General features: G+C 66.3%; 44 protein-coding genes and 1 pseudogene (1 of these 45 running past the window's edge). 24 read left to right on the top strand and 21 right to left on the bottom strand.

Annotated features, from left to right (window positions below):
- From rplC to EI73_RS11940, 9 genes are all read right to left on the bottom strand, one after another.
- A protein-coding gene (gene rplC / locus EI73_RS11980; RefSeq protein WP_034386957.1) for a 50S ribosomal protein L3 crosses the window boundary here: on the bottom strand, positions 1-58 show its 5' portion. The gene continues 563 nt to the left of window position 1, outside the view; 58 of the gene's 621 nt are visible here — the first part of the coding sequence; its start codon is at positions 56-58; the stop codon falls past the left edge of the window.
- Positions 55-378, bottom strand: coding sequence for a 30S ribosomal protein S10 (gene rpsJ / locus EI73_RS11975; protein ID WP_034386955.1), 324 nt, complete (start codon positions 376-378; stop codon positions 55-57). The genes rplC and rpsJ overlap by 4 nt, the downstream gene beginning before the upstream one ends.
- A gap of 5 nt (positions 379-383) precedes the next feature.
- A complete protein-coding gene (tuf, locus tag EI73_RS11970) occupies positions 384-1,601 on the bottom strand; it encodes an elongation factor Tu (RefSeq protein WP_034384827.1) in 1,218 nt (405 codons plus the stop codon).
- A gap of 196 nt (positions 1,602-1,797) precedes the next feature.
- The gene (locus tag EI73_RS11965) at positions 1,798-2,214 is read right to left on the bottom strand and encodes a hypothetical protein (RefSeq protein ID WP_034386954.1); all 417 of its coding nucleotides are present in this window, start codon (positions 2,212-2,214) and stop codon (positions 1,798-1,800) included.
- Positions 2,215-2,308: 94 nt separating this feature from the next.
- Positions 2,309-4,399, bottom strand: coding sequence for an elongation factor G (gene fusA / locus EI73_RS11960; protein WP_034386953.1), 2,091 nt, complete (start codon positions 4,397-4,399; stop codon positions 2,309-2,311).
- 361 nt (positions 4,400-4,760) lie between these two features.
- On the bottom strand, positions 4,761-5,231 hold the full coding sequence (gene rpsG / locus EI73_RS11955; protein WP_034386952.1) for a 30S ribosomal protein S7: 471 nt from the start codon (positions 5,229-5,231) through the stop codon (positions 4,761-4,763).
- Positions 5,232-5,333: 102 nt separating this feature from the next.
- On the bottom strand, positions 5,334-5,738 hold the full coding sequence (gene rpsL / locus EI73_RS11950) for a 30S ribosomal protein S12 (protein ID WP_034388223.1): 405 nt from the start codon (positions 5,736-5,738) through the stop codon (positions 5,334-5,336).
- A gap of 318 nt (positions 5,739-6,056) precedes the next feature.
- Positions 6,057-7,700 (bottom strand): phosphoglucomutase (alpha-D-glucose-1,6-bisphosphate-dependent), encoded by a 1,644-nt coding sequence (pgm, locus tag EI73_RS11945; protein WP_034386951.1) that lies wholly within the window; start codon positions 7,698-7,700, stop codon positions 6,057-6,059.
- A gap of 228 nt (positions 7,701-7,928) precedes the next feature.
- Positions 7,929-8,189, bottom strand: coding sequence for a metal-sensitive transcriptional regulator (locus EI73_RS11940; RefSeq protein WP_034388221.1), 261 nt, complete (start codon positions 8,187-8,189; stop codon positions 7,929-7,931).
- Between the two features lie 60 nt (positions 8,190-8,249).
- On the opposite strand from EI73_RS11940, the gene EI73_RS11935 reads away from it, so the two are divergent.
- The 7 genes and pseudogenes from EI73_RS11935 (at position 8,250) to wrbA (ending at position 13,643) form a co-directional block, all read left to right on the top strand.
- Positions 8,250-9,644 (top strand): rhodanese-like domain-containing protein, encoded by a 1,395-nt coding sequence (locus EI73_RS11935; RefSeq protein WP_034386950.1) that lies wholly within the window; start codon positions 8,250-8,252, stop codon positions 9,642-9,644.
- Positions 9,645-9,707: 63 nt separating this feature from the next.
- On the top strand, positions 9,708-9,929 hold the full coding sequence (locus tag EI73_RS11930; RefSeq protein WP_034386949.1) for a hypothetical protein: 222 nt from the start codon (positions 9,708-9,710) through the stop codon (positions 9,927-9,929).
- Positions 9,926-10,645: pseudogene (locus EI73_RS16970) on the top strand (sulfite exporter TauE/SafE family protein); the annotation flags it as partial. The gene EI73_RS11930 and the pseudogene EI73_RS16970, both read left to right, overlap by 4 nt.
- A 111-nt stretch (positions 10,646-10,756) precedes the next feature.
- On the top strand, positions 10,757-11,332 hold the full coding sequence (locus EI73_RS16965) for a YeeE/YedE thiosulfate transporter family protein (protein WP_034388217.1): 576 nt from the start codon (positions 10,757-10,759) through the stop codon (positions 11,330-11,332).
- Positions 11,329-11,805: a DUF6691 family protein gene (locus EI73_RS11915; RefSeq protein ID WP_034386948.1), complete on the top strand. Its 477-nt coding sequence runs from the start codon at positions 11,329-11,331 to the stop codon at positions 11,803-11,805. The genes EI73_RS16965 and EI73_RS11915 overlap by 4 nt, the downstream gene beginning before the upstream one ends.
- Before the next feature lie 118 nt (positions 11,806-11,923).
- Complete coding sequence (gene glpX, locus EI73_RS11910) at positions 11,924-12,925, top strand: class II fructose-bisphosphatase (RefSeq protein ID WP_034386947.1); 1,002 nt, start codon at positions 11,924-11,926, stop codon at positions 12,923-12,925.
- 109 nt (positions 12,926-13,034) lie between these two features.
- Positions 13,035-13,643: an NAD(P)H:quinone oxidoreductase gene (wrbA, locus tag EI73_RS11905; protein ID WP_034386946.1), complete on the top strand. Its 609-nt coding sequence runs from the start codon at positions 13,035-13,037 to the stop codon at positions 13,641-13,643.
- Between the two features lie 61 nt (positions 13,644-13,704).
- Here wrbA and EI73_RS11900 read toward each other — a convergent pair whose 3' ends face one another.
- Positions 13,705-14,463: a metallophosphoesterase gene (locus tag EI73_RS11900; protein WP_034386945.1), complete on the bottom strand. Its 759-nt coding sequence runs from the start codon at positions 14,461-14,463 to the stop codon at positions 13,705-13,707.
- A 45-nt stretch (positions 14,464-14,508) separates the two neighbouring features.
- Between EI73_RS11900 and dcd the strand changes: the two genes are divergently transcribed.
- Together dcd and EI73_RS11890 are read left to right on the top strand one after the other, a co-directional pair.
- Entirely contained in the window at positions 14,509-15,069 is a 561-nt protein-coding gene (dcd, locus tag EI73_RS11895) for a dCTP deaminase (RefSeq protein ID WP_034386944.1), read from the top strand.
- An 87-nt stretch (positions 15,070-15,156) separates the two neighbouring features.
- Positions 15,157-15,378 carry a hypothetical protein gene (locus EI73_RS11890; RefSeq protein ID WP_034386943.1) on the top strand — a complete coding sequence of 74 codons (222 nt, stop codon included), beginning with the start codon at positions 15,157-15,159 and terminating at the stop codon, positions 15,376-15,378.
- A 27-nt stretch (positions 15,379-15,405) separates the two neighbouring features.
- Here the strand turns inward: EI73_RS11890 and EI73_RS11885 are convergent, their stop codons facing one another.
- Positions 15,406-15,840 carry a thioesterase family protein gene (locus EI73_RS11885; RefSeq protein WP_034386942.1) on the bottom strand — a complete coding sequence of 145 codons (435 nt, stop codon included), beginning with the start codon at positions 15,838-15,840 and terminating at the stop codon, positions 15,406-15,408.
- A 36-nt stretch (positions 15,841-15,876) separates the two neighbouring features.
- Here EI73_RS11885 and EI73_RS11880 point away from each other — a divergent pair, with 36 nt between their 5' ends.
- Positions 15,877-17,052, top strand: a complete 1,176-nt coding sequence (locus tag EI73_RS11880) for an acetyl-CoA C-acetyltransferase (RefSeq protein ID WP_034386940.1) — start codon at positions 15,877-15,879, stop codon at positions 17,050-17,052.
- Between the two features lie 126 nt (positions 17,053-17,178).
- Positions 17,179-17,736 carry a hypothetical protein gene (locus EI73_RS11875; RefSeq protein ID WP_034386938.1) on the top strand — a complete coding sequence of 186 codons (558 nt, stop codon included), beginning with the start codon at positions 17,179-17,181 and terminating at the stop codon, positions 17,734-17,736.
- A gap of 68 nt (positions 17,737-17,804) precedes the next feature.
- Here EI73_RS11875 and aceF read toward each other — a convergent pair whose 3' ends face one another.
- The gene (gene aceF / locus EI73_RS11870) at positions 17,805-19,538 is read right to left on the bottom strand and encodes a dihydrolipoyllysine-residue acetyltransferase (protein ID WP_034386927.1); all 1,734 of its coding nucleotides are present in this window, start codon (positions 19,536-19,538) and stop codon (positions 17,805-17,807) included.
- A gap of 94 nt (positions 19,539-19,632) precedes the next feature.
- The gene (aceE, locus tag EI73_RS11865) at positions 19,633-22,341 is read right to left on the bottom strand and encodes a pyruvate dehydrogenase (acetyl-transferring), homodimeric type (protein ID WP_034386926.1); all 2,709 of its coding nucleotides are present in this window, start codon (positions 22,339-22,341) and stop codon (positions 19,633-19,635) included.
- Positions 22,342-22,504: 163 nt separating this feature from the next.
- Here aceE and EI73_RS11860 point away from each other — a divergent pair, with 163 nt between their 5' ends.
- Together EI73_RS11860 and uvrB are read left to right on the top strand one after the other, a co-directional pair.
- On the top strand, positions 22,505-23,407 hold the full coding sequence (locus EI73_RS11860) for a LysR family transcriptional regulator (RefSeq protein WP_034386924.1): 903 nt from the start codon (positions 22,505-22,507) through the stop codon (positions 23,405-23,407).
- 56 nt (positions 23,408-23,463) lie between these two features.
- The gene (gene uvrB, locus EI73_RS11855; RefSeq protein WP_034386922.1) at positions 23,464-25,479 is read left to right on the top strand and encodes an excinuclease ABC subunit UvrB; all 2,016 of its coding nucleotides are present in this window, start codon (positions 23,464-23,466) and stop codon (positions 25,477-25,479) included.
- A gap of 7 nt (positions 25,480-25,486) precedes the next feature.
- Here uvrB and EI73_RS11850 read toward each other — a convergent pair whose 3' ends face one another.
- On the bottom strand, positions 25,487-26,746 hold the full coding sequence (locus tag EI73_RS11850; RefSeq protein ID WP_051935514.1) for a uracil-xanthine permease family protein: 1,260 nt from the start codon (positions 26,744-26,746) through the stop codon (positions 25,487-25,489).
- Between the two features lie 127 nt (positions 26,747-26,873).
- On the opposite strand from EI73_RS11850, the gene EI73_RS11845 reads away from it, so the two are divergent.
- Genes EI73_RS11845 through EI73_RS11835 form a run of 3 tightly spaced genes read left to right on the top strand, consistent with a single transcriptional unit; the run spans position 26,874 to position 28,278 of the window.
- The gene (locus EI73_RS11845) at positions 26,874-27,275 is read left to right on the top strand and encodes a putative dsRNA-binding protein (protein WP_034386920.1); all 402 of its coding nucleotides are present in this window, start codon (positions 26,874-26,876) and stop codon (positions 27,273-27,275) included.
- Entirely contained in the window at positions 27,272-27,940 is a 669-nt protein-coding gene (locus EI73_RS11840; protein ID WP_034386917.1) for an HAD family phosphatase, read from the top strand. The genes EI73_RS11845 and EI73_RS11840 overlap by 4 nt, the downstream gene beginning before the upstream one ends.
- Positions 27,937-28,278, top strand: coding sequence for a YraN family protein (locus EI73_RS11835; protein WP_034386915.1), 342 nt, complete (start codon positions 27,937-27,939; stop codon positions 28,276-28,278). The genes EI73_RS11840 and EI73_RS11835 overlap by 4 nt, the downstream gene beginning before the upstream one ends.
- Here the strand turns inward: EI73_RS11835 and EI73_RS11830 are convergent.
- Entirely contained in the window at positions 28,275-30,770 is a 2,496-nt protein-coding gene (locus EI73_RS11830) for a transglycosylase domain-containing protein (protein ID WP_034386913.1), read from the bottom strand. The two genes, EI73_RS11835 and EI73_RS11830, sit on opposite strands and share 4 nt — an antisense overlap.
- A gap of 155 nt (positions 30,771-30,925) precedes the next feature.
- Between EI73_RS11830 and ttcA the strand changes: the two genes are divergently transcribed.
- Entirely contained in the window at positions 30,926-31,810 is an 885-nt protein-coding gene (gene ttcA / locus EI73_RS11825; protein ID WP_034386911.1) for a tRNA 2-thiocytidine(32) synthetase TtcA, read from the top strand.
- Positions 31,811-31,838: 28 nt separating this feature from the next.
- Positions 31,839-32,351, top strand: a complete 513-nt coding sequence (locus EI73_RS11820; protein WP_034386909.1) for a GNAT family N-acetyltransferase — start codon at positions 31,839-31,841, stop codon at positions 32,349-32,351.
- A gap of 3 nt (positions 32,352-32,354) precedes the next feature.
- On the opposite strand, the gene EI73_RS11815 is transcribed toward EI73_RS11820, so the two are convergent.
- The gene (locus EI73_RS11815) at positions 32,355-33,185 is read right to left on the bottom strand and encodes a DUF72 domain-containing protein (protein ID WP_034386908.1); all 831 of its coding nucleotides are present in this window, start codon (positions 33,183-33,185) and stop codon (positions 32,355-32,357) included.
- A gap of 126 nt (positions 33,186-33,311) precedes the next feature.
- Complete coding sequence (locus tag EI73_RS11810; RefSeq protein ID WP_034386905.1) at positions 33,312-33,728, bottom strand: response regulator; 417 nt, start codon at positions 33,726-33,728, stop codon at positions 33,312-33,314.
- A 159-nt stretch (positions 33,729-33,887) separates the two neighbouring features.
- Here EI73_RS11810 and hisF point away from each other — a divergent pair, with 159 nt between their 5' ends.
- Positions 33,888-34,679, top strand: coding sequence for an imidazole glycerol phosphate synthase subunit HisF (gene hisF, locus EI73_RS11805; protein WP_034386903.1), 792 nt, complete (start codon positions 33,888-33,890; stop codon positions 34,677-34,679).
- Positions 34,676-35,332: a bifunctional phosphoribosyl-AMP cyclohydrolase/phosphoribosyl-ATP diphosphatase HisIE gene (hisIE, locus tag EI73_RS11800; protein ID WP_034386901.1), complete on the top strand. Its 657-nt coding sequence runs from the start codon at positions 34,676-34,678 to the stop codon at positions 35,330-35,332. Before hisF ends, hisIE begins: the two co-directional genes overlap by 4 nt.
- On the opposite strand, the gene EI73_RS11795 is transcribed toward hisIE, so the two are convergent.
- The gene (locus tag EI73_RS11795) at positions 35,329-35,940 is read right to left on the bottom strand and encodes an SDR family NAD(P)-dependent oxidoreductase (RefSeq protein WP_034386899.1); all 612 of its coding nucleotides are present in this window, start codon (positions 35,938-35,940) and stop codon (positions 35,329-35,331) included. The genes hisIE and EI73_RS11795 overlap by 4 nt on opposite strands.
- Positions 35,941-35,988: 48 nt before the next feature.
- Here EI73_RS11795 and EI73_RS11790 point away from each other — a divergent pair, with 48 nt between their 5' ends.
- A complete protein-coding gene (locus tag EI73_RS11790) occupies positions 35,989-36,573 on the top strand; it encodes a 5-formyltetrahydrofolate cyclo-ligase (protein ID WP_034386898.1) in 585 nt (194 codons plus the stop codon).
- Here EI73_RS11790 and EI73_RS11785 read toward each other — a convergent pair.
- Complete coding sequence (locus tag EI73_RS11785; protein WP_034386896.1) at positions 36,534-37,064, bottom strand: 2'-5' RNA ligase family protein; 531 nt, start codon at positions 37,062-37,064, stop codon at positions 36,534-36,536. The genes EI73_RS11790 and EI73_RS11785 overlap by 40 nt on opposite strands.
- 126 nt (positions 37,065-37,190) lie before the next feature.
- Here EI73_RS11785 and gcvT point away from each other — a divergent pair, with 126 nt between their 5' ends.
- From gcvT to gcvP, 3 genes are all read left to right on the top strand, one after another.
- A complete protein-coding gene (gene gcvT / locus EI73_RS11780) occupies positions 37,191-38,261 on the top strand; it encodes a glycine cleavage system aminomethyltransferase GcvT (RefSeq protein ID WP_034386894.1) in 1,071 nt (356 codons plus the stop codon).
- Between the two features lie 90 nt (positions 38,262-38,351).
- Positions 38,352-38,714, top strand: a complete 363-nt coding sequence (gene gcvH, locus EI73_RS11775; protein WP_034386892.1) for a glycine cleavage system protein GcvH — start codon at positions 38,352-38,354, stop codon at positions 38,712-38,714.
- A gap of 23 nt (positions 38,715-38,737) precedes the next feature.
- Positions 38,738-41,602: an aminomethyl-transferring glycine dehydrogenase gene (gcvP, locus tag EI73_RS11770; protein WP_034386891.1), complete on the top strand. Its 2,865-nt coding sequence runs from the start codon at positions 38,738-38,740 to the stop codon at positions 41,600-41,602.
- Positions 41,603-41,674: 72 nt separating this feature from the next.
- Here gcvP and EI73_RS11765 read toward each other — a convergent pair whose 3' ends face one another.
- Entirely contained in the window at positions 41,675-42,106 is a 432-nt protein-coding gene (locus EI73_RS11765) for a hypothetical protein (protein ID WP_034386889.1), read from the bottom strand.
- A gap of 64 nt (positions 42,107-42,170) precedes the next feature.
- Positions 42,171-42,494, bottom strand: coding sequence for a cupin domain-containing protein (locus tag EI73_RS11760; protein WP_034386887.1), 324 nt, complete (start codon positions 42,492-42,494; stop codon positions 42,171-42,173).
- Positions 42,495-42,500: the final 6 nt, after the last annotated feature.

Genomic DNA, 42,500 nt, shown 5'->3' with positions numbered 1-42,500 from the left:
CACGGTCGCCCTTCCAGATCTGGGTCATGCCGATCTTGGTGCCGAGGATGCCCTTCATGCCCGGCCCCCAACGGTCTTGATCTCGATGTCCACGCCGGTGGGCAGGTCGAGAGTCATCAGGCTGTCGATCGTCTTTTTGGTGGGGTTCATGATATCCACCAGACGGTTATGGGTACGAATCTCGAAGTGCTCGCGGCTGTCTTTGTACTTAAAGGGGCTGCGCAGCACAGTAAAGCGGCGAACGCGGGTGGGAAGCGGCACGGGGCCACTCACGTCCGCCCCGGTGCGGCGGACCGTATCCACGATCTTGCTCGCGGACTGGTCCAGCGCCTTGTGGTCAAAGCCACGCAGTTTAATCCGAATCTTCGGGGCAACCATTGTCTTTACTCCAGGACCTTGGTGACGACGCCAGCGCCGACGGTACGGCCACCTTCGCGGATGGCGAAGCGCAGGCCTTCTTCCATGGCGATGGGCTTGATCAGCTCCACGGTAAACGTCACGTTGTCACCGGGCATCACCATTTCCACGCCCTGCGGCAGCTCCACCACCCCGGTCACGTCCGTCGTCCGGAAGTAGAACTGCGGCCGGTAGCCCCCGAAGAACGCGCTGTGACGCCCCCCCTCGTCCTTCGAGAGCACGTACACGCTCGCCTCGAACTTGGTGTGCGGCGTGATCGAGCCCGGCTTCGCCAGCACCTGACCACGCTCCACGTCGTCACGCGCCACACCACGCAGCAGCACCCCCACGTTGTCTCCGGCCATCCCCTGGTCCAGCAGCTTGCGGTGCATCTCCACCCCGGTGATGGTCGTCTTCTTGGTGTCGCGCAGACCCACGATCTCCACTTCGTCCCCCACCTTGCACACGCCGCGCTCCACTCGGCCCGTCGCCACCGTGCCGCGCCCCGTGATGGTGAACACGTCTTCCACCGGCATCAGGAAGGTCTTGTCCGTGGCCCGTTCAGGCGTGGGAATGTAGCTGTCGATCGCGTCCAGCAGTTCCCAGATGCGGTCCACCCACTCGTTCTCACCGCGCTGCGTCGACGGGTTCTTCTGCAGCTGTTCCAGCGCCTGCAGGGCGCTGCCCTTCACCACCGGCAGGTCGTCCCCCGGGAACTCGTACTTGCTCAGCAGTTCACGCACTTCCATCTCAACGAGTTCCAGCAGCTCTTCGTCATCGACCATGTCCACCTTGTTCATGAACACGACGATGTAGGGCACCCCCACCTGACGCGCCAGCAGGATGTGCTCGCGGGTCTGGGGCATCGGGCCGTCGGCCGAGCTCACCACCAGGATGGCGCCGTCCATCTGGGCCGCGCCGGTGATCATGTTCTTGACGTAGTCCGCGTGACCGGGGCAGTCCACATGGCTGTAGTGCCGCGCCGGCGTGTTGTACTCGACGTGCGCGGTGTTGATGGTGATGCCGCGCGCCTTTTCTTCGGGTGCTTTGTCGATCTGGTCGTACGCCAGCTTCTCGACCGTGGGGTCCATCGCCGCAGCCGTAAAGGTGATCGCCGCCGTCAGCGTCGTCTTCCCGTGGTCCACGTGCCCGATCGTTCCCACGTTCACGTGCGGCTTCGTCCGCTCAAACGTTCCTTTTGCCATGATCGTTCTCCTCCAAGCGGTGGGAGAGCACGCCAAAAAAACCCTTTGATCGGGCCTGTGGGTGCGCCCACATTGGGTTGATTCCCGCCAGGGCGGTGTCCCGCCGTGCTGGCACGTTGCGCGGTCGTCAAAGCTCCCAGCGCACCGACTTGTTAGGCTACTAAAAAAAGGGCTGCCCTGCAAGGGGCGTGCGGGCCTAGCGGCGCAGGTACGCTTTGACCTCGCGGTCAAACGCTCCGATCAACATGATGACGCCAAGGACCGTTCCAAAGGGAAACACCAGCAGGCTCAGCACGGCGATCACGATGCTTGCCACTCGGCCCCAGCTCCGGCCTTCCAGCACCGCCCGGCGCGTCAAGTACAGCAGCAGAATCAACCCGGCCGTCAGAAAAAAAGACAGCCACAAGACCGTCATGACCTGTGGCGGTGTGAGCGTGACTCCCGGAGTCCCCGTCGCCGCGTTTAGTTCAGCGAGCAGCGCATTGATGGTATCGCCGGAGAAGGGCAGCGTCAGCAGCGAGATGGCGTTATACACCAGGCCGATCATCAGGGGCACGGTCAGGAAAGAGAGCCGTGCAGGACGTTGGGAGGGTGTAGGCAAAGGAGAGGGCATGGCTGTAGGCTAACGCCCCCACGGCCATTCCTGTCCAAGAGCAAAGAAAACGGGGAGGAAGCTTCTCGCCTCCTCCCCGGCCTGCAACGCAGAATTACTTCTTCATGAGCTGCTGGGCAAGGTTGTTGGGGACCGGGCTGTAGTGGTCGAAGAACATCGAGTAACTCGCCCGGCCCTGGGTCATGGAGCGCATGTCGGTCGCGTAGCCGAACATCTCCGCCAGCGGGACAAAAGCCCGGACGATCTGCGCATTGCCGCGCGCTTCCATGCCCTGAATCTGACCGCGCCGGCTGTTCAGGTCACCGATGATGTCGCCCATGTACTCCTCCGGCACGGTGACTTCCACGCGCATGATGGGTTCGAGCAGCGCGGGAGCACCCTTTTGCACGGCCTCCTTGAGCGCCATCGAGCCGGCGATCTTAAAGGCCATTTCGCTGGAGTCCACCTCGTGGTAGGAGCCGTCGTAGAGGGTGACCTTCATGTCCACGACCGGGAAGCCCAGCATGGGTCCGCTCTGCATCGCTTCCTCGATGCCCTTCTGAGCCGGGCCGATGTACTCCTTGGGCACCGTGCCGCCCACAACCGCGTTTTCGAACACAAAGCCCGCACCGGGCTCCAGGGGCTCGGCCTTGATCTTCACGTGGCCGAACTGACCGCGCCCACCCGACTGACGCACAAACTTGCCTTCCACGTCGACCGGTCGAGTGATCGTCTCGCGGTAGGCTACCTGCGGCGCGCCGACGTTGGCGTCCACCTTGTACTCACGCTTCAGGCGGTCCACCAGAATTTCCAGGTGCAGCTCACCCATGCCCGCAATGGTGGTCTGACCCGACTCGGGATCGGTCTCCACCTTGAAGGTAGGATCTTCTTCGGCAAGCTTCTGGAGGCCAATCCCCATCTTTTCCTGGTCGGCCTTGGTCTTGGGCTCGATGGCGAGCTTGATGACGGGCTCGGGTACGTCGATGCTCTCCAGCAGCACGCGCGGATCGCCGTCGCCGATCAGGGTGTTCCCCGTACCCGCCTCCTTGAGGCCGATCACCGCACCCAGCTCGCCTGCCTTGAGCTCGCTGACTTCTTCACGGCTGTTGGCGTGCATCTTCAGCAGGCGGCCGACGCGCTCGCGGCGCTCCTTGCTGGCGTTGTACACATAGGAACCGCTCTGGAGCGTGCCCGAGTAGATGCGCACAAAGGTCAGGCGGCCCACGTAGGGGTCAGCCATGATCTTAAAGGCCAGCGCGGCCAGCTTGCCTTCGGGGTCAGCGGGGTACTCGATCACCTCGCCGCTCTCGGTCGTGCCCTTGATGGCGGGGATATCGAGCGGACTGGGCAGGTAGTCTACGACCGCGTCGAGGAGAAGCTGCACGCCCTTATTCTTCAGCGAGGAGCCGCACAGCACCGGGAAGATCTTCTTCTCGATGGTGCCCTTGCGGAGCGCGGCCACAAGCTGTTCGACGCTGGGTTCCTCGCCTTCGAGGTACAGCATCATGAGGTCTTCGTCAACCTCAGCGGCGGCCTCGATGAGCTGCGCGCGCATCTCCGCCACCTTGTCCGCGTACTCGGCGGGCACGTCGTGTTCCTGAATCTCGGTGCCCAGGTCGTTCGTGTAGGTGTAGGCGCGCTGGCGAACGAGGTCGATGATGCCCTTGAACTCGTTCTCCTGGCCCATCGGGTACTGAATGGGGGCCGGAATGGCGCCCAGACGCTCGCGGATGTCGTTCACCACGAGCTCGAAGGAGGCGCCCGTCTTGTCCATCTTGTTGGCAAAGGCGATGCGCGGCACGCCGTAGCGGTCGGCCTGACGCCACACCGTCTCACTCTGCGGCTCGACGCCCTGGCTGGAATCAAACACCGCCACAGCACCGTCAAGCACGCGCATGGACCGCTCCACCTCGATGGTGAAATCCACGTGTCCGGGCGTGTCGATGATGTTGATGGTGTATTCCTCGGTGGTGCCGGAACGCTTCCACTTGGCGGTCGTGGCCGCCGCAGTAATCGTGATGCCGCGCTCACGCTCCTGCTCCATCCAGTCCATCGTGGCGGCGCCGTCGTGCACCTCGCCGATGTTGTGCGTGCGCCCGGTGTAGTACAGGATGCGCTCCGTCGTGGTGGTCTTGCCCGCGTCGATGTGCGCGGCAATCCCAATGTTGCGGAAGTGGGTGAGGTAGCTCTGGGCTTTGGTGGTCATACGTGACTCCCTATTCTCCGGAATGACGCCCTCGCGTCACCGTGAGGTTAAGCGCCCGTTGGTGGACATATTCAGCCCCTTTGACAGGCAACACGTTGAAGAGATGGCCTACCGTTCTGTCCTGTGAAGCCACGCTTCAAGCCGCAGACCCCGCTCCTGTGGAGTGTCAACTTGTAGCGTGTTCAGTGCCGATGGACAACGAAGGGAGAGCCTGTGCTGAGAGGCCGCCTCCCCGGAGAAATCCGAAGTGTCCATGCCTAGGAAAGGAGGCATCTGGGAAGGGCATCGCCATCAGGACCCAACGCAGTGGATTGCCACAGGCGTGCCCCGAGAAGCCCAGCGGATTTCTCCAAAGGGTATGTCACCAGCGGTAGTGGGCGTAGGCGCGGTTGGCCTCCGCCATACGCTCCATGTCGTCCTTCTTCTTGATGGCAGCGCCGCGGCCCTGCGCGGCATCCATCATCTCGCCCGCCAGACGCTCGATGGCGGTACGCTCGGGACGGCTTTCCATCGCATCGGTCAGCCAGCGCAGCGCGACACTCTGCTGACGGCGAGGCCCCACCTCGACCGGCACCTGGTAGGTGCTGCCGCCCACACGACGGCTGCGAACTTCCACGCGGGGCTTGACGTTGTCAAAAGCCTGGCGGAAGACCTTCAACGGCTCCTGGCCGGTGCGTTCCTGCACCAGGCGGCAAGCCCCGTAGAAGATGCGGCTGGCAAGGTTCTTCTTGCCGTCTTTCATGATGCGGTTGATCATCGCGCTCACCAGCACGTCCTGGTAGACCAGGTCGGGCTGGAGCTGGCGCACTTCTGCTCTGCGGCGACGTGCCATATCGACTCCTTAACTCCTGTCTCGGTACATGGGTCTCACCCCCTGCGGCCTGCCTGCGAAGCGGCGGGGCAGTGTCCTCCCCGCAGCACTTCCGGCGGGGGGTTACTTCTTCTTCGCGCCCGCAGCGGCCGCGCCGGCCTTGGGCTTCTTGGTGCCGTATTTGGAGCGGCTCTTGTTGCGGTCCTTGACGCCCTGGGTATCAAGCGTGCCGCGCACGATGTGGTAACGCACACCGGGCAGGTCCTTGACACGGCCCCCGCGAATCAGCACCACGCTGTGTTCCTGGAGGTTGTGGCCTTCCCCAGGAATGTAGGCCGTCACCTCAAACTGGCTGGAGAGGCGCACACGAGCGATCTTGCGCAGCGCCGAGTTGGGCTTCTTGGGGGTCGTCGTCTTGACGACCGTGCAGACGCCGCGGCGGAACGGGCTACCCTTGAGGGCCGGAACCTTGCTCTTCTTGGGAAGGGTCTTGCGCCCCTTACGGAGCAGTTGCTGGGTGGTAGGCAGGGTCAATCACTCCTAACTGTTGGGTGTCGTGTGGTGGGCTTGCCCACACCGGGTTTGATCGAGGCGACCTGGTCCGGGGGGCAGGCGCGGGTTGACGGTCGAGCCTGAGGTGATCAGCGCACTTCCGTCTCGCTGTCAGCATCAGCGCGGGAAGTGGCGTGCCGAAAAACTCCCCTGGTGCAACCCATACCGGGCAGTTTTCAACCGGAGAAGTATACGGTGCCGCCTGGGGTCAGCGCAAGGACGGCCACCCTCCGCAGGAAAGCCCGCGAGGACCTTCGCTCTGGCGCAGCCTCCCCTCCTCAAGGGACTTCAGGCTTACTCGGCCCCTCCCGCCTTGAAGGCCGCACCCACCACCTCGCGGGCCTCGGCCAGAACCTCCTGCAGATGCTCGGGGCCCTTAAAGCTTTCGGCGTAGATCTTGTAGACGTCCTCGGTGCCGCTGGGCCGAGCGGCAAACCAGGCGTGCTCGGTCGTGACCTTGAGGCCGCCGATGGGCTCTCCGTTGCCGGGGGCGCGGGTAAGCTTGGCCGTGATCGGGTCGCCCGCCAGGGTGGTGGCCGTGACCTGCTCGGGGCTGAGGTGAGCGAGCACCCTCTTCTGCGCGGCGTTGGCCGGAGCGTCCTGACGGTCATAGGCGGTCGCGCCGTACTGCGCTGTGAGCGCGGCGAAACGTTGCGAGGGGGTCTGCCCGGTTCTGGCGGTGATCTCGGCGGCGAGCAGGCCCGCGATGATGCCATCCTTGTCGGTGCTCCATGCCCGGCCATCCCGGCGCAGGAAGCTCGCGCCCGCCGACTCCTCGCCGCCGAAGCCCAGGAAGCCGGTCAGAAGACCTTCCACGAAGTACTTGAAACCAACCGGCACCTCGACCAGCCTGCGCCCCAGCCCCGCGGTCACTCGGTCAATCAGGGCGCTAGAGACGAGCGTTTTGCCCACACCCGCGTCCGCGCTCCAACCCGTTCGGTTTCGGAAGAGGTAGTCGATCATCACAGCGAGGTAGTGGTTGGGATTCATCAGGCCGCTTTGCGTCACGATGCCGTGACGGTCCGCGTCGGGATCGTTGCCCACCGCCACATCAAAATCATCCTTGAGGCGCAGCAGGCTCGCCATGGCGTAGGGGCTGGAGCAGTCCATACGGATCTTGCCGTCCTTGTCCACCGTCATAAAGGCAAAGCTGGGATCGATCCGGGTATTCACGATGGTGAGATTCAGGCCGTGTGCGTCGCGGATCGCCTCCCAAACGGGCAGGCTGGAACCACCGAGAGGATCGACGCCGATCCGAACACCGCTCTGCCGAATGGCGTCCAGATCGATCACCTGACCGAGTTCCGAGACATAGGGCGCGATGAAGTCGAAGGGGTCCAGCGCGCTCAGCGCCTCATCCAAAGACACCCGCTTCACCTCACGCAACCCGCCCTCCAGCAGGGCATTCGCGCGCTGTTGTACGGCGCGGGTGATGTCGGTGTCCGCCGGGCCGCCCGAGGGTGGGTTGTACTTGAAGCCGCCGTCTTGGGGAGGATTGTGGCTGGGTGTGATCACGATCCCATCCGCCGTCCCGCCCTGACCCGCGCGATTGTGGTTCAGAATCGCGTGGCTGACCAGGGGGGTGGGGGTAAAGAAGCCGGGCTGGGCACGCACCCGCACTCCATTGGCCACGAGAACCCGCACGGCGGTGATCCAGGCCGGTTCCGAAAGCCCGTGGGTATCTTGCCCCAGGTACAGCGGTCCGGTGATGCCGGCGGCCGCCCGATGCTCGGCCACAGCCTGACTGATCGCCAGGATATGCGCCTCATTGAAAGACCCATTCAGGCTGGTGCCGCGGTGCCCGCTGGTGCCAAAGGCGACCCGCTGCGCTTCTCGCGTGGGGTCGGGGCGCGTCTCGTAGTAGTGGGCCACCAGCCGCGGGATATTCGTGAGGAGGGCTTGGGGGGCAGGCTCACCGGCCAGAGGACTCAGCGTCATAGGGGCAGTCTAAAAGGCCGCCTCAGGAAGCTGAACGCCCGGCATATTCAGGGACACCTCATCGGTGTGACCGGGAGCCGAAACGGGCCCTTCCCCAGCGGGTACCCTGGCTCCATGCGCGAGTTCCTGAACGACTGGTGGCGGCTTTTCAAGCTGATCGCTGGAGTGGTCGCCCTCCCGCTGCTGCTCTGGGGCCTGCTGGTCTGGGCGGGCGTTCTCCGGTGAGGTTTAGCGGGCCAACCTCAGCAGCCTCACCAGATCGGCAGGTTCGTCCCCACGGGCGCGGCACTGCTCCACGTAGGCTTCGAGAATGACGTCCCCGGCCGACTCCAAGGCACTCTTCGCACTGGCGTAGAGGGTCATGACCTCCACGCAGTTCTTCTCCTCCTCCACCATCTTCTGGAGGCCCCGAATCTGCCCCTCCAGGCGGCGCAGGCGATTAAGAATCTTCGTCTTCTCGGCAGCACGGTCAGGGACAGTCGCAGTCACGAGGGCAGTATACCCCCTGGGGTATTTGACGGATAGGGGGAGGGGGTATAGCATCCTGTCATGTACTTTCAACGCTTCTACGACACGGACCTGGCGCAGGCGTCGTACATGATCGGCTGTCAGCAGACCGGCGAGTGCCTGGTGGTGGACCCGATCCGTGACATTTCCCAGTACCTGGAGGAGGCGGAGAGCCAGAAGCTCCGCATCACCCACGTCACGGAAACGCACATTCACGCCGACTATCTCTCCGGCAGTCGCGAGCTGGCCCAGGCGACGGGGGCACGGCTCCTGCTCTCGGACGAGGGCGGCGAGGGCTGGCAGTACACCTACGACGACGGCAATCAGGTCAAGCTGCACGACGGCGACACCTTCATGATCGGCAATGTCCGCATCCAGGCCCTGCACACGCCCGGTCATACCCCCGAGCACCTGAGCTTCCTGGTCACCGATACCCCCCGGGGCGACACGCCCAGCATGATCCTCACCGGAGACTTCGTGTTCGTGGGCGATCTGGGCCGTCCGGACCTGCTCGACGAGGCGGCGGGCGGGCAGGACACGCGCTACGTGGGCGCCCGGCAGATGTTCGCCTCGCTGCGCGACAAGTTCCTGACCCTCCCCGACTACGTGCAGGTCTGGCCCGGTCACGGTGCGGGCAGCGCGTGCGGCAAGGCGTTGGGAGCGGTGCCCACCACCACCGTCGGCTACGAGCGGGCCCTGAGCTGGTGGGGCCGGCTGGTCGAGAAGGGCGACGAAGAGGCGTTCATGCGGCAACTGCTCGAAGGCCAGCCCGACGCGCCGCTGTACTACGGGCGGATGAAGCGGGAAAACCGCGACGGCCCGGCGCTGCTGGGCGAGGTGGCCCCACTGAAGGAGCTGAGCGCCGCTGATGTGAAGACCAGGCTGGCCGCCGGTGCCCGATTGATCGATGCCCGCCCGAAAGAAGAGCATCAGGCCGCCGCTCCCGCAGGCAGCGTGAACCTCCCCGATGGGAAGACCTTCGAAACCTGGGCCGGCTGGCTGCTCACCCCGGACCGCGAGCTGATCCTGCTCGCCTCCAGAGAACGCGCTGAAGCCCTACGCCGCAGGCTATGGATGGTCGGCCTGGACAACGTCACTGGTTTTATTCCCAGTGCCCAGGGCCTGGAGACAGCCCCCGCGCGGCCCATCCCGGCGACTGAACTGGGGTCGCACCCGGACGCCCTGATTCTCGACGTGCGGGCGAAGACCGAGTACGAGGAGGGACACATCCCCGGCGCCCGCCAGCTGCACGCCGGACGCCTCCCCTGGAGGCTCGATACCCTGCCGCGCGACCGCGAGATCATCGTGCACTGCCAGGGGGGCGCCCGCAGCGCCGCTGCCGCCAGCCTGCTGCGCGCCGAGGGCTTCCACGTCACCGAACTCGCCGGGGGCTATGACGCCTGGGCGAGGAGCCAAAAGGACACGCACCCCGCCTGACCCTCACGCGGCGGAGGCGGCACGTCGCAAGCCGCCTCCGCCCCTTGCTGAAAGGAGTCCCCCATGACCTACCAGGACATCTTCACCACGGAACTTGAGAGCAAGAGGCGCGAAGGAGCGCGGCTCGTGGACGTGCGCGAAGACGAGATTGAGTCGAATACCGTGCTGATCTGCGCCAGTGGCAACCGCTTCTCGCAGGGCCAGATCGGACGGATGAACCTCTCCGGGGGGACGGCGGCCTGGGTGTGGGAAGGCCGCGACCTCCACCAGGGCGAGCAACCATGATCCTTGCCTGGATCGGCGCGGCCCTGATCGGGCTCTCGTTGGGGCTGCTGGGATCGGGGGGCTCGATCCTCACCGTCCCGGTGCTCGTCTACCTCGTGGGGGAGCCGGAGAAGCTGGCGATTGCCGAATCCCTCGCCATCGTGGGCGGTATAAGCCTGATCGGGGCGATTCCCTACGCGCTGAGGCGACAGATCGACGGGCGCAGCGTGCTGTGGTTCGGCATTCCCGGCGTGACGGGCACGTACCTGGGTGCGGCGCTCAGCGTGTACGTCTCGGGGGTGGTGCAACTGCTCCTCTTCGCCGCTGTCATGCTGCTCGCCGCCGGGATGATGTTCCGTCCGCAGCGAGGGGAGATCGAGGCCGCCCCTCATCCCCGTTCTCCCCTCAAGATCGGCGCCGAGGGGCTGGGTGTCGGCATCCTGACCGGGCTGGTGGGCGTGGGCGGCGGCTTTCTGATTATCCCCGCGCTGGTGCTGCTGGGTGGCCTCCCCATGAGCCTCGCGGTGGGCACCAGCTTACTCATCATCGCCGCCAAGAGCTTCGCGGGGTTTTACAAGTATCTGCACGTGCTGCAGGAACAGAACCTCGCGATGCACTGGAAGCTGATCCTGATCTTCACCGCCATCGGCATCCTGGGCAGCTTCCTGGGGGCGCGGGTGGGCAAGAACATGTCCAACGACAGCCTGAAACGGGGCTTCGCGGGCTTTCTGGTCGTGATGGGCCTGTACGTGCTGGCGACGAACGTGCCCAAGGTGCTCAACCCGCCTGCCGCCGAGGTGTATTTCAGACGTTGCTGCTCACCTGCTTCTCCCGGAGGTGTTTTTCCTATGACTGAACTGCTCGACCTTCTCCGTTCGCCCTGGCCCTGGTACGTGGGCGGGCCCCTCATCGGCCTCACGGTGCCGCTGCTGCTGTGGCTGGGCAACAAGTCCTTTGGCATCTCCTCCAACCTGCGCCACCTCTGCGCCGTCCTCCTGCCCGACTCGGCCAAACCGAGCTTCTTCCGCTACGACTGGAAGAAGGAACGTTGGAACCTGCTCTTTGCCGCCGGACTGATCCTGGGTGGCTTTGTGGCCGGTGTGTTGCTCGCCAACCCGGAGCCCACCCGCCTGAGCGCCGCGGGCGTGCAGTCGGTGCAGGACCTCGGCGTGCACCTCCGCCCCGGCCTGGTGCCCGCCGAACTCACCGACCTGAGTCACCCCGGCGTGTGGCTCCTGCTGGCGTTGTCTGGCCTGCTGGTGGGCTTCGGCACGCGGTACGGCGGCGGCTGCACCTCCGGGCACGCGATCACCGGCCTCTCCACCCTGCAAGGCCCCTCCCTGATCGCCACCGCGTCCTTTTTTGCAGGTGGCATCCTCAGCGCCAACTTCCTTCTCCCCCTCTTCGTGGCGGTGATCCGGTGACCACATCTCCCCACATTCCTGGCGTCCATTCAGAGTCCACTTCCTCCGCTCGCACCGCCACCGGCCTGCTCGCCTACCTGCTGGCGGGGCTGTACTTCGGCGTGGTGCTGGTGAAGTCGGAGGCCGCGAGCTGGTACCGCCTTCAGGAGATGTTCCGCTTCGAGTCCTTTCACATGTTCGGCCTCATCGGCTCGGCGGTGCTGACCGGCATGGTCACGACCGCCTTGCTGCGCCGCAGCGGCCTGAAAAGCCGCGACGGGCAAACCATCACGGTGACGCCCAAGGAGAAAGGCTGGCGGCGATACGTCTTCGGGGGCCTGACCTTTGGCGTGGGCTGGGGGCTGGCCGGGGTCTGCCCAGGACCGATCTTCGTGCTGCTGGGGGCGGGGGTGTGGCCCATGCTGATCGTCCTCGCCTTCGCCCTGCTCGGCACCTACCTGTACGGCGTGCTGAGGGCCCGCCTGCCCCACTGAGGTTGCCGAACAGTCCACCCTTCTGACCCCACGGCCCAGCGCGAAACCGGGTGCATCACGTTCCTGCCGGGTGCTGGGCCCCGTCCCGCTCCCCGGCGGGCATGGTACGGTTCGGGCCATGACAGACAAGAGCAAGGGGACCAGCCGGGAAAACAATTTCGAGCACGCGCTGGTGCTGGAAACGGCGCGGGTCACCGAGGGGGCCGCGCTCGCTGCCAGCCGCTGGGTGGGGATGGGGGACAAAAACGCGGTGGACGGCGCGGGCACAGAGGCCATGCGCGAGCTGCTGAGCAGTCTGGACATCCGTGGCCGCGTCGTGATCGGCGAGGGGGAGATGGACGAGGCCCCCATGCTGTACATCGGCGAAGAGCTTGGTCAGGGGCAGTACGAGGTGGACATCGCGGTCGATCCGGTAGAGGGGACGACGGTGACGGCCAAGGGCCTGCCCAACGGCCTGGCTGTCATTGCCCTCTCGGAGCGAGGCGGCCTGATGCACGCGCCCGACTGCTACATGGAAAAGCTCGTCGTGCCCCCCCCCGCAGCGGGCCGAGTGAACCTCGACTGGCCGGTCGAGGCCAACCTGTCTGTTCTGGCCCAGAGCCTTGACCGGGGCGTAGAGGACCTGCTCGTCACGATCCTCGACCGCGAGCGGCACGCTGACCTGATTCGCCGGGTGCGGGCGGCGGGCGCACGGGTGAAACTGATTGGGGACGGGGACGTGGTCGCCAGCCTGGCGGTCGGCGTGCGTGGCACCGGCGTTCACGCGCTGATGGGGTCAGGCGGCGCGCCGGAAGGCGTGCTGTCGGCAGCGGCGATGAAGTGCCTGGGCGCAGAGATTCAGGGCCGCTTCATCGCCGAGGACGACGCGATGCGCGAACGCTTCCGGGCCATGGGCGTCGAGGAACACCGGATCTACAAGACCGACGAACTCGCCCCCGGCAGCCAGATCGTCTTTAGCGCGACGGGGATCACCTACGGCGAGCTGCTGAACGGCGTGCGGCGCTTCGGTGGCGGCGCGCGGACCCATACGCTGGTGATGGGCTACGCCAGCCGGGTGGTGCGCTTTATCGATACCGTTCACCTGGAAAAGGAGGGGGCGCGCGTCACCATCCGGGTCTGAGCGGTGGCCGGACAGGGGCCGGACAGCCCGCGCCGCCCCGCATCTCTAAACGAATTCCCAAATCGCTTAACGTTGAATAAAAAGAGTCGTCGGCCCTAGGCTGAACACCATGACGAATCCCAAGCCGGTCAAGCTCGCCATCGTCTACTACTCGACCTACGGCACCAACCATCAGATGGCCGAGGTGGCTGCCGAGGCCGCCCGCGAGGCAGGCGCGGAGGTGCGGCTGCGCAAGGTCAGGGAAACGGCCCCGCAGGAAGTGGTGAACACTCAGGACGCCTGGAAGGCGCAGCAGGAACGCACCGCTGACATTCCCGAGGCCACGCCCGACGACATGGAGTGGGCCGATGCCTACCTCTTCAGCAGCCCCACGCGCTTCGGTGGCGCGGCCAGCCAGGTGCGTGCCTTTATCGACACGCTGGGGGGCTTGTGGGCAACGGGCAAGCTCGCCAACAAGACCTTCAGCGCCATGACGAGCGCCCAGAACCCCAACGGCGGGCAGGAAACGACCCTTCAGACGCTGTACTTCACGGCGATGCACTGGGGCAGCATCATCGTCACGCCCGGCTACACTGACCCCGCCATCTTCGCCTCCGGCGGCAACCCCTACGGCGCGAGCGTGACCGCAACGGGACAACCCCTGAGCGAGGAGGACAAGGCCAGCATCCGGCATCAGGTGCGGCGCCTCGTCGAGATCACGCAGAACCTAAAGGGCTGAAGCCCCCGCCTCCTTCTCCGGTCGCGGAGCAGGGAGGAAAACGGGGCAGGGCCCAGGCGTTCTACAGCTCCCCGTTCCCCCGCACGTCAAAGGTGCCCGAGCGCAACAAGGCGGCCTCACCCTCCCCAAAAGGACTCTGGGTCTGCGACCAGTGAACGGCGGCCTCGATGTCGTAGGGCACGGCACGAAAGTCTACGGTCCAGCGCCCTGCACGCCGTTCCAGAAGCGTCCAGCGGGCGCGGGGATCGCCGTCCACCTGATCGCTGACTGCACCCGCGTTCACCACCAGCGTATCACCCACCCGGGTGGCTCCTGGCCGGTGTGTATGGCCGCACACCACCACCTCGGCGCCGAGCGGCTCGACCAGGGCACACAGCTCGCGGGGATCACGCGCTCGGTAGAAGCCTTGTCCCTCTCCCGTGGGCTCCCAAACCCACAGCAGGCTGTCCCAGGCGCTCTGGGGCGTTCCGTGGCAGGCCAAGAGTGCCCCGGAGAGCGCGCGGACCGTGAGGGGCAGCGCCGCCAACCGGGCCAGCGCCCCGGCCTCCAGCTGCGTCTCCAGCCACCGGCCGTACTCGCGCGCGAGGGGAGAACGCCGCCCACCCGGCCAAAGCTTTTCCTCGTTGTTGCCGCGCACCTCCAGAGCTCCCCCCTGTGCCAGGTCGCGTTGCAGGGCAGCCGCCCGCGCCGGATCCGCGGCCCCCTCCACCTGATCGCCCAGGTTGACGGTCAGGTCGGGGGCCGCTGCCCAAAGGTCGCGCAGCACCGCTTCTAGGGCGAAAGCATTGCCGTGCACGTCGCTGATGACCGCCACCCTCATAGGGGCAGCGTACCCTCTTGTTCGCTGCCCGCTAGCATGCGGCGCATGAGCATCCTTCCGGACTGGCGCATCCGTGAACTCGCCCGAGCGGGCATGATTGAACCCTTCGAAGACCGGCTGGTCCGCAGCGCTGAACAGGGCCACGTCATCAGCTTTGGCCTCTCGAGCTTCGGCTACGACCTGCGCTGTGCCGACGAGTGGAAGGTCTTTACGAACGTCCATAGCGCTGTTGTCGACCCCAAGCATTTTGACGAACGCAGCTTTGTCGATCTTCAGGCGAGCGAGATCATCATCCCACCCAACAGCTTTGTGCTCGCACGCAGCCTCGAATACATGCGCATTCCCGACAATGTGATGGTGGTGGCCCTGGGAAAAAGCACGTACGCACGGTGCGGCATCGTCGCCAACGTCACCCCCCTGGAACCCGGCTGGGAGGGCCACGTCACCCTGGAATTCAGCAATACAACGCCCCTGCCGGCCAAGATGTACGCGAATGAAGGCTGCGTTCAGCTGCTCTTTTTTGAAGGGGAGCGTCCCGAGGTCACGTACGGCGACCGGAAGGGCAAGTATCAGAAACAGACTGGCGTGACGCTGCCGCGCCTGTGATTCGTAGAGCCAGGGCGCTCTTCGTCTCTGAATTCGGCTTTAGGGTCCGCTCGCACAAGCGGGGGAGCGAGGTGGAAAGCTCAGACCATGCCGGATAAAGACGACAAGAACAAGGGTCACACCAGCCTCCCCGAGCAGTACGAACGCAACAGGGAAGAAGTCCACGACATCGAGGACGGCCACCAGCCTTCCCTCAAGGGCGTCAACGACCGCGAGGCGAAGGCCGCCCGCAACACCGAACACGACGGGCGCAAGGAAGAACGGGACGTGGAGGAAGCCCGCAGCGTCCCCGCGACGAACCAGGGCTGAAACAAGGCCGCACCGGGCCGCCCGGCCCTAGCGGCAGAGGGGTTCCAGCGCAGCGCGCAGCACCTGCGGCAGCTCTACCGGCCTGCGCGTTCCCCGATCTACGTACACGTGCACGAAGTGGCCCTGGGCACAGGCCGTCTCCTCCCCTGCTCGGAACACCGCCAGCTCGTAGCGCACGCTGCTGCGGCCCAGATGGGCGACTCGCACACCAACGCTGAGCATCTCCGGAAACGCCGCCGGCGCGAAAAAGGTGCAGCCGGTCTCCACGACCAGCCCGATCACGGCCCCCGCCTGCACGTCGAGGGCTCCGCACGCCGCCAGATAGGCGTTGACGGCCGTATCGAAGTAGGCGTAGTAGGTGACGTTGTTGACGTGCCCGTACACATCGTTGTCGGCCCAGCGGGTGGGCATGGCGTGGTGATAGGGGTAGGCGCTACGGGGATGGGGAGTCGGGCGCGTCATGAGCGCAGCGTAACGCCGCCGCGTTAGAGTGCAGGTATGGAAACCCTGGTGATCACGGCGGCGCGGCGCACGCCGATCGGCAGCTTCATGGGCAGTCTGGCGGACGTTTCGGCGGTGGACCTTGGCGTGACAGCGGCGAGGGCGGTGCTCGAAGGCGTCAAAGCCGACGAGGTGGCCGACGTGATTGTCGGGAATGTCCTCCAGGCTGGGCAGGGCATGAATGTGGGGCGGCAGATCGCGGTGAAGGCGGGTCTGCCCCAGCACGTTCCCGGCCAGACGGTCAACCGGGTGTGTGGCTCCGGGCTCCAGGCGGTTATCTCCGCCGTGCAGGGCCTGCGCGCTGGGGACGGGAAGCTTTACCTCGCGGGCGGCACCGAAAGCATGAGCCGGGCGCCATACCTGCTGCCGGGGGCGCGCAAGGGCTACCGCCTCGGTCACGCGCAGGTGCTTGACTCCATCCTGTCCGACGGGCTGACCGACGTGTTTCACAACTACCACATGGGCATCACGGCGGAAAACATCGCCGAGCAGTGGAACCTCACGCGCGAGGACCAGGACGCCTTTGCCCTCGAAAGCCAGCGCCGGGCGGCCGCGGCCATTGCGTCCGGAGCCTTTGTGGACGAGGTCGTACCCGTGGAGGTGCCCGGAAAAAAAGGCCCCACCCTGTTTGACCGCGACGAGTACGTGCGCCCCGACAGCACGGCGGAAGGTCTGGCCAAACTCAAGCCCGCCTTCAAACAGGACGGCACCGTGACCGCTGGGAACGCCAGCGGCCTGAACGACGGGGCAGCCATGCTCGCGGTCGCGACCGAGGCGTACGCGCAGGCCAATGGTCTGCCCGTGCTGGCCGAGATCACGAGTTACGCGGCCATCGGCGTGGACCCCCGAATCATGGGCATCGGCCCAGCCAAAGCCGTGCCCGTCGCCCTGGAGCGGGCCGGGATGAGCGTACGGGACGTGGACCTCTTCGAACTCAACGAGGCCTTTGCCGCGCAGAGCCTCGCCGTGGTGCGTGACCTGGATGTGGATCCCGCGCGGGTGAACGTGACGGGCGGGGCCATCGCGCTGGGTCACCCCATCGGGGCAAGCGGTGCCCGCGTCCTCGTCACGCTGGTCCACGCTCTGCGCCGCTCGGGCAAGGAAATCGGCGTCGCCAGCCTGTGTATCGGCGGCGGCATGGGGATTGCGATGGTGGTGCGGGCACGGGAGTAGGCTTTCCCGCCGCAGGCCTTTCTCTCACCTCCCCTGCCGTGCAGCTCTGGTGATTCTGAGTTCCGAGCGGCAGGACCCTGAAGAAAGCCGGAATGCGCCGCCCCCCAGCGCGCGGGAGACTGGGGCATGAGTGACCCCTTTCGAGACGGCAAGCCCGATCACGCTCCTGCCGACGGCACCCAGGTCAACGAGCTCACCGGTCAGCCGGATCACCGCACGGGCTACCAGATGCCCGATCCCAAAGACGTCCACGAGGCGCACTACACCACCACGCCCCTCGAGGACCGCGTGGCCAGTGCCGACCAGGGCAAGGCTCAACCCCCGGAGCCGCAGGACCCCCGCGAGATCACCGGGCAGTTTGACCACCTCGCCACCCGTGACCCGGAGGCGATGGCACACGCCCCGCAGGAGGCCGAGTTCGCGGGCGCACAGACGGTGGAGGGCTTGGGCTTTGACCGGCGAACCGTGGACGGCTTGGCGGTCGCCAACCTCGACGTCACGGCCAGCCTGGCAACCACCGCAGCCCGCCGAAACGAGGCGATCGATCCAAACCCCGACTACGTCCCGCCCAGCCAAAAGGTCGTGCCCCACGTGCCGGAGCAGCCCGGCGACCTCCCGCCCGGCGTTCCTGCCGAACTCAAAGCCGAGGTCGAGGGGACGGAGGACGACGAGAGGCTGGTGTAGAGCGCCCGTACAGAATGCATCCGCCCCCACCCGACCGGTGGGGGCTTTTTTGCTGGTCGCGGGCCGCCTTACAGGACGATCAGGAAAGGATCTTCGAGCGTCTCGCAGATAAAGCGCAGGAAGCGAGCGGCGTCTGCGCCGTCAATGAGGCGGTGGTCATAGGTAAGGCTGAGGGGCAGCATGTTGCGCGGCTCAAAGCTGCCGGTTTCACGGTTCCACACCGGCTCGAAGCCGCCGCGCGACACGCCCAGGATAGCGACCTCGGGAGCGTTCACGATGGGTGTAAAGCCGGTCCCCCCGATGCCACCCAGGTTGGAGATCGTAAAGGTCGCGCCCTGCATCTCGGCCGGGCTCAGCTTGCGCTCACGCGCCTTAGAAGCGAGTTCACTCAGCTCCAGCACGATCTCGGTGATGCTCTTGCGGTCGGCGTCCTTGAGGACGGGGACCAGCAGGCCTTGGGGCGTGTCCACAGCGACGCCGAGGTTGACGTAGTCCTTGTAGATCACCTGCTGGTGTTCTAGGTCCAACGAGGCCCCGAACTTGGGGAATTTCCGCAGGGCGTTCGCCACGACCTTCATCAGGATGTGGGTCATGGTGAGCTTACCGCCCGCTCGCTCCACGCGGGCCGCAAACTGCTTGCGCACCTCCTCCATGCGGGTCACGTCCGCCTTGTCGAAATGCGTGACCATCGGGATGGTCGTCCACGACTGGGTCATGGAGCGCACCGTGGCGCGGCGGATGCCGCTCATGTCCTCGCGGCGCACCGGACCCCACTTCGCGAAGTCGGGCAGGGGGGCAGGAGCCGCCTGACCACTGACCGCCACCGCTGGCTGCGGAGCGCTGGGCGCCTGCACGCTGGGCGTTCCCGCCGCCCGGCGAACGTCCTCCTCGCTGATGCGCCCCGCAATGCCGGTGCCGTGCACCGTCTGAATGTCCACGTGCAGCTCACGGGCCAGGCGGCGCACACTGGGCGCGGCGGGAATCACCGGACGGCCGTCAAAGGTCTGGGTGTCGTAGGGCCGCTGGGCACCGGGCACCTGGGTCGGGGCCGTGGGCACAAACGCGCCGGAGGTCTGCGCCTCCTGCGTCTTCTGCGCAGGAGCGGTGGACGAGGCCTGTGGCTGACCGCCCTCCCCGCCCAGGGTGAGGATCACGCCGCCGACCTTCAGGCTATCCCCCACCTTGACCGCCACGTCCTGCACGGTGCCGGAGGCGTTGGCCGGCACCTCGACCACCGCCTTGTCCGTCTCGATCTCGATGACAGGCTGACCTTCTGCGATCACGTCGCCGGGCCTCACAAGCACGTTGACCACAGTGCCCTGCTCGATGTTGTCGCCCACATCGGGCAGGGTGACCTGCCGGCTGCCCGCCTGCCCCCCTACAGCCGTTGGAGCGCTGGGGCTCACCGTGGGCTGCGGCCCACTCGCCGCCTGCTCCTTTTGCGCCGCCTGCTGCGCCTGTGCAACGCGGTTGGCCGTGTTCGCATCCAGGGCCACATTGGCAAGGTCCGGCTCCGCCGAGGGCAGGCTCGGCGCGGGCGCCTGCGGAACGCTGCCCGCCTCTCCACCCTCCGCCAGCGTCAGGAGGGTACCGCCCACCTTGACCGTGTCGCCCACGTTCACATTCACGCTCTGAACGGTGCCGCCCTGGGTCGCAGGGACCTCGACGACCGCCTTATCCGTCTCGATCTCGATGATGGGCTGGCCTGCTGCAATCACGTCGCCGGGCCCCACGAGCACCGTCACGACGGTTCCCTGTTCGATGTTGTCGCCCACGTCGGGCAGTTTCAGTTCAGTTGCCATTGGCAGTCACGCTCCTTGATTGAGAGGGCCATCAGCCGTCAGCCATTAGCCTTCAGCATACGGGGCTAACCTCTGACGGCTGACGGCTGACGGCTTACCGCAAAACGGGCGCTTCCCGCTCCGGGTCGATGCCGAGGTCTCCCAGCGCCTTGGCGACCACGTCGCCCTTGAGCTTGCCGTCCCGCTGAAGGGCATACAGGGTGGCCAGGACCACGTGCCGGGCATCCACCTCGAAGAAGTCGCGCAGTTCGGGGCGGTCTTCGGAGCGGCCGAAACCGTCGGTGCCCAGCACCCACAGCTTGCGGTCGAGGTGCCCATTCAGGCCGTCGGCGCCCAGCTTCACATAGTCGCTCACCGAGACGAGCACGCCCGGCGCGTTCTCCTGGCTGAGCTGCCCCGCCACGTAGGAGACGCGAGGTTCTTCGGTCGGGTGCAGCATGTTGTAGCGCTGAGTCAGCAGGGCGTCCTGGTGGAGTTCCTTGTAGCTCGTCACGCTCCACACATCGGCCGCCACACCGTAGGCTTCGAGCATCCTGGCGGCTTCGAGCGCCGCGCCCATCGCCGGGCCGCTGGCCAGGAGCTGCGCCCGCAGCTTGGCCTTGTTGTTCTCGCTCCGCTGGAAGCGGTACATCCCCCGGAGAATGCCCTCGCGAACCTCGTCGCGGTTTTCGGGCATGGGCGGCTGCACCTCGTTCTCGTTGTCGATGGTGACGTAGTAGAACTCGTCGATGCCGTCCACGTACATGCGCTGAATGCCGCGCTCGACAATCACCGCGAGTTCGTAGGCAAAGGCCGGGTCGTACACCTTGAGGTTGGGCACCACGTAGGCCTGAAGCAGGCTATTGCCGTCCTGGTGCTGAAGGCCCTCGCCCGCGAGCGTGGTGCGGCCCGCCGTCGCGCCGAACAGGAAGCCGCGCGCGCGCTGATCCGCAGCCGCCCACACCAGGTCGCCGATGCGCTGCATCCCGAACATGGAGTAGAAGACGTAGAAGGGAATGGTGGGCACGCCGTGGTTGGCGTAGGCCGTCGCCGCCGCAATCCAGCTGCTCATCGCACCGTCTTCGGTGATGCCCTCCTCGAGCATCTGGCCGTCGACGGCCTCCTTGTAGACCATCAGCGAGCCGAAGTCCACCGGCTGGTACTTCTGGCCGCGCGGGCTGTAGATGCCGATGCGCGGCACCAGGGCGTCCATCCCAAAGGTGCGCGCCTCGTCGGGGACGATGGGCACGATGTACTTGCCGATTTCCTTGTCCCGCAGCAGCTTGCTCATGATCTGTACGGCGGCCATCGTGGTGCTGACGGCGCGGCCCTTGCTGCCCGCCGCGAACTCCTCGTAGAACTCGCCGGTCGGCACGGTGGGCCGGGGGTAATTCACCTCGCGCTTGGGCACAAAGCCGCCCAACGCCTCGCGCCGCGCGAGCATGTACCGGATCTCGGGGCTATCCGGGCCAGGGTTGTAGTACTCCAGGTGCTCGACCTGCTCGTCACTGAGCGGCAGTTCGAGGAGGTCACGCAGGTTCTTGAGGGCGTGGAAATCCAGCTTCTTAACTTGGTGGGCCACGTTGCGGGCCTGTGCCGTCTCGCCCAGGCCGTAACCCTTCACCGTGCGGGTGATCACGACGGTGGGGCTGCCCTGATGCTCCACGGCGGCCCGGTAGGCGGCGTAGACCTTTTTCACGTCGTGTCCGCCGCGGTTCAGAAGTTCAAGATCGGCGTCGCTCCAGCCCTCGATCAGCTTCTGCAACTCCGGGGTATTAAAGAACTTCTCGCGCAGCTCCCGACCACCAAAAGCCGCGTAGCGCTGCGACTCGCCGTCCACGAGCGCCTCGAAACGCTTGACGATCGCCCCGTTGTAGTCCTTGGCGAGGAGCTCATCCCACTTGGAGTCCCACACGACCTTGATGACGTTCCAGCCCGCGCCGCGGAAAAGCGCCTCGAACTCCTGGATCACCTTGGAGTTGGCGCGCACCGGCCCGTCGAGGCGCTGGAGGTTGGCGTTGAGCACAAAAATCAGGTTGTCGAGGTTCTCGTAGGCGGCAAAGCGCAGCGCGCCCACCGACTGCGGCTCGTCCATCTCGCCGTCTCCCAGAAAAGCCCAGACCTTGGCGTTGCCCCTAGGCTTCAGGCCACGGTTTTCCAGATAGCGGATGTAGCGCGCCTGGTAGATCGCCTGGATGGGGCCTAGGCCCATGCTGACGGTCGGAAACTCCCAGTAGTCGGGCATCAGCCAGGGGTGGGGGTAGGAGGAGAGGCCGGGACCATCCGGGCTGAGCTCGCGGCGGAAGTTGTTCATCCGCGCCTCGTCAAAGCGGCCCTCCAGGAAGGAGCGGGCATAGATGCCGGGGCTGGCGTGCCCCTGAAAAAAGATCAGGTCGCGGTCCACCCCCGCCCCATGCCCGCGGAAGAAGTGGTTAAAGCCCACCTCGTAGATCTCTGCGGAGGAGGCGTAGGTGGCGAGGTGACCACCGATGCCCTCGGCCCGCTTGTTCGCCCGCAGCACCATCACGACAGCGTTCCAGCGGATGGCGTTGCGAATCTTGCGTTCCAGCTCCAGGTCGCCGGGGTACTCCGGCTGCGCCTCCACATCGATCGTGTTGATGTAGGGCGTGTTCTGCTTAAAGAGGATGGGCGCCCCATGAAAGTAGGCGTAGTGATCGAGCTCCTCCAGCAGCTCGGCGGCGCGGTCATCACCCGCGTTCGCCAGGACGTAGGCAAGCGAGTCAAGCCATTCCTGCGTTTCCACGGAGTTGAGCTGTTCACGCTCCTGCGGGGACAGAGCCGCACGCGGTGGCATTTTCGTCATGGCCGTAGTGTAGGCCCCGCCATTCACCGCTTCCAACAGACAAGATGAGGCGATTCACCACCTCACGTGGTGAATGTGGCAGGCTGGAGGAGCAGCGAACGCGCCGGACCGGGAGGACCGAGGCGAACGCTCGTCCACCAACGCCCCATCCCCCAAAGACCCTATGGAACTTCGCCACCTCCGCCATTTCGTCGCGCTCGCCGAGGAAGAACACTTTGGCCGGGCTGCCGAGCGGGTGTTCGTGGTGCAGCAGGCCCTGTCCAACTCCATCAAGAACCTCGAAGACGAGGTCGGCGTGCCGCTGGTGCTGCGCACCACCCGGCGGGTCCAACTCACTCCGGCGGGACGGGAATTCCTGGCCGGGGCGCGGGCGACCCTGGCGCAGGCCGCGCAGACGGTCGAGCGGGCCCGGCGGGCAGCGCGGGGCGAGGTTGGACGGCTGACGGTGGGCTTCGTGAGTGGGCTGGCCTTTGGGGGTCTGCCGGAGATCGTGCGGGCCTTTCGCGAGCTATACCCCAATGTCAGCGTGGACCTGCGCGAACTCACGGCCCAGGAGCAGGAGGCGGGGTTGCGGGGCGGGCAGATCGACGTGGGGCTGATGCTGCTGCCCGTGCGCGACCCGGGCCTGGCCGCCCGACCCCTCTGGCGACAACCGCTGGTGGCGGCCCTCCCCGCCGGACATGGGCTCGCGCGCAAACGCCGCCTGCGAATCGGGGATCTGGCGGGCGAGCGCTTCGTGTTCTTTCCCCGGCATCTGCGCGCCACCTACTTCGATCAGGTTATGCGCTGGTGCGCGTCGGCGGGCTTCACGCCCAACGTCGTGCAGGAGGCGATTGAGATTCCTACGCTGCTGTCTCTCGTCGCGGCGGGAATCGGCGTCTTCCTGCCCATCCAGTTCTTCGAGCGCCTCTCGTTGCCGGGCGTCGTCTATAGGCCGGTCGAGGACGCGCCGCTGGTTGAGATTGTGGCGGTCTGGCGCCGCGATGAGGAGGACGGCGGCCCGATTGTGCGGGCCTTTTTGGGAGTAGCGCGGGAGGTGCTCGGAGAGCAGGCGCTCGCGTCCTAAGCCTCGCCCCTGGGCGGCCCCTCCCACCCAGTACGTTTGAGGCGTAAAATGGAAAGATGCTCAGGGTCAAGTCCGACTTCACGCCGTCCGGAGATCAGCCCACCGCCATCAGGTCGCTGGTGGAGGGGCTGGAGTCGGGTCTGCGGTTCCAGACGCTGCTGGGGGCAACGGGCACGGGGAAAACGTACTCCATGGCCAAGGTGATCGAGGAGACGGGCCGTCCCGCCCTCATCATGGCCCCCAACAAGATCCTGACTGCCCAGCTCGCCTCCGAGTTCCGCGAGTTCTTCCCCGACGCGGCGGTTGAGTTTTTCATCTCCTACTACGACTACTACCAGCCCGAAGCCTACGTGCCGGGCAAGGACCTCTTTATCGAAAAGGACGCCTCCATCAACCAGGAGATCGAGCGGCTGCGGCACTCCACGACGCGCAGCCTGCTCACCCGGCGAGATACCATCGTGGTGGCGTCGGTGTCGTGCATCTACGGCCTGGGTGATCCCGCCGAGTACCGGGCCCTCAACCTGATCCTGAAGGTGGGCGAGCAGGTGGGCCGTGACGAGCTTCTCGGCCGCCTGGTGACGATGCAGTACGAGCGCAATGACCTCGAACTCGCGCCGGGCCGCTTTCGCGCGAAGGGCGACATCGTGGAGGTCTGGCCCTCTTACGACGAGCAGCCCCTTCGCATCGAGCTCTGGGGCGAGGACGTCGACCGTCTTCAGGTGGTGCACCCGGTCACCGGCGAAAAACTTGCGGACCTTGACGCCACCGTCGTCTACCCCGCCAAACACTACGTCTCCAGCGCCGGGAACATCGAGCGGGCCATCGTGACGATTGGGCAGGAACTCGAAGAACGCCTCGAATACTTCCGGTCGGTGGGCAAGCTGCTCGAGGCCCAGCGCCTCAAGGAACGCACCCTCTACGACCTGGAGATGCTCAAGGTGCTGGGCTACTGCTCGGGCATCGAGAACTACTCGCGGCACATCGACGGAAGGGCGCCCGGCGAGACGCCCTACACCATGCTGGACTACTTTCCTGACGACTTCATCACCTTTATTGATGAGTCACACGTGACGGTGCCGCAGATCGGCGGGATGGCCAATGGAGACCGGGCACGCAAGCAGACGCTGGTGGACTACGGCTTTCGCCTCCCCTCCGCCCTGGACAACCGTCCCCTGAACTTTGACGAGTTCCTGCAAAAAACCGGACAGATCGTCTTTGTGTCGGCCACCCCCGGCCCCTTTGAGCGCGAGGTGAGTGACGCGGTGGCCGAACAGATCATCCGCCCCACCGGGCTGGTTGATCCGCAGGTCACGCTGCGGCCGGTGCAGGGGCAGGTGGACGACCTGCTGGGCCGCATCCGCGAGCGAGCCGCCAAGGGCGAGCGGGTGCTCGTCACCACCCTCACCAAGCGCATGGCCGAGGACCTGACCGAGTACCTGCTTGAAAAGGGTGTGCGGGCGCGCTACATGCATTCGGACATCGACTCGGTAGAACGCCAGGTGATCATCCGCGACCTGCGCCTAGGCCACTACGACGTCCTGATCGGGATCAACCTGCTGCGCGAGGGACTGGACCTGCCAGAGGTATCGCTGGTGGCGATTCTGGACGCCGACAAGCCCGGTTTCCTGAGGTCCGAGCGCGCGCTGATCCAGACGATTGGCCGCGCCGCCCGCAACGTTCGGGGCGAGGTGGTGCTGTACGCCGACACGGTGACGCCCGCCATGCAGGCCGCCATGGACGAAACCAACCGCCGCCGCGAGAAGCAGCTCGCCTACAACGCCAAGCACGGCATCACGCCCCGCACGGTGAGCAAGGGCGTGCGCGACGTGATTCGCGGCGAGGAGGTGGCAGAAGCGGAAGCCGGGGCAGTTCTGGGAGACGACCGAGACACCCTCACCGCGCAGCTCAGTGACCTTGAGCTGGAGATGTGGCAGGCTTCCGAAGACCTCGACTTCGAGCGGGCAGCCGCCCTGCGCGACCAGATTCGCGCGATAGAAGCCAAACTGCAGGGCAAGGAGTTCAAACAGGCGACGGTGCCGGGGCAAAAGGCGCGCCGGAAGGGGCGGCGGTAAGCACGGCTCACCCCGGCTCTCCTTCCCCGTCCACTTCCCGCTTCTGGGCGGGCAGGAGCAGGTTCGCGACGATCCCGACGAGGGCGGCAAGGGCCATACCGTGCAGTTCGAGGGTGGTCCCCGCCGCGTGAATCGGGAAAGAGGCCCCGCCCAGCCCCAACACCAGGATCAGGGAGACAATGATCAGGTTGCGGGAGTGCGCAAAGTCGATCTTGGCTTCGGCCAGCGTGCGGATGCCCACGGAGGCGATCATGCCGAAGAGCAGGATGCTCACACCCCCCAGCACTCCGGGTGGCAGGCTCTTGAGGACGGCAGCCAGCTTGGGCGAACAGCCAAAGAGCATGGCAAACACGGCGCCGATGCGCAGGATGGCCGGGTCATAGACGCGGGTGAGGGCCAGGACGCCGGTGTTCTCCGCATAGGTCGTGGCAGCGGGACCGCCCAGGGCCGCGCTCGTCATGTTGGCGATCCCATCGGCCAAGAGGGTGCGGCTCAGGCCAGGGGTTTGCAGGAAGTTCTGCCCCACCACGCGGCCATTCACGATCACGTCCCCGATATGCTCGATAAAGGTAACGACCGCGACGGGCGCGATGATCGCCACTGCCCGCCAGTCGAAGGTGGGCCCGTGAAAGTCCGGCAGGCCGAGGAGGGGCGCGGCACGGATGGCGGCGAGGGCCTCCCCGCTCACCTGCCCGGTAGCGAGCGCCACGAGGTACCCGGCGACCACCCCGACGAGGATGGGAATCATGCGGAAGAGGCCACGGCCGTACACGCTGGCGATCACGGCAGCCACCAGCGTCGCGAGGGCCAGCCACCAGTTGGACTTGGCCTGATTGACCGCGACGCTGGAAAGCCCCAGCCCGATCACGATGATCACGGGGCCGGTCACCACCGGGGGAAAGACGCGCAGCAGCCGCTCGGTCCCGAAGAGCCTCACGAGGGCGCTGAACAGCAGGTACATCGCTCCGGCGGCGATCAGGCCACCGGCCGCCGCGGCCGGTCCCATCTCCTTGACCACCAGGGCGGTCGGTGCAATAAAGGCGAAGCTCGATCCCAGGAAGATCGGCACGCGGCCCGAGGTAAGCAGGTGGAAGATCAGGGTGGCAACCCCCGCCGCAAACAGCGCGACGCTGGGCGACAGGCCGACCAGAATGGGCACCAGCACGGTCGCACCGAACATGGCAATGGCGTGCTGAAGCCCCAGGACAAGGCGGCGTTCGGGCCGGGCAGGGCTGGGGGGCGGAGCGGCGGTCGTCGTCTGAGTCATAGGGCCTCCGGTCGCGCCGCAGAACCCGAGCTTGCCGAGCGAAGCGGGGGAGCTGGGCGCGCATTGTTCCGGGAGCCGAGGATATCGCCTGAGGCCACCGGGGAGCGCGGGGCGGTACGCTCATGCCATGAACACCAACGCCAAGGGTGACCTGATCGCACGCCTGACAACGCTGGGCCGGGGCGCACCCGCCTTCGAGGCAAGGGCGGAGGGCCCGCCCCACGATCCCCTCTTTCACGTGACGGTCACGGCAGGCGGGCAGTTCCTGGGAGAGGGCAGCGGCCGCAGCAAACGTGACGCGGAACGCGCCGCCGCCGAAGCGGCCCTGCGCGCGCTGGACGGCGAACAAGACGAGAAAACACGAGCAGGAGGCCGCTGGCCGATCTATGCGGCGGTGCTTGAAGGCGCGCTTGAAACCGCCCTTGAACTCGCTCCCGAGGACGCCACGCTGGACGACGTGCGCCGCGACGCGGCTCGGCTCTACCGTGACCTGCTGACGGATCTGGGGCACGGGCCGGAGGAAACGTGAGCCCTGCCCTTCCCCTGCGGCCCGCCGGGGTGCTCTTTGACATGGACGGTGTCCTCACCCTGAATAACGTCTTTCACCGCCAGGCCTGGCAGGAGGTGGCTGCCGAGCTGCTGGACCTCAGCCTCAGCGAGCACGACCTCGACACCAAGGTAGACGGCGGGCGCAACCCGGAGATCCTCGCGCGGCTCCTTGGCGAGGCGCCCGCAGAGGACCTCATCCGCCGCGTTCACGAGGCCAAGGAGGGCCGCTACCGAGAGCTGGCACAGGGGCAGCTGCGCGAGGTCGCGGGGCTAGGTGCGTACCTCGACGCGCTGGAGGCACGCGGCATCCCTTTTGCGCTCGTCACAAGCGCGGACGCGGTCAACGTCGAGTTCGGCATGGCGGCGCTCGGTCTGGGCCAGCGCTTCGGTCAACGGGTGCTGGGCGAACACGTCACACGCGGCAAGCCCGACCCCGAGCCTTTTGAGCGGGGCGCCGCCCTGTTGGGGCTCGACCCCCGCGCGTGCCTCGCGCACGAGGACGCGGTGAACGGGGTGCTCAGCGCGGTGGGGGCGGGCTGCACGGTTGTGGCGCTCACGACCACTGCCCCGGCGGAGCGCCTCCTCGCGGCGGGCGCGACGCTCGCCGTCCCCGACTTCACCCGCTTCAAGGAGTGGCTGCGATGAAGGGCGCAGCCGCCGAGGCCCGCGCCGCCGCCCATCTCGCGGCCTTGGGACGCGAAGTCCTCGCGCGCAACTACCGCATTCCGGGGGGCGAAATCGACCTGATCACACGGGACGGTGACGTCCTTGTCTTTACTGAGGTGCGCCAGCGCCGCCGTTCGCGCCACGGCAGTGCCGCTGAAAGCGTCACCCCGCGCAAGCTCGCACTGATGCGGCGCGCTGCCCTCACCTACCTGACCCGCGAGTTCGGGCGCGACGACCTCCCCTGCCGCCTGGAGGTGCTGGCGGTTGACGGCCCGCCGGAGACAGGGAAGCTGACGCTGATCCCGCTGGACGGCTAGAAGGTGGGCGGCGCGTCCCCGTTTCCTCTCTGCGGGTCGCCCTCTCGGAAGCCGGGAAAGAAGCCCTCGGGAAACGGGGGGAATTCGCCGCTGTCCTGCGGCACGGCCTCGGGTTCGGAGGGCAGGGCTTCTGGGGTGACGTCAGGCGGTGGGACCGGCTCGGGGTCGACCGGAACGCTTTCCGGCTGCTGGGGCGTGAAGGGAGCTTCGCCGCTGTCTGTAGGCGCGCCATACGGCTCCTGCGGTGCAGGGACGCTGTATGGGTCCTGAGGCGGAACCTCGTTTGTTCCGGCGCTGTCTGTTCCGGTGCTGTTCGGGACGGCCTCAGGAGTCTCGTCCACAGGCGCGACCTCCTGCGGCGCCTCCGGCACGGTGAACTGCGGTTCGGGATCAGGCTGAGGCGCCGGCTCGGGCACGGGCTGAGGAGCAGGAGCAGAACGCCAGCGGCGGCTGAAGAACGTGCCGCCTCCACTGTTTCCGCTGCCGTCGCGCGCTACCCCCTCCTGATCAGCCTCCTCCTCACGGAAGGCCATGTTGACCCGGCGCACCACCCGGTAGGTGATTCCACCCGGCTCCTGGAAAGTCTGCCGGGGCTGTCCGGCAAGCGCCCCCGCGACCGCCTGTTGCCAGATCGGTGTGGGAATCTCGCCGCTGTAGGCCCAACTCGGAAGCGAGCCGCCGTCTTGCTTCCCGACCCAGACGGCCCCAGCGATGGTCGGCGTGACGCCTGCAAACCACAGGTCCTTGACGTCGTTCGTGGTGCCCGTCTTGCCGCCCACGTCCCAGCCGGGAATCTGCGCGCGGGTCGCCAGGCCCCCCTGCCAGGGCGTGAGGTCGTTCACCACGCCGCGGATCATGTCCAGCCCCAGCCAGGCGGTGCGTTCGTCCCACACCCGCTTGGGCTGTGGGGCCGGACGGCGGTAGAGAACCTGTCCGCGGGCGTCTTCCATACGGCGAACCAGCGTGGGCGCGTAGTACAGGCCGCCATTGGCAAAGGGTGCGTACGCCGCGGCCATCTGGAGGGGGCTTGCCTCCAGCGTGCCGATACTCAGCGAGAGCCCGGCATCGGGCGGCGGCGTGAGGCCAAGCTGGCGCAGCTTGTCCTCGAAGGCGTTCAGGCCGATCTCCTGCGCGATTCGCACGGTGGGAAGGTTCAGGCTGTGGTCCAGCGCGTAGCGCATGGTGACAAACCGGCCTGTCCAGCGTCCGTCGTAGTTCTGCGGCTGATATTCGCCCTGAAGGGGCGCGTCCAGCACGGTGTCACTCTGCTTCCAGCCCTTTTCCAACGCGAGGGTATAGAGAAGCGGCTTGATGGAGCTGCCCACCTGCCGCCGGGCCTGCGTCGCGTTGTTCCAGTCCGAGGGCCGCCCGCCCGTCAGCTTCTGACCCACCAGCGCCAGCACCTCACCGTTGTTGGGGTTGACCAGCGCCAGGCCCAGGGTCGCTCCGTCTGGAAGCTGCGCATTCAGGCTGGCCCGCTCGGCGGCCTGCTGCGCCTGGAGGTCCATCCCGGTGTAGATCTTGCCCCCGCCGAACAGCGCCTTGCGCCCAATCTTGGGCAGAAGTTCTCGCTCCACCGCCTGGAGGTAGTGCAGGGACTGATAACGGTTGATGCCGCGGGCCTGCTCGGCCGCCGTGATGTTCTCCTGAAGGCGCTCGGGCCGTTCCAGCACCGCGCTGCGCAGGGTGCCGTCACTGTTCCAGCCGATGCGCCAGCCCGCCGGATAAATCTCCGTCTTCCAAGCCGCGTCCGCCTCGGCCTGGGTGATCTGCCCGTCTTCTACCATACGCGTCAACAGGTCCTTCATCAGCGGGCGATACCCCTTGAAGTCCTTGTAGCGCTTGTTGGGGGCGGGCACCAGCGTCGTGAGGTACACGCTTTCCGCGAGGTTCAGCTCAGAAGCGCTCTTTTTGAAGTACGCGCGGGCCGCCGTCTCTGCCCCGATGATGTCGCTGCGGCCTCCGTCACCCCAGTAGATGACATTGAGGTAGGCGTTCAGAATCTGGTTTTTGCTGAAGTTGCGTTCCAACTGGTAGGCGAGCACCGCCTCCTTGAATTTGCGCTCCGGCGTCCGTGCGCCCTCTAGGTCGGCCAGCAGCGTGTTTTTGACCACCTGCTGCGTGATGGACGAGCCGCCCTCCAGATCGTTTTTCAGCAGGCCCTTGAGCAGCCCGCGCGCGATGCCGATGTAATCCACGCCGTGATGTTCGAAAAAGCGGCGGTCCTCACTCGTCACGATGGCCTTTTGCAGCCAGGGACTGATCTCATTCAGCTTCAGCAGGTCGCGGTTGACGCCCTGACCGCTGCCCAGGCTGGGGGTCAGCGTGCCCACCAGTTCACCCCGGCGGTCGTAGACCCGGGTCTGACCGCTGAACTCCAGCACGTCGAGGTCCTGAACGCTGGGCAGGTCCCGCCCCCACATCCACCACAGGCCGCTCGCACCCGCCGCGCCAGCCAGCAGCAGCACGCCCAGACCAGTGAAAAACCGCATGACGTTCACTTTAGCGGCCTTTCATGAGGGGGTTCGGGCACCGGTTACGGTCTGGGAAGAGCATCGTGCCGTTCAGGGTACGCGTCACTGCGCGGCCTGTCGTCAACCGTTAGCATGACGCCCACTTCGCCTGCCCACTGCGGGAAGCTCCGACCATGACCAAGACCGCTGACCCCACCCCCCGAGACCCTGCCATCCTGTTTCCGCCCCTCGTCAAGGGGGCGGCCCAGGCCATCACCGATTACCGCATGATCGAAGAGGGCGACCGCGTGATGGTCTGCCTCTCCGGCGGCAAGGACAGCTACACGCTGCTCGATATCCTCCTGTATCTCCAGAAACGCGCGCCGGTCAAGTTCGAGGTGGTCGCCGTCAACCTCGACCAGGGGCAACCCGGGTTTCCCACCCATGTCCTGCCCGAGTACCTGACCCGCCTGGGCGTGCCCTTTGACATCCTGACCGAGGACACCTACGCCATCGTCAAGGAGAAGACGCCGGAGGGCAAGACGACCTGCGCGCTGTGCAGCCGGTTGAGACGGGGCATCCTGTACGCCCATGCCCGCAGGATCGGCGCGACCAAAATCGCTCTGGGGCACCACCGTGACGACATCCTCGAAACCCTCTTTATGAATATGTTCTTCGGCGCCCGCCTCAAGGCCATGCCGCCCAAGTTGCAGTCGGATGACGGGACGAACGTGGTGATTCGTCCCCTGGCCTACCTCGCGGAGCGCGATATTCAGCGGTATGCGGAGGCCAAAGGCTTTCCGATTATTCCCTGCAACCTGTGTGGCAGCCAGCCCAACCTGCAGCGCCGCGTCGTGGGCGAGATGCTCGAAGGCTGGGAGCGGGAGCATCCGGGCCGCCTCCAAAACATCCTGCGCTCGCTGACGCGCGTGACGCCCAGCCACCTGCTCGACCGCGACCTCTTCGACTTCGCCAGCCTAAGCGTCACGCCGGCCGAGGGGGATACAGGCTTCGACGGCGAGGAGTACCCGGAGCGGGAATTCCTGGCGGGGCTGAGCGAGATGACGATGCTGGGGTAAGGGCCGCCGCATTCGCTAGCCTGACGGGGTGCGCCAGACCATCCTCACCACCCCGCGCCTGATCGTCACCACCTGGGTGCCCGAAGACTTCGCGGCCTTCCAGGCGCTGCACGCTGATCCCCTCACCATGCGTTTTTTCGCCAGTGGCCCCTATGACCAGGCCCGAGCAGAGTCACGCTTTGCGGACTTTCTGGCGGAGCAGGCGCAGTGGGGCTGGACAAAGTGGCGCGTGCAGGACAAGGGGGGCACAACGGTCGGGCGCGGCGGCTTCGGCCTGAGCGATGACGGCCAGCAGCGCGAGTTGGGCTACCTGCTCGCTCCCGACTTGTGGGGGCAGGGGCTGGCGACCGAGCTGGCGCGTGCCCTCGCCGCCTGGCACTTCCAGCACCCTGATTTCCGCCTCAGCCCGGATCTCCTCGCCTTCGCGCACGTGGAGAACCGGGCCAGCCGAAGGGTGTTGGAAAAGGTAGGGTTCACCCCGACGGAGGAGCGTGACTGGCAGGGCCAGCCGCATGCCTTTTACCGGCTCTCCGCCTGCTGAAGTTCACAGCAGCCGCCCCTCTTCCCCCTCCGGCTCCGGCGGCTGCACAGGCACCCCCCGCGCGTTGAGGGCTTCGCGCAGCATCGGGATGTTCTTAAGGGCGTGACCCTGGGTCGTGTTCTGAAAAAACACGTACAGCTCGGACAGCTCATCGGCCACCAGGGCGATTTTCTCGGCCCACTCGTCCATCTCGGCGCGGGTGTAGAGGTAGTCGTGGCGTTCGGACGCGCTCTGACCTTCCCACCAAGTGCCCTTGTTGCGGCCGTGGAGCCGGAGGTAACCCACATCGGTGGTGACGTGCACCTGCGGCTCAGGCATGCCGCCGACCGGGGGGTAATCGGGGCTCACCCAGATCAGGCCGTATTCGGCCATGCCCTCGCGCACCTCCGGTTTGTCCCAGGAGGCGTGCCTGAGTTCGACCGCCAGCTCATGTCCGGCAAAGCGCTCGGCCAGCCCCAGCAGGTACCGGCGGTTCTCTCCCGTGCGGTGGAAGGAGTAGGGGAACTGCGCGAGATAAGGGCCCATCACCCCCGCCTCACGCAGCGGCTCGGGGCTTTGCAGCATTCGGTCAAAGTCAGCACTCGCGGGGTTGCGCTCGTGGGTAAATACCCTGTTCAGCTTCACGGTAAAGCGGGTGCGGCCACCCGACCGGCGAACCATGCCCTCAAAAGCCTTGATGCCGGGAATGGCGTAGAAGGAGGAATTCAGCTCTACGGCATCGAAATACTGGGCATACGTCGCCAGGTAGGCCTCTTTCCTGACGCCCTCGTAGATCAGGCCGGGAGCCGTCCAGTCATCGTTCGTGTAGCCGCCGCAGCCGATCCAGACACGCATGGCTTCAGGCTACGTGGTTCGTCGCCCAGCGGTCTTGAGGGTTTCCAGAGTCCTGGCTCCTTCCCTGAAGGAGCACCAAGAACCTTGGCTCATTCTTCTCACTTCTTGCCTCAGCCCGCTCTGTGTTTAGTTCAGGCGTGGGCGACAGTTCAGGCGCGTCCAGAAGGCGGCAATGGTGTGAATGGCGCTGCGAAACTGCGTGAAGTCAAGAGGCTTAATAACGTAGGCGCTGGCGCCATGAGCGTAGCTGTCACGGATATCGCGAACCTCGTCACTCGTGCTGAGCATCACGACCGGGATATGACGGGTGGCGTCCTGCGCGCGAATGGCGTCCAGCACAGCCAGACCGTCCATGTGCGGCATTTTGAGGTCGAGGAGAATCAGGTCCGGCAGCGGACCCGGTCCCCGGAGGACGTTCAGCGCCTCGGGGCCACTCCCCGCGACCGTCACGTCGTGTGTGCCGCCCTCTTCCTGAAAGGCCATCAGGGTGAGCTCGACGTCGTTCGGGTTGTCATCGACCAGCAGGATGCGACGGCGTTCCACGAGCCTTTTCCCCTTCCCCCCAGATCATCTGACCGGATATGAAAATTTTATCAATTGTTGCGGGCGGCTTGTGATAGGCCTGTGAGTCCAAGCCCTGCGTTCCCGAGCCGTCTACCCGACCAAGCGGAGGGCACAGGCCGCCGGAGTAGACTACGCCCCATGCTCACGAAGCGGATCATTCCCTGTCTCGACGTGCAAAACGGGCGGGTGGTCAAGAACGTGCGGTTTTTCGAGAACCACCGCGACGCGGGGGATCCCCTTCTGCTGGCTCAGCTCTATGAGGCGCAGCAGGCCGACGAACTCGTTTTCTACGACATCACGGCCACCCATGAGGGCCGTGCCCTGATGCTGGATGTGGCCGCCCGCGTGGCTGAACAGGTCATGATGCCGCTCACGGTGGGAGGCGGCGTGAATGCGGTCTCCGACTTCCGGCAGCTGCTGCTGGCGGGAGCCGACAAGATCAGCGTCAACAGCGGTGCGGTGCGGCGACCGGAGCTGATCCGTGAGGCCTCGGACCACTTTGGAGCGCAGTGCGTGGTGCTCAGTATAGACGCCAAGCGGCGGCCAGGAGGCGAAGGCTGGACCGTCCACGTGGGCGGTGGCCGCGTAGATACCGGCCTGGACCTGATCGAGTGGGCGCAGCGGGGCCAGGCCCTCGGCGCGGGCGAGATCTGCCTGAACGTGATGGACGCCGACGGCACCCGCGCAGGCTTCGACCTGGAAGCCACCCGCGCCGTCGCCTCGGCGGTGGACCTGCCCGTGATCGCCTCGGGGGGGGCCGGGCGGCTGGAAGACTTCCGCGACGTGCTTCTTGACGGTACAACCGGGGGACACGCCGATGCGGCGCTTGCGGCCAGCGTCTTTCACTTCGGGGAGCTGACGGTTCCGCAAGTCAAGGCGTACCTGCGGGACGAGGGCCTGCCGGTGCGGCCGGAGTGGAGGAATGCATGAGCCTGCTTCAACAGCTCCGCTTTGATGAACGCGGCCTCATTCCCGTCGTGACCCAAGACGTTCGGACCGGGGCGGTGCTGATGCAGGCGTATGCCGACCGAGCCGCCGTCGAGCGCACGTTGAGCACACGCGAGGCCACCTACTACAGCCGTTCGCGCGGCGAGCAGTGGGTCAAGGGCAAGACGAGCGGCCACACCCAGCGGGTGGTGAGCGTCCACGCCGACTGCGACGGCGACAGTCTGCTGTACCGGGTGGAGCAGACCGGCCCGGCGTGCCACACCGGAGCGTACTCGTGTTTTCACCAGCCGCTCCTGGAGGAAAAGCCGTCTCAGACTGGCCTGGGCGGCACCCTGGAACGTGTCTACGAAACGATCACCGAGCGTCTCGCCACCCTGCCCGAACAGAGTTACGTGGCGCGGCTGCATGCCGGGGGCCTCGACCGCGTGCTGAAAAAGGTCAGTGAGGAGGCAGGCGAGGTGCTCCTTGCCGCCAAGAACGGAGACCGCACCGAACTCGCGACCGAGGTGGCTGACCTGCTGTTTCATACCCTCTTTGCCATGGCGGAAGTCGGCGTCTCCCCTGCCGATGTGGCCGCTGTCCTGCAGGGGCGGGAGGGCAAGAGTGGGCTGAAGGGGCCGAAGGAAGTAGGCTAACCCTCCACGCTCAGTTCCGGCTGCGGGGGGCCGTCCCGGTCCAGGGCGATGGCGGCCGCAACCACCTGCGGCGAGAGGGCCCCGCGCGGTACCCGGCCCACCTGTGTCCAGAGGCCTGTATTCACGGCCGGGGGCAGTACCAGCGTTATGTTGACCTCGCGCGCCTCCAGCCGGGCGATCTCGACGGCGCTTTTCAGGGCGGCCTTACTCGCGGCGTATTGGGAAAAGCCCCGCGCGGTGACCAGCTCGGGCCGCGCCCCCAGCAGGTAGACGCGCCCGCCGGGCTTCAGGCGCCCCAGCCCGTGCTTGAGCACCCACAGCGCCCCGAAGTAGTTGGCATGCCACACCGCCCGCACCGGCGCGGGGTCGGCCTCCTGCAGCAGGCCAGGCAGGGCCGCGCCCGCGGCATAGACGAGGGTGTCCAGCTCCCGCAGCTCCTCCAGCAGTGCCCTCACGTGGCTCTCGTAGCTCAGGTCCGCGGCCTTGGCCTGCGCGCCGAGTTCGGCGGCCAGCGCGGAGAGCCGCCCCGCGTCCCGCCCGCTCAGGGTCAGCCGGTCTCCCCGCGCGGCAAAGGCCCGTGCCGTCGCCGCCCCGATCAGCGTGTGCATGCGCCAGTAAAGCCATGCTCCCCTCCCCAACACAGTATTGTCCTGTACATGCTCTCCAGGCCCGTCCCCACCGCCTCCAAACCGGAGTGGCGGACCTGGGCGCGCGCGGTCCGGGCCGAACTGCCTGATCTCTCCGCCGCGATCACCGTGCACCTCGCGGCCTTTTTACGCGCTCGGGGAGCGCGGCGCGTGCTGGCCTACCGCGCCCTGCCGGGCGAACCGGATGTGGCGGACCTCGCGGGCAGCTTTGAGCTGTTCACCACCCGCGCCCGCTTCCAACCCGAACCGCACCTCACGCTGCACCCCTGGGACACCGCTACCGAGCTCAGCCGCTTCGGGGCGCGCCAACCCCCGGCAGACGCGCCGCGTGTCCCCCTTGGGACGGTGGACGCGGTGCTGCTTCCCGGCCTCGCCTTTGACCGCTTCGGCGTGCGGCTGGGCTATGGGGGCGGCTTCTATGACCGCCTGCTGCCGGGCTTTACGGGCTTGACCGTAGGGGTGGTGGGAGAAGCGCTCGTGGTCGACGCGCTGCCCCGTGAAGCCCACGACCTGCGGGTGAATTTTCTGGCCACCGAAACAGGCGTACGGCGTGTTCACTCCTGGCCCAGCGGCCACGCCTCCTCCGGAACGTAGCAGCTCCCCGGTCCGGGCTTACGCAGCAGCCACACCTCCCGCGCCGTGAAGGTAAGGGGCCGGGCCTCGAGGTCAGAGAACTCCGCCTGGGCGGCGGCAAGCACCTCCCGCAGCTTCACTCCTCTCCGGTTCAGAGCGAGGGTGAGGTGGGGTGTCATGTGCGCGCCCTCGTCGCCCAAGCGTGTGGGCGGCCGCAGGGCCTCCAACAACCGCAGGTGCAGCGCAACCGCCTCCGGGGAGTGGACGGCGAGATACACGGCCCGCTCGCCCCCAAAGGCTCGCGCCGCCCCCACACGCAGCGTGACCGGCGGGCTCGCCGCGACCACCTCCCGCGCCACCGGCAGCCAGGCCAGGTCCGCATCCAGTCCGCTGCGCGCCTTGACGGTCACGTGAGGAACACTCTCGCGCACCCCGAGGCGCGCCCGGAACGTTTCCACCCGTGACGCGAGAACGGGAGGCGGCAGCAGGCCCAGCAGAAAGGCGGGCGTCACCGGGTCTTTCCCGCGCGCAAAAGCTCCGGCACACGCACCTTTCGGCGTTCTGGCATCCCCTACTGTACCTCACAAGACGTCCGAGTCTCCTGGACGGCACCGGGCGGGCTCCAGTACAGTTCAGGGGTGACCCGCACTCCTGAAACGCCGCTCAAGCGGACGCCCCTGCACGCCGCGCACCTGCGCGCGGGTGCCCGCATGGTTCCCTTTGGGGGCTGGGAGATGCCCGTGCAATACGCAGGCGTCAAGGCCGAACACGAGGCCGTGCGCACCCGTGCGGGCGTCTTCGACGTGTCGCACATGGGCGAGTTCCGCGTGACGGGGCCGGACGCCGAGGCCTTCCTCCAACACGTGACCACCAACGATGTCGCCAGGCTCAAGCCCGGCCGTGCCCAGTACAACTGGCTCCCCAACGAGACGGGAGGGCTGGTGGATGACCTCTACGTCTACCGGGTGGGACCGGAGGAATTCCTGCTCGTTGTGAATGCCGCCAATATCGAGAAAGACTGGGCACACCTTCAGCGGTACGCTCCGGGCTTCAGCGTTGGGCTGAGCGACGAGTCAGACCGCTGGGGGCTGCTCGCGGTGCAGGGCCCAGCGGCCGAGCTGCTGCTGCAACCCCATGTGGACGTGGACCTCAGCGCGAAAAAGAAGAATTCCTTCTTCAAGGCCACCCTTCTCGGCTTCCCGGTCATGCTCGCCCGCACCGGCTACACCGGCGAGGACGGCTTTGAGGTCTTCGTGGAGGCGGGGGAGGCGGGGGCGCTCTGGGAAAAGCTCCTCGCCCTGGGCCTTTCCCCCGCTGGACTCGGGGCCCGCGACACCCTGCGGCTGGAAGCGGGCTTCCCCCTCTACGGCCACGAGTTTGCCGAAGACCTGCACCCCCTCGCCAGCAGCTACACCTGGGTGGTCAAAGACAAGGCGCATGTGGGCCGCGAGGGGCTTCGGGCCGCGCCGCCCGTACGGCTGATCGGCCTGACCCTGGAGCGCGTGCCCGTTCGCGAAGGCTATCCCGTGCTGCTGGGCGGTCAGCCCGTTGGTCACGTCACCTCCGGCACCATCAGCCCGACCCTCGGCCACCCCATCGCGATGGCCCTCGTACGAACGGACGCCGCTGCCGCCGACACCTTTGAGGTGGAGGTCCGGGGCAAGGCGCATCCGGCGCGGCGGGTCGAGCTGCCGTTTTACAGAAAATAACGCGGGGGGCTTGTGGCCTGTAGCGTATGGAAGGAGGGCGGTCTCCTCTTGACCGCGCCAGCGACAGGCAACCCACCCAAAGGAGAACCCATGCAGACCCCAACCGAACTGAAGTACGCCTCCTCTCACGAATGGCTTGCCCCCGACGGCACCGTCGGGATCAGCGACTTCGCGCAGGACCAGCTCGGCGACGTGGTGTACGTCGAGCTGCCCGAAGTGGGCCGCGTGGTTACCGCAGGCGAGACCGTGGCGGTTGTCGAGAGCGTGAAGACCGCCTCCGACATCTACGCCCCCGCAAGCGGCACCATCGTGGCGGTCAACGAGCAGCTGGCCCAGAATCCCGAGCTCGTCAACAGCAGTCCCTACGGTGACGGCTGGCTTTTCCGGCTGGACGTGACCGAGGAAGGCGGCGACCTGATGGACGCCGAGGCGTACGCCGCCGCAAACGGCTGAAGCGGAGCCGCCCAAGGAGCCCCATGCGCCCCCTGAATGAACTCCTCAACACCGACGATTTTACCCGCCGCCACATCGGGCCCAGCGAGGCGGAACAGGCGGAGATGCTCGCCGCGCTGGGTGTGGCCAGCCTGGACGAGCTGATCGAGACCACCCTCCCCGAGAGCATTCGCTTCGAGGGCGAACTCCAGGTGGGCGGCCCGGTCACCGAAGCGCAGGCGCTGGCAGACCTTAGAGCCTTGGCAACTCAGAACCAGGTGTTCCGGTCCTACATCGGCATGGGGTATTACGGGACCCACACGCCGAACGTCATCCTGCGCAATATGCTGGAAAACCCCGGCTGGTACACGGCCTACACGCCCTACCAAGCCGAGATCAGCCAGGGTCGCCTGGAGATGCTGCTCAATTTCCAGCAGATGGTGATGGACCTCACCGGCATGCCCGTCGCGGGTGCCTCCCTGCTGGACGAGGCCACTGCCGCCGCCGAGGCGATGACGCTGGCGCGGCGCGTGGTGAAGCAAAAGGGCAACGTCTTTTATGTGGCGCAAGACGTTCATCCCCAGACCCTCGACGTGATCCGTACCCGCGCCGAGTTCTTCGGCTACGAGGTGGTCACCGGCCCCGCGAACGGTGACCTGCCCGAGGGCACCTTTGCCGTCCTGGTGCAGACGCCCGGCACGTATGGCGACCTGCACGACCTCTCCCCGGTCGCCGAGCGCATTCACGCGGCGCAGGGGGCGTTGATCGTGGCGACGGACCTGCTGGCCTGCGCCCTCGTGACCCCGCCCGGCGAGCAGGGCGCGGACATCGTGGTCGGCAGTGCCCAGCGCTTCGGCGTGCCCATGGGCTTTGGCGGACCACATGCGGCTTTCTTGGCCTGCCGCAGCGAGTACCAGCGGTCCATGCCGGGCCGAGTGATCGGCGTCAGCCGGGACAGCCGGGGCAAGACGGCCCTGCGGATGGCGATGCAGACCCGCGAGCAGCACATCCGACGCGAGAAGGCGACCTCCAACATCTGCACGGCGCAGGCTCTGCTGGCGAATATGGCCGCGGCGTACGCCGTGTACCACGGGCCGGAGGGGATTCGGACGATTGCGGAGCGGGTGCATCGGCTGACGGGAATTCTGGCGAAGGGTTTACAGGACGGTGGTTATTCCGTCAACGAAACCTTCTTCGACACGCTGAGCTTTAACGCGGACGTGGACTTCATTCAAAAGCGGGCCGAGGCCAAAGGCATCAACTTCCGCTATGAGGGCGAAGGATACCTCCCGGACCGTGTGGGCATCAGCTTGGACGAGACAACCACCCCACAGGATGTGGCCGATATCCTTCAAGTCATTACCGGGCAGGAAGTTGATGCTCTCGCCCTTGACGCTGAGGCTACTGGCGGCATCCCCGCCAACCTCAAGCGCACTTCCCCCTACCTCACCCACCCCGTCTTCAACACGCACCACTCCGAGCACGGGATGCTGCGGTACCTCAAGACGCTGGAAAACCGCGACTACAGCCTCGTCCACGGCATGATTCCGCTGGGAAGCTGCACCATGAAGCTCAACGCCACCACCGAGATGATCCCGGTGACCTGGCCCGAGTTCAGCAGCCTGCATCCCTTTGCGCCCAAGGAGCAGACGCAGGGCTACGCGCAGATGCTCGCGGAGCTGGAAGCGTGGCTGGCCGACATCACCGGCTACGACGCCGTGAGCCTCCAGCCCAACAGCGGCGCGCAGGGCGAGTACGCCGGACTGCTGGCCATCCGCAGGTACCACGAGTCGCGGGGCGAGAGCCACCGCACCGTCTGCCTGATTCCGGCGAGCGCGCACGGCACCAACCCCGCGAGCGCCGCCATGCTCGGCATGCAGGTTGTGGTCGTCAAGACCGACGAGAACGGCAATGTCGACCTGGATGACCTCAAGGCGAAGGCCGAGCAGCACGCGGACCGGCTGGGCGCGCTGATGATCACCTACCCCAGCACCCACGGCGTGTACGAGGAGCATGTCAAGGAAATCTGCGACGTCATCCACGCGCATGGCGGACAGGTCTACCTGGACGGCGCGAATATGAACGCGCTTGTGGGCCTCGCCAAGCCTGGCCTGATCGGCAGCGATGTCAGTCACCTCAACCTGCACAAGACCTTTGCCATCCCGCACGGCGGCGGCGGACCGGGGATGGGACCGATCGGCGTCAAGGCTCACCTTGCACCCTTCCTACCGGGTCACCCCGTTCGTCCGGTGGGCGGAGGACACACCGGGGCCGTGAGCGCGGCGCCCTACGGCAGTGCCAGCATCCTGCCCATCAGCTACCTCTACATTCGGCTGCTGGGGCCACAAGGCCTGAAAAAGGCCACCCAGGTCGCCCTGCTCAGCGCCAACTACGTCGCCAAACGGCTGGGGGACGCCTATCCTGTGCTGTACACGGGACGCAACGGGCGGGTAGCGCACGAATGCATCCTCGACATCCGCCCTATCAAGCAGGCGACCGGCATCACCGAGGAAGACATCGCCAAGCGCCTGATGGACTACGGCTTCCACGCTCCCACCATGAGTTTTCCGGTGCCCGGCACGCTGATGATCGAGCCCACCGAGAGCGAGCCCAAGGCCGAACTCGACCGCTTTATCGACGCGCTGCTGAACATTCGCCGCGAGATTCAGGAGGTGCAAGACGGCCTGCTGCGCGCCGAAGACAGCCCGCTGCGGCACGCGCCACACACGCAAGACGACCTGCTGGCCCAGGAGTGGAACCGCGCCTACAGCCGCGAGACTGCGGCCTTCCCCACCCGCGCGCAGCGGGCATGGAAGTACTGGCCCGCCGTCAACCGGGTGGACAACGTCTTTGGAGACAGGAATTTTGTGTGCTCCTGCCCGCCCATCGAGGCCTACGCAGAGGTCTGAGGCGCCCAACACCGACCGAGAAGACCTTCGACTGTTGGGAGAGGCCCGCCGCGTGTCCTCTCCCGTTTCTTCTCAGTCTTCACCCCGCTCCGGCCTGATCTTGAGCGCCTGCCGGGCCAGCAGCAGAGCGAGCAGCAGCCCCGACACGTGCCCGATCCACGCTTGGCCCGCGACCGCAAAGGCCAGGTCCGTCGCTGCCAACAGCACACCCAGCAGAACGCCGACCAGCGGCACTCGGCTTTGATGGGGGGTATCGTACATGGGCGTACGGGGATGGGGATCCGTCATCGCATCCTGCGCCTCGACATACCGAATCAGCGTGAGGACGCCGTACACCAGAGTCAGGCCCGCCACGAGCATCAGCCCAAGCCCCACGTAACGCCCGGCCTCTGCGTAGTCCATCGCCCCCAGGGTGAAATGCCACAGCGAGGTCAGCAGCGCCAGCAGGGCCAGGCCCAGCGTAGCGGGCGTGCTGTACATCGGAGGAGCACCAAAAGGAGGCATAGAGACGCTTCACCATACGTCCTCTTGGGTGTGGCGACCGTAGCGATGACCGCTCATAGGGAGTTTAGCGGTCGGCAGGAGGTGCAGTCACCTCCACAGCGGTAAGCGTCTCCTTGATGCGGAAGGTGTGCGGCGTGTTGCGGGGGACGCGGTAAGAATCGCCGGGGCCTAGGCTCACCGTCTCGCCGTTCACAATGAGGTCCATGCGGCCCTCGATGACGTACCCCAGCGTCTCGTAGGGCTGGCTGCGCTCGGGCTTGTCGGCATTGGGTTCCTCACGCAGCCACAGGCGCATGCTGCCGTGCTCCCCACGGATGAGGTGATGCTCGCCGTTCTCGCCGCGAGTGGTGTCGTCACGGCTGACCCGGTACCCATTCTGTTCCGACATGCCCCA

This window comes from Deinococcus sp. YIM 77859 (assembly GCF_000745175.1).
Classification (GTDB): domain Bacteria; phylum Deinococcota; class Deinococci; order Deinococcales; family Deinococcaceae; genus Deinococcus.
Note: the sequence above shows the minus strand (reverse complement) of the source record. Positions and strands in the feature narration are given on the sequence as shown.

Coding starts and splice junctions, on each gene's coding strand:
- rpsJ (WP_034386955.1), bottom strand. CDS start 378: ATGGTTGCCCCGAAGATTCGGATTAAACTGCGTGGCTTTGACCACAAG.
- tuf (WP_034384827.1), bottom strand. CDS start 1,601: ATGGCAAAAGGAACGTTTGAGCGGACGAAGCCGCACGTGAACGTGGGA.
- EI73_RS11965 (WP_034386954.1), bottom strand. CDS start 2,214: ATGCCCTCTCCTTTGCCTACACCCTCCCAACGTCCTGCACGGCTCTCT.
- fusA (WP_034386953.1), bottom strand. CDS start 4,399: ATGACCACCAAAGCCCAGAGCTACCTCACCCACTTCCGCAACATTGGG.
- rpsG (WP_034386952.1), bottom strand. CDS start 5,231: ATGGCACGTCGCCGCAGAGCAGAAGTGCGCCAGCTCCAGCCCGACCTG.
- pgm (WP_034386951.1), bottom strand. CDS start 7,700: ATGACGCTGAGTCCTCTGGCCGGTGAGCCTGCCCCCCAAGCCCTCCTC.
- EI73_RS11935 (WP_034386950.1), top strand. CDS start 8,250: ATGTACTTTCAACGCTTCTACGACACGGACCTGGCGCAGGCGTCGTAC.
- EI73_RS11930 (WP_034386949.1), top strand. CDS start 9,708: ATGACCTACCAGGACATCTTCACCACGGAACTTGAGAGCAAGAGGCGC.
- EI73_RS16965 (WP_034388217.1), top strand. CDS start 10,757: ATGACTGAACTGCTCGACCTTCTCCGTTCGCCCTGGCCCTGGTACGTG.
- glpX (WP_034386947.1), top strand. CDS start 11,924: ATGACAGACAAGAGCAAGGGGACCAGCCGGGAAAACAATTTCGAGCAC.
- wrbA (WP_034386946.1), top strand. CDS start 13,035: ATGACGAATCCCAAGCCGGTCAAGCTCGCCATCGTCTACTACTCGACC.
- EI73_RS11900 (WP_034386945.1), bottom strand. CDS start 14,463: ATGAGGGTGGCGGTCATCAGCGACGTGCACGGCAATGCTTTCGCCCTA.
- dcd (WP_034386944.1), top strand. CDS start 14,509: ATGAGCATCCTTCCGGACTGGCGCATCCGTGAACTCGCCCGAGCGGGC.
- EI73_RS11890 (WP_034386943.1), top strand. CDS start 15,157: ATGCCGGATAAAGACGACAAGAACAAGGGTCACACCAGCCTCCCCGAG.
- EI73_RS11885 (WP_034386942.1), bottom strand. CDS start 15,840: ATGACGCGCCCGACTCCCCATCCCCGTAGCGCCTACCCCTATCACCAC.
- EI73_RS11880 (WP_034386940.1), top strand. CDS start 15,877: ATGGAAACCCTGGTGATCACGGCGGCGCGGCGCACGCCGATCGGCAGC.
- EI73_RS11875 (WP_034386938.1), top strand. CDS start 17,179: ATGAGTGACCCCTTTCGAGACGGCAAGCCCGATCACGCTCCTGCCGAC.
- aceF (WP_034386927.1), bottom strand. CDS start 19,538: ATGGCAACTGAACTGAAACTGCCCGACGTGGGCGACAACATCGAACAG.
- aceE (WP_034386926.1), bottom strand. CDS start 22,341: ATGACGAAAATGCCACCGCGTGCGGCTCTGTCCCCGCAGGAGCGTGAA.
- EI73_RS11860 (WP_034386924.1), top strand. CDS start 22,505: ATGGAACTTCGCCACCTCCGCCATTTCGTCGCGCTCGCCGAGGAAGAA.
- uvrB (WP_034386922.1), top strand. CDS start 23,464: ATGCTCAGGGTCAAGTCCGACTTCACGCCGTCCGGAGATCAGCCCACC.
- EI73_RS11850 (WP_051935514.1), bottom strand. CDS start 26,746: ATGACTCAGACGACGACCGCCGCTCCGCCCCCCAGCCCTGCCCGGCCC.
- EI73_RS11845 (WP_034386920.1), top strand. CDS start 26,874: ATGAACACCAACGCCAAGGGTGACCTGATCGCACGCCTGACAACGCTG.
- EI73_RS11835 (WP_034386915.1), top strand. CDS start 27,937: ATGAAGGGCGCAGCCGCCGAGGCCCGCGCCGCCGCCCATCTCGCGGCC.
- EI73_RS11830 (WP_034386913.1), bottom strand. CDS start 30,770: ATGCGGTTTTTCACTGGTCTGGGCGTGCTGCTGCTGGCTGGCGCGGCG.
- ttcA (WP_034386911.1), top strand. CDS start 30,926: ATGACCAAGACCGCTGACCCCACCCCCCGAGACCCTGCCATCCTGTTT.
- EI73_RS11815 (WP_034386908.1), bottom strand. CDS start 33,185: ATGCGTGTCTGGATCGGCTGCGGCGGCTACACGAACGATGACTGGACG.
- hisF (WP_034386903.1), top strand. CDS start 33,888: ATGCTCACGAAGCGGATCATTCCCTGTCTCGACGTGCAAAACGGGCGG.
- hisIE (WP_034386901.1), top strand. CDS start 34,676: ATGAGCCTGCTTCAACAGCTCCGCTTTGATGAACGCGGCCTCATTCCC.
- EI73_RS11795 (WP_034386899.1), bottom strand. CDS start 35,940: ATGCACACGCTGATCGGGGCGGCGACGGCACGGGCCTTTGCCGCGCGG.
- EI73_RS11790 (WP_034386898.1), top strand. CDS start 35,989: ATGCTCTCCAGGCCCGTCCCCACCGCCTCCAAACCGGAGTGGCGGACC.
- gcvH (WP_034386892.1), top strand. CDS start 38,352: ATGCAGACCCCAACCGAACTGAAGTACGCCTCCTCTCACGAATGGCTT.
- gcvP (WP_034386891.1), top strand. CDS start 38,738: ATGCGCCCCCTGAATGAACTCCTCAACACCGACGATTTTACCCGCCGC.
- EI73_RS11765 (WP_034386889.1), bottom strand. CDS start 42,106: ATGCCTCCTTTTGGTGCTCCTCCGATGTACAGCACGCCCGCTACGCTG.
- EI73_RS11760 (WP_034386887.1), bottom strand. CDS start 42,494: ATGTCGGAACAGAATGGGTACCGGGTCAGCCGTGACGACACCACTCGC.